The organism is Pseudomonas cuatrocienegasensis, assembly GCF_900110925.1.
Classification (GTDB): domain Bacteria; phylum Pseudomonadota; class Gammaproteobacteria; order Pseudomonadales; family Pseudomonadaceae; genus Aquipseudomonas; species Aquipseudomonas cuatrocienegasensis.
On sequence record NZ_FOFP01000012.1, the window covers coordinates 94,741 to 152,411 of the forward strand.

The following is a 57,671-nucleotide window of genomic DNA, read 5'->3' on the forward strand; positions in this document are numbered from 1 at the left end:
CTACGTGAGCCGTAGCCTGGGTTGAGCTCCGCGATACCCGGGAGTGGGTGTCCCGGGTGTCGCGGAGCTCTACCCAGGCTACGAACTGTCAGAGCGCATGCGCCAGTTGGCCGTTTGCACAGACTCTCCACAGAGTCTCCACCTGCGCTCCATAAAGCCACCCCACACGCCGCCCAGACTCTGCCTACCTAAACCGTATTGGAGAGTTGCACCATGGGCCGCATCTTGGGTTTCAAACTAGGCGCTATCGCCTTACTCATTCTGTTATTGCTGGTCCCGCTGACGATGATCGATGGGCTGGTGAGCGAGCGGCAGTATCAGCGCGCCGAGGTGCTGCAGGACATTGCGCGCAGTTCCAGCTACCGCCAACAGCTCACCGGGCCGATTCTGGTGATGCCGTACACCAAGGTCTGGCACTTGTGGAAAACCCATCCCACGAGCGGCGAGCGCTATATGGAAGAGCAGCGCACCAGCGGCCGGCTGTACTTCCTGCCGGAGCGTTTTGTGCTCAACGGCCAGGTCACCACCGAGGAGCGCGCGCGGGGCATCTACAAGGCGCTGCTGTACCGCAGCGACAACCAGATCAGTGGCGCCTTCAAGCTGCCAGCGCGCCTGGGGCTGGGTGATGACCTGGGCCTGTATCAGTTCGAGCGGCCATTTCTCTCGGTCGGCATCAGCGATATTCGTGGCATCAGCAATGACCTGCAGCTGCGCTTCAATGGGCAAAACCTGAGCTTTGCCCCCGGCAGCGCTGAGGAGCGTTTTGGCGCCGGTGTGCATGCGCCGCTGCCGACCCTGGATAGCCAGGGCGGGCAAACCCTGGAGTTTGCCTTCGACCTCAAACTGCAGGGCACCGAGCAACTGAGCATCACCCCGGTGGGCCGCGACAGCCGCGTCGAGCTGACCTCCACCTGGCCGCACCCCAGCTTTGTCGGGGAATACCTGCCGAGCAGCCGTGAGGTGTCGGATAAGGGCTTCAAGGCGCACTGGCAGACCAGCTTCTTTGCCACCAACCTGGAGGAGGCGCTGGTCGATTGCGTGCGCAGGAACGAGTGCGATGCGCTGACCGCACGCAACTTTGGCGTGAGCTTTGTCGACCCGGTGGACCAGTACCTGAAGACCGACCGGGCGATCAAATACGCCCTGTTGTTTATCGGCCTGACCTTCGCCGTGTTCTTTCTCTTTGAAGTGCTCAAACGCATGGCCGTGCACCCGGTGCAGTACGCCCTGGTGGGCATGTCGCTGGCGCTGTTCTACCTGTTGCTGCTGTCGCTGTCCGAGCACCTGAGCTTTGCCCTGGCCTACGCCATTGCGGCGAGCGCCTGCGTGCTGCTGATTGGCTTCTACGTCAGCCATGTGCTGCACAGCGCCTTGCGTGGCGGGGCCTTTGCCGCCTTGCTGGCGCTGCTCTACGCCATGTTGTTCGGCCTGCTCGGGGCCGAAGACTACGCCCTGCTGATGGGCTCGGTGCTGGTGTTCGGCGTGCTCGCCGGGGTGATGGTGCTGACCCGCAAACTCGATTGGTACGGCGTCGGCCGCCTGCCAGTGGCCACGTCTGCCCACAGCAGTTGATACGCCGCGGCGCAGGCCTGGCCGGCCTGCGCTGCCAAACTAAAAAATGTGTGGGAGTTAAGCATGATGCGTTTAGTGATGCAGTTCTGCGCCTGCTGTGCCCTGGGCCTGGTGGTGGCGTTGCTGATTTTGCTGGGGCTGATGTTCAGCGGCCAATTCGACTTGATCAAGGGCCTGCAACTGACCGGGCAGCCGCTGGCGCAGTTGAGTCTGGTGCTGTTGCCGGAGGTGTTCTGGACACGCCTGACAGGGGCAGCCAACGCTGCGCAGAACCCCGATGTGCAGTCCTTTCTCAGCCTCTGTGCGGCGCTTGGCCAGGTTGGCCTGTTGCTGGCACTGGGCTTTATGCGCCTGTGGTACCGGGCATGAGCGGGCATATCGGGTTGCGCGAAGAGGCGCGTGCCGGGCACCTGCTGGCGCAACGCATCGCCCGGTTGTTCGCGCCCGTGAGCCGGCCGCCGCAACGAATGGCGGCCATGCCGCGATAGCGCTGAAACCAACGCTTCGCGCCGGGGCGGCGCTCCTACAATTGCAGTGGGCCTGCAGTTAGCTTGCAAAGCCCTGTAAGCCAGCTAATACCAATGTCTAGCTGTCGGCTTGCAGTGGCCTGCTGATAGCTTGAACGTGCATGAGAATAACAATAACTGGAGAGGTTTATGACTTCTGATAAAGCTAACGCAGCAGCGTACTGGAAGGCGAACGTCCGGCTGATCACCTGGAGCCTGATTATCTGGGCGCTGGTGTCTTACGGGTGCGCCATGCTACTTCGCCCCATGCTGGCAGGCATCTCTGTCGGCGGTACCGACCTTGGCTTCTGGTTCGCCCAGCAAGGTTCGATCATTACCTTTATCGGTCTCATTTTTCACTACGCGTGGAAGATGAACAAACTCGACAAAGAATTCGGCGTCGAGGAGTAAGGTCATGAGCCAATTCGCAATCAATATGCTGTTCGTAGGGGCGTCTTTCGCGCTCTACATCGGTATCGCCATCTGGGCCCGTGCCGGGTCTACCAAAGAATTCTATATCGCGGGCGGTGGTGTTCATCCGATCACCAACGGTATGGCCACTGCTGCTGACTGGATGTCGGCGGCGTCGTTCATCTCCATGGCGGGCCTGATCGCTGCTGGTGGTTATGCCAACTCCACCTACCTGATGGGCTGGACCGGTGGCTACGTGCTGCTGGCGATGCTGCTGGCACCGTACCTGCGCAAGTTCGGCAAGTTCACCGTGCCAGACTTTATCGGCGACCGCTTCTACAGCCGTGGCGCACGCCTGACAGCAGTGATCTGCCTGGTCATCATCTCGGTCACCTACGTGATCGGGCAAATGGCCGGTGCGGGTGTTGCCTTCTCGCGCTTCCTTGAGGTGAGCAACTCGACCGGTATCTGGATCGCCGCTGCTGTGGTGTTCGCCTACGCCGTATTCGGCGGCATGAAGGGCATCACCTACACCCAGGTGGCGCAGTACGTTGTACTGATCATCGCTTACACCATCCCGGCGATCTTCATCTCCCTGCAGCTGACCGGTAACCCGATCCCGCCGCTGGGTCTGTTCGGTGATCATGCCGAGTCTGGCCTGCCGCTGCTGCAGAAGCTGGACGAAGTGGTCCGTGAACTCGGCTTTGCCGCGTACACCGCTGACGTCGACAACAAGCTGAACATGGTGCTGTTTACCCTGTCGCTGATGATCGGTACTGCCGGCCTGCCGCACGTGATCATTCGCTTCTTCACCGTGCCCAAGGTGGCTGATGCGCGCTGGTCCGCTGGCTGGACCCTGATCTTCATCGCCCTGCTGTACCTCACCGCCCCAGCCGTAGCCTCCATGGCCCGTCTGAACCTGGTGACCACCATTTACCCGCAAGGCGCTGAAGCGCCGGCGCTCGCGTACGAAGAGCGTCCAGAGTGGGTCAAGACCTGGGAAACCACCGGTCTGATCAAGTGGGAAGACAAAAACAGCGACGGCCGCATCCAGATGTACAACGATGCTGCACCGGCCTTCACCGAGACCGCTCAGGCCCGTGGCTGGAACGGTAACGAGCTGACTGTAAACAACGACATCCTGGTGCTGGCCAACCCGGAAATCGCCAACCTGCCCGGCTGGGTAGTGGGGCTGATTGCGGCGGGTGCTATCGCAGCGGCATTGTCGACTGCAGCGGGTCTGTTGCTGGCGATTTCCTCCGCCATCAGCCATGACCTGATCAAAACGCTGATCAATCCGAAGATCAGCGAGAAGAACGAGATGCGCGCAGCACGGATATCCATGGCGGCAGCGATTCTGCTGGCGACCTACCTGGGCTTGAACCCGCCAGGGTTTGCCGCGCAGGTGGTGGCACTGGCCTTCGGTATTGCGGCGGCCACGTTGTTCCCGGTGCTGATGATGGGGATCTTCTCCAAGCGCATGAACGACAAGGGCGCCATCTGCGGCATGGTGGCGGGCCTTGTAGTGACGCTGCTGTACATCTTCACCTACCTGGGCTGGTTCTTTATCCCGGGCACCAACAGCCTGCCGAACACCCCGGACCAGTGGTTCATGGGCATTTCCCCGGCTTCCTTCGGCTCGGTCGGTGCGCTGATCAACTTCGCCGTGGCGTACGGCGTGTCCTCGGTCACCGCTGCTCCGCCGCAGGAAATTCAGGACCTGGTGGAAAGCGTGCGTACCCCGAAAGGTGCTGGCGGTGCTCTTAACCACTAAGCATAATCCGGCCTGACCGAGCGTTTGGGTCAGGGTCTTACCAGCGGGCCTCCTTGGGAGGCCCGTTTTATTTTGGCTATGTTCCAATTGACTGTTGCAGGCGCATGCCGGCCATAAGCGCGACTCCCGTAGGAGCGCCGCCCCGGCGCGAAGCGTGTGGGCTATCGGATAGGCCGCTCAATGGCTGCTATTCGCCGCGAGGCGCGTCTCCTACGAGAAGCAGCGACACCGTGCAACACAGAGTGGGACATAGCCTGTATTTTCGGGAGTTGGTTAATGCTGTGGACAATAGTTGCCATCGTGACCTCGGGCTTGGGCGCTGCAGGCATTGCCCTGTTGCTGCGCAAGCTGTCACGTAATCTGCTGCCCAAATGGATCATTCCGGTGTTCGCCGGGCTGGGCATGTTGGCCTACCAGATCTACTACGAGTACTCCTGGTTCGATCATCAGCTCGCGCGCCAGCCGGCGGAAGCGGTGCTGGTCTCCAGTGAGCTCGGCCATGTGTTCTGGCGCCCGTGGACCTACCACTGGCCGATGACCACCGCGTTCACCGTGCTCGACACCAAGAGCCTGCAACGCCAGGAGACTGCCGGCAGCAGTGTTGCCGCCTTCAACCTGTACCGTTTTGAAAAGCAGCATGTTGATCGCGTCAGCCACCAGCCTTACCTGCTCAACTGCAGCACTGCCGAACTGCTGCCCCTGGATGCGCAGAACACGCCGCAGCTGGATCAGATGAAGCGTATCGAGCGTGAGGAAGCGCTTTACCGGCATGCCTGCTCTTGACTGCACAGCGTCCAATCAGGGGCTGAGATGAGCTGTCGCTACACCAGGCTGTACCAATAAAAAAGCTATGTCCCAGCACCCTGTTACACGGCGACGATGCTTTTGTAGGCGCCGCGCCCCGCGGCGAATGCTATAGGCAACGCCGAAATAACGGATTGGCTGCAAACGATTCGCCCCGAGGCGGGGCTCCTATGTATGTTCGGTTGTTCACCCTGGTGCCGCGTGAAGGCTTGCACGGGATGCAACACGATTTTGGGACATGGCCATAAAAAACGCCCCGGCTTGCCGGGGCGTTTTGCTTACAGAACCTGGGTGCCGAATGCACTGGACAATGCCTGGCGCTCGGCCAGCTTGGAGCGTTCTGTACTCAATCCCCGCTGTCTTCGCTGCGCGCGACCTTGGCAAAGGTCATGATCACCTCGCGGACGATCTTGCGCTGGGGCAAGGGCAGGGCCAGGTAGGCCTCGAAGGTCGCGCGCTCCTGGTAGTGCGCGCTGTCTTCCCACAGGCCGCGGTGTTCGCGGACCTGTTTGGCGGCCTGTTCGCCGAAGCGCAGGGCTTGCGGCTCCACGCCCAGCCATTCGGCGAGCACCTGCAGTTTGTCCTGCGCGGGAATCGATTGCCCACGCAGCCAGCGCGATACCGCCTGGAAGGTAACCGAGCGTCCCCAGTATCGCGAGTTAAACTCTCTTTCGAGGACTGCGGGCCGATCCGGGTATCCGGCGGCAAGCATGGCGGCGCTCAGGCGCTTGGCAAATTCGGCTTTTTCATTCATGGAAGCAAAACTAAATTCCGCTTCCATGGCATATTTAACTATTGATTTCATATCTTATGAAATCTTTGCTTTAATAGCGAAGGCCTTTTGCCGCCGCACTGAGTGTCCGGTGGCCGCATACCGGTTGAAAAAGGAGTGGATTACATGGAACGTAACGAGCGCGCGCAGCGCATCCGAGCCCTGGCATGGCAGACGCTGGCTGCCCTGGAGGTGCTAATCGCCCAGGTGCGCGACCCCGAGGTCAAGGCTCGCCTGGAGCAGCAACATACGCGGCTTCAGGAGCGCTTGAAGAACGAGCGGTATTGAGCAGGCAACGCTGATGCCGAGTCTGCGCGTAAAGGGCCGCTTCTGGAGTTCCCCGTGGTTCAGTGAGACGCCCCATGCTGACGCAGATCAATGCTGTGCAGGCGAGGGCGGGCTAGAGTCGCCTGTCCTGTTGGCTGAGCGCATGACCCATGGCATTGCCCCCCCGTCACCCCGAGCTGCTTTCACCCGCCGGCACCTTGAAGAACATGCGTTACGCCTTCGCCTATGGCGCCGATGCGGTGTATGCCGGGCAGCCGCGCTACAGCTTGCGGGTGCGCAACAACGAGTTTGACCTCGACAACCTGGAGGTCGGCATCCACGAGGCCCATGCCCAGGGCAAGCAGTTTTATGTGGTGGTCAATATCGCCCCGCATAACGCCAAGCTGAAGACCTTTCTGCGCGACCTGATGCCGGTGCTGCTGATGGGGCCGGATGCGCTGATCATGTCCGACCCCGGGCTGATCATGCTGGTGCGCGAACACTTCCCGCAGATGCCGATTCACCTCTCGGTGCAGGCCAATGCGGTGAACTGGGCCAGCGTAAAGTTCTGGAAACAGCAGGGTTTGAGCCGGGTGATCCTGTCGCGCGAGCTGTCGCTGGAGGAAATCGCCGAAATCCGCAGCGAAGTCCCGGAGATGGAGCTGGAAGTGTTTGTCCACGGCGCGCTGTGCATGGCCTATTCCGGGCGCTGCCTGCTGTCGGGCTATATCAACAAGCGCGACCCCAACCAGGGCAGTTGCACCAATGCCTGCCGCTGGCAGTACACAGCCACCCCAGCGGGGGAGAACGCGCTGGGTGAGGTGGTGCAGATCGCCCAGCCGACCCTGGGCGTTGGCGCGCCCACCGAGCAGCTGTTCTTGCTGGAAGACGCCAGCCGCCCCGGCGAGCAGATGGCCGCGTTCGAGGATGAGCACGGCACCTACATCATGAACTCCAAGGACCTGCGTGCGGTGCAGCATGTCGAACGCCTGGTGCAGATGGGTGTGCATTCGCTGAAGATCGAGGGGCGCACCAAGTCCCATTACTACGTCGCGCGCACCGCCCAGGTGTACCGCAAAGCGATTGACGATGCCGTGGCTGGCAAGCCGTTCGACAAGCGTCTGATGGACACCCTGGAGTCCCTGGCCCACCGTGGCTACACCGAGGGCTTTTTGCGCCGCCATGTGCACGACGAATACCAGAATTACCAGCGCGGCAGCTCGGTCTCCGAACAGCAGCAGTTTGTCGGTGAGCTGACCGGCGAACGGCGTGGCGAGCTGGCCGAGGTACGGGTGAAGAACCGCTTCGCTGTGGGCGACGGCCTGGAACTGATGACGCCCCAGGGCAACCTGCGCTTCACCCTGCAGCAGCTGGAAAATGCCCAGGGCCAAGCCGTGAGCGTTGCCCCCGGCGACGGCCATGTGCTCTACCTGCCCGTACCGGCCGAGGTGCAGCTGGAGTATGGCCTGCTGATGCGTGATCTCTAGGCCCGTAGGGTGCGCCGTGCGCACCGCGTTTATTTACGCACCTTGTTCCCACTGGCGTGCGATGCAGATTCCTGGTGCGCGCGGCGCACCCTACTGGCGACGCCTGAGCAAGGGCCAGACACTCAGTACCGCTGGCACACCCAGCCCCAACCAGGCCACGGCGTCCCAGCCGCCATCGCCGAGCAGCGCGCTGAGCAGGCCGACTGCGCTGAGCAGACCGATCAGCAGCGGCAGGGCAAAGGTCGAACGCCGCCAGTTCATGCGCTCACCTGCGTACTTGCACGTACGTTAGTCGGCGTATGCCGGCGCACCCACCAGAGGTACAAGCCGCTGCCGAGCACGATGATGGTCAGCACATCCAGCACCGCCCAGAGGATCTTCATCGGCATGCCGCCGTAGTCGCCAAAGTGCAGCGGTTGCGACATCGACAGTGCGTCCATGTACCAGGGGCGCTGGCCGATGGCGGTGACCTCAAGGCTGCGCGCATCGATCAGCACCGGCGTCCACAGGTGCGCGGTGAGGTGCGTGCTGCCTTTCATAAACACCGTGTAGTGGTGCTCGCTGGAAAACCGCGTGCCGGGGAAGGCGATAAAGTCCGCTTGCATGCCTGGTGTGGCCTGCGCAGCAATGGTCAGCACCGGGTTGACCGGCGCGCGTTCGCTCAGCGGCGGTGCATTGCGGTAGGGCTCGACCATCGCCGCCAGGGCTTCGCTGCGCCAGGCGCTGATCAGCAGGTCGGCACTGGCGCTGATCACCCCGGTCACGCCCACCACCAGCGCCCAGGTCAGGGTGACGATGCCGATCAGGTTGTGCAGGTCGAGCCAGCGCGTGCGATTGGCTTTCTCGTGCCGCACTTCGGCAAATTTCAGCCGGCGCATAAAGGGCGCATAGAGCACCACGCCGGAGATGATCGCCACCACAAACAGCAGGCCCATAAAGGCCAGCAGCAGCTTGCCCGGCAGGCCGGCGAACATATCCACATGCAGGCGCAGAATGACCATGAGGATGCCGCCATTGGCCGCTGGCATCTCCACCGCCTCGCCGCTGCGCGCATCGAGCATAAAGGTGTGCGACGAGTTCGGTTCGGTACCGGCGGTGGCTGCCGTGATCGCGACCACGCCGTTGGGCTCGTCGTCCTCAAAACCGAAGTACTGAATCACCTCGCCTGGCCGATGCCGCTCGGCCGCGTCGACCAGTTGCTGCAGGCTCAGGTGCGGCGCGTCCGCCGGCATTTCGCGCAGCTCGGGGGCTTCGCCGAGCAGGTGTTCCAGCTCGTGGTGAAAGATCAGCGGCAGACCGGTCAGTGCCAGCATCAGCAGAAACAGGGTGCAGATCAGGCTGGTCCAGGTGTGCACCTGGGACCAGCGGCGGATGGTGGTGCTTTTCATCGGCATATCCAGAAATGCCTACGCCGCTTTAGGTGGCGGCGTAGGGTTGCTGCGGTAGGTGCTTACCAGGCGTAGTTAAGGCTGGCGGTCACGCGGCGTGGGTCGCCGGCGTAGCAGTAGGAACCATCACAAGTCGACAGGTATTGCTTGTCGAACAGGTTGGTAGCGTTCAACGCTACGCTTGCGCCGCGCAGGCTACTGTCGACCTGGCCGAGGTCATAGCGCACGGCAGCGTCGTAGACGGTGTAGGCGCTGGAGTGGGCGTTTTCCAGGGTGGCATAGGCCAGGCCGCCAACCGCCAGGTTGTCGGTGGAGCCGACGTAGCGGGCACCGAAACCAACGCCGAAACCGGCTAGGGCACCTTCACTCCAGTCATAGTCAGCCCAGAGCGCGGCCTGATGCTCTGGCGTCAGCGGTAGCGCCCGGTTCTTGTCGCGCGGGTCGCCGACTTTGGTCATCTTGCTGTTGGCATAGGTGTAAGAGGCGGTCAGCTTGAAATTCTCGGTCACGTTGCCGAGCGCTTCCAACTCGAAACCACGGACTTGCACTTCCTCCAGCGGCTGGGTGGCTCCCAAGGTGTTGGTGCTGACGATGTCCTGCCGTTTCAGGTCATACGCTGCTGCGGTGAACAACATGTCGCTGCCCGGCGGTTGATACTTGACCCCCAGTTCATACTGTTTACCTGTGCTCGGCTGGAATGCTTCGCCCGCACTGCCACCCGCTTCTGCCTGGAAGGATTCGGCGTAGGAAATGTAGGGGGTGAAACCCGAGTCGAAGACGTAGCTGAGCGCCGCGTTACCGCTGAATTGGCTGTCGCGGCGGCTGTCCTCAGCGTTGCCGGCGTTGTAGAACACCGAGTCGGTATCCAGGCGATCCCAGCGCCCGCCCAGGGTCAGGCGCCAGGCGTCGAGGGCGATCTGGTCTTGCAGGTAAAGACCCGTGCTGCGGCGTTTCTGGTTGTAGTCCTGGAAGGCCGTATAGGCGACGTTGCTGAAGTCCTGGCCGTAAACCGGGCGAATGATGTTGCTGCTCGGGGCCGTGCCGTACAGCCAGCGGTAATCGGTATTCATCCGCAGATAGTCCAGGCCCACCAGCAGGGTGTGAGTCACCGCGCCCGTGCTGAAATCAGCCTGGAAATTGTTGTCCACGGCGAAGTGGCTGATGTTTTCGTCGTAGATGTTGGCACCGCGCGCAACCGTGCCGTCATCGTCTACGGCGGTTGCCCAGCCGCCGGCGGTGATGATCTGGTTATCCAGCTCGAGCTTGCTGTAGCGCAGGTTCTGGCGGAACTGCCAGACATCGTTAAGGCGGTGCTCGAAGGCGTAGCCCAGGGCATAGAAGGTCTTGTCGTAGAACTCCCAGTCCGGATCGCCAAGGTTCTTGTTGTAGTCGATCTTGCCAGCCGGGGTGCTCAGCTTGGTGCCCTGCAGCGGCAGGAACTGGCTGGTGCCACCGGTATCGTCGCGGTTGAACTGGCTGAGCAAGGTCAGCCTGGTGTCGTCGGCGATATTCCAGGTCAGGCTCGGGGCCAGGTTGAAGCGCTGGTCATCCATGTGCTCGATGACGGTACCGCTGTCGCGGCCGACACCGTTGAAACGGTAGAGGAAGCGGCCTTCATCGTCGATCTTGCCGGTGCTGTCGAAGCTGATCTGTTTGTGATTGTAGTTACCGACCTGCACCTGCACCTCATGGCTGCTTTCGTACTGCGGGCGGCGGCTGACGGCATCCACCAGGCCGCCCGGCGGGGTCTGGCCATAGACCGAGGACGCCGGGCCACGCAGGATGGCAACCCGCTCCAGGCCCCAGGTTTCCAGCTTGGCCATGGTGTAGCTGCCCTTGGGTAAGGGCAGGCCGTCGAGCATCTGGATCGGTTCGAAGCCGCGGATCTTCATCCAGTCAGCGCGGCTGTCGCTGCCGTAGCTGCTGGCGATGACGCCGGGCATATAGCGCACGGCATCGTCGAGGTTCTGCACCTTGCGGTCCTGCATGTGCTCACGGGTGGTCACCGAGATCGAGCGCGGCGCTTCGAGCAGCGGGGTATCGGTTTTGCTGCCAACGGCGGTGCGCGAAGCGAGATAACCCGGGGCTTCACCCCAGGCACTCTCCTGCGGCTGTGTGGACGCGGTGACCGTGGCGTCCGGCAAGGCGACGGCCGCCGCCTGGCTGCCAGGCACCAGGCTGTACGCCCCACCACTGCCGGGTTGCAATTGCAGGCCGGTACCCCGCAGCGCCTGATTCAGGGCACCGATGGCATCGTAATCACCTTCGACCGGCGCCGACTGTTTGCCGGCGGTTAGCGCGGGATCGATGCTCAGGACCACGCCGGCTTCGCCTGCGATCCGGGTCAGGGTGCTGGCCAGGGGCGCGGGCGGCAGCTGATAGGGCGCGGCCAGCGCGCTGGTCGCGGCGCTGCCGAGGGTGATGGCCAAGGCCAGCAGGTGAGGGCGGAACAGGGGTGAAGTGGCGCGCATTGCGAATGTCTCCCGGGCGATAATGCATCTCAATGACCTGATGCCGAAGGAGAACGAAAAAGTGACAGGGGCTCGCCAAAAAAAATGGCGATGTCCAAAAATCGAGTTGTATCCCGTGCAAGCCATCACGCAGCACCAGGGCGAACGGCCGAACACGCGTAGGAGCCCCGCCTCGGGGCGAATCGATGGCAGCCATGCCGTTATTTCGGCGTTGCCTATGGCATTCGCCGCGGGGCGCGGCTCCCACAACAGCATCCTCGCCGTGCAACAGGGTACTGGGACATAGCCAAAAAATCGGGCAACCGCGGTTCAGGGTTTAGCCGGCACTACCCGCACCCACCACGGCTGCACACGCTCGATCCGCACCGGCAGGCTCAGGGCCAGGGCATCGAGTGCCAGGTCGCTGTCGTGCAGGGGGAAGCTGCCGCTGATGGTCAGGCCGGCGATACGCGGGTCGACGCCCAGATAGCCGGTTCGGTAAGGGCTCAGCTGCGCGAGCACCTGGTCCAGGCGCTGCCCTTCGACCACCAGCATGCCGCGGCTCCAGGCGTCGGCCGCCGGCGCGGCGGGTTGGCTGCTGCCGAGCTGGGTTGCTTGCATCTCCACTTGCTGGCCGGCGTGGATCACGCGGGTTTCACCGCTGTTGCTGGGGTGCGCGGCCACCGCCGACTGCAGCACGGTCAGGCGCGTGCGCTCGCCTTCACGGCGTACCAGAAAGCGTGTGCCCAGCGCGCGCAAGCGACCCTGAGCGGTGGCGACGATAAACGGGCGTTCGTCGCCGGGAGCGGTCTGCACGAGGATTTCGCCACTGCGCAGAGTGAGCAGGCGCTGCGTCGCGTCGAAGTCGATATCCAGGGCACTGGCGCTGTTGAGGGTGACCTGGCTGTTATCGCTCAGGCGCAGTTCGCGCTGCTCGCCTGCGCCGGTGCGGGCGTCGGCCAGGTAATCGGTGAGTGGCCGTTGGCTGGCCAGCCCACCCAGGGTCAGTGCGCCCAATAGGCTCAGGCCAAGCAGCGCGCGCGGCAGGCGACGCGGGGTGGGGCGGCTGAGCAGGGCACGGCGCATCAGTGGCGCTGCGGCCGGCGCCAGGTGGCTGTTCAGTGCGGTGAGTTGGCGCCAGACGCGTGCGTGCTCGGGATCGGCGGCCAGCCAGGTGTGGAAGTCCGCCGGAGGCGGGTTGTCGGGTGCGTCGTCGAGGCGCAGTTGCCAGTCGATGGCGGCGTTCAGCACCCGTGCCGAGACCGCACTCATTGCACCTCTCCGTAGACCGCGATGTAGCACTGGCGCAGGCCTTGGGCCAAGTATTGACGTACCCGCGACACCGACACGCCAAGGCGTGCGGCGATTTCGGCGTGGCCCAGGCCATCCAGGCGATTGAGCAAAAAAGCCTGGCGTGCCTTGACCGAGAGGTCGCCCAGCAGCCGATCAACCTCCTGCAGCGCTTGCAGGGCCACGGCCTGTTCCTCGGGGCTGGGGTGGTACGCCTCAGGTTGCGCCTGCAGGGCATCGAGGTAGCTGCGCTCCAGGGCGCTGCGGCGGAAGTGGTCGACCAGCAGGCCACGGGCAATGGTGGTGAGCAGGGCGCGGGGTTCGCGCACCTCGGCCAGGTCGCTGCGTCCGAGCAGACGCACGAAGGTGTCCTGGCTCAGGTCTTCGGCGCGCTCGTGGCCGTACAGGCTTTTGCGCAGCCAGCCGAGCAGCCACTCGCGGTGGTCGCGGTAGAACAGGCCGAGCACATGCTGCTGAGTGGGATCGCCCGCGGACACGCTGACCTCGGCGGCTGGATAAGAAACAAATCGAGAATTATTCGCATAATCGCAGAGCGGGCCAGCATTCTGCAATCGCGCCGTGCGGGATGGTCGACGGATGGTGTGGCAGGTGCGCTGAACAGACCCTAGATCGACTGCTAGATCGAATGGGCGCGCTGGCGACGTCGGCTATTGAGCTGCTGTTGCAGCGCCGGCAGGCTGTCGATACCTTGCTGGCGCGCCTTGCTGAACAGAATCAGCGCCAGTTCGGCGGTCACCAGGGCGTCGGCGCTGGCGTGGTGGCGCTGCAGCACTTGCAGGCCGAAGTGCTGGGTCCAGCCGTCGAGCCCATGCAGGTTTGGGCTGGCCTTGGGGCACAGCAGCGGTGCGATCTCGGCGACATCGAAAAACCCATGTTGCAGGCGGTAGCCCAGGCTCTGCTTGAGGGCGCGGGCGAGCATGCGCTGGTCGAACTCGGCATGGAACGCCAGCAGCGGGCTGTCGCCGACGAACTCCATAAACGCCAGCAGCGCTTCGGCCGGTTCCTCGCCCTTGGCGATCTCGCTGGGGGCGATGCCGTGGATCAGGGTGCTGGCACTGGCCTGATGGCCGTCGCGCTGCAGGGTGCACTCGAAGAGCTGGCCAAGGTCGATGGCGCCGTTGTCGATCACCACGGCGCCAATCGACAGCACCTGGTCGCGGCGCATGTTCAGGCCGGTGGTTTCCAGATCGAGGACGACAAAGCGCTGTTGCTGCAGCGGTCGCTCGTCAAGGGTTGAGGTCTCGGCCAGCTGTTGCCGGCGCTCGATTTGTTGCTCGGTCAGCGCGGGACTGCGTCCGCTGAACCAGGTAAAGGTGCTCATAGCTGGTACCTCGTGGCCAGGCTGCTTTGCAGCCGTTGCGCCTGCCGGAAGGACTCCCGCAGGATGCGCCGATCCAGGTGGTTGAGGTTGTCCGGGTCGACCCGGTTGGAATAGGGCTGGGCGCTGCGCGCCTGCAACTGGTGTTGCTGCATGCGCGCCTGCTGAATGTAGTGGTAGGCCTCTTCATAGGCGGCGCCATCCAGCGCCTCGATCACCCCTTGCTGCACCAGCGCGCGCAGGCGCTCCAGGGTATTGCAGGCGCCGATACCGTGGGCCAGGGCGAGCAGGCGGGCGCCGTCGACAAAGGGCGTAAGGCCCTGCACCTTGAGGTCCAGGGTGTCTTTTTCCGCGCCTTTGCGCGCCACCACGAAGTCGCGAAACATGCCCACCGGCGGGCGTTGGCGCAGGGCGTTCTCGGCCAGCATGCGCTGGAACAGGCTGTTGCCTGACACCTGTTGCAGCAAACCTATGCGCAATTGTTCACAGCCCTGGGTCTCGCCCCACACGGCGCGCAGGTCGAAATAGATGCTCGAGGCCAGCAGGTTTTCCGGCGTGGCCTGCTGCACAAACGAGTTGAAGCGCTGCGCCCATTCCTGGCGCGACAGGCACAGCTCGGGGTTGCCGGCCATGATGTTGCCCTTGCACAGAGTAAAGTCGCAGGTGGCCAGGCGCCGGTTGATCTCCTGAGCCAGGGGCAGCAGACGCCCGCGAATGGCCGCCGCTTCGGCGGCGTTGGCGGCCTCGAACAGAATGCCGTTGTCCTGGTCGGTGTGCAGGGTCTGCTCGCTGCGCCCCTCGCTGCCGAACACCAGCCAGGTGAAGGGCACGCCGGGGTCACCCAGGTCTTCCAGGGTCAGCTCGATCACCCGGCAGACGGTGTGGTCGTTGAGCAGGGTGATCAGTTGGGTGATCTGCGTCGAGCTGGCGCCGTGGGCGAGCATGCTGTCGACCAGTTGGCGCACGTCACCGCGCAGCGCCGCCAGGGTTTCCACCCGTCCGGCATGGCGGATGGTGCGCGCCAGGTGCACCAGGTCGACGCGCTGCAGGCTGAACAGGTCGCGTTCGGAGACCACACCGCAGAGCTGCTCGTTTTCCACCAGGCAGACATGGGCGATGTGCCGCTCGGTCATGGCAATGGCCGCATCGAAGGCGCTGGCATCCGGCGCCAGGTGGAACGGCGACTGGGTCATCAGGCTGTCGATGGGCTGGTCCATGGCGCTGCCGTCGGCGACGGCGCGGCGCAGGTCTCGCAGGGTGAAAATGCCCAGTGGCTTGCGCCCGGCATCGACGATTACCACGCTGCCAACGTGCTGCTCGTGCATCAGCTTGACCGCCTCGCGCAGCGGCGTGCCAGGCGCACAGCTGATGGGTTGGCGCATCGCCAGATCGCGCAGGCGGGTGTCCAGCGAATATTGCGCGCCCAGGGTTTCCACGGCGCGCAGCTGAACCTGCTGGTTGACCTGATCGAGCAGGCTGCTGACCCCGCGCAGGGCGAAGTCGCGCAGGGCATTGGACTGGGCAAACAACTTGATAAAGATGGCGCGCGGCAGCAGCAGGCAGAAGGTGTCTTCGGCGGCCAGGTGCTCGGTGCGGGTGGCGCGCTCACCAATCAGCGCGGCGAGCGGGAAGCACTCGCCGGTGGTGATCTCGAAGGTAGTCTCGGTGCCGCGCCGCGCCGAGTGCGGACGTTCGCCATGCACGCGGCCCTGCTTGACGATAAAGAAGTGTTCCACCGGGCCGTCGGTCGGTTTGATGATGGTTTCGCCTTCGCCATAGAAACGCAGCTGGCAGTTCTCTACCAGGTAGGCGAGATGGGCCATGTCCATCTGATTGAACGGCGGAAACTTCTGCAAGAACTCCACGGTGCCGTGAATGTTCTGCAGCACGGCCGTCTTACCAGCCTGGGCGAAGTCATCTGCTTTGCTCATGGCGCGTTCTCGAGTTGCTCGCAGGTGTGCAGTGTCCAGGCGCCGGAGTGTCCTGACCATTGCACCTAAGTAGGGGCGCGTGGTGAGCCTAGACCCTTTGGCGGCTTGCGGCCATGAGGGCTAGGTGTCGCAACTTCTGCGGCGCATTCAAGATCTATCGCGAATAAATTCGCTCCTACAGGAGATCGGCGTGCCACTCAGGCTTGCGGCTTAGTTCGAGCGCAGCGACACCCGGGGCGGAGGGTTAAACAGACCTTGTGGAGCGAAGGTGGCGCCTACAGGGGGAGTATTCGTTAACTGGGAAATCGCCATAAAAAAACCACCCCGAAGGGCGGTTTTTATTCTTGCAAGGCTGCGGATTACAGGCCGTTGGCGGCTTTGAACTCGCGGCGGCGGCGGTGCAGGACTGGTTCGGTGTAGCCGTTGGGCTGCTTGGCGCCTTCGATCACCAACTCCAGGGCGGCCTGGAAGGCGATGTTGCTGTCGAAGTCCGGTGCCAGTGGGCGGTACAGCGGGTCGCCTGCGTTCTGCCGGTCGACCACCGGGGCCATGCGCTTGAGGCTGGCGACGATCTGCTCCTCGGTGGCAATGCCGTGGCGCAGCCAGTTGGCCAGCAGTTGGCTGGAGATGCGCAGGGTGGCGCGGTCTTCCATCAGGCCGATGTCGTTGATGTCCGGCACCTTGGAGCAGCCGACGCCCTGGTCGATCCAGCGCACCACGTAGCCGAGGATGCCCTGGGAATTGTTGTCCAGTTCGTTCTGGATTTCCTCGGCCGACCAGTTGCTGTTGGCAGCCAGCGGGATGCGCAGGATGTCGTCCACCGAGGCCGGGGTGCGGCTGGCCAATTCGGCCTGGCGGGCGAACACGTCGACCTTGTGGTAGTGCAGCGCGTGCAGCGCAGCGGCGGTGGGCGAGGGGACCCAGGCGGTGTTGGCGCCGGCCAGCGGGTGAGCGATTTTCTGTTCGAGCATGGCGGCCATCAGGTCGGGCATGGCCCACATGCCTTTGCCGATCTGCGCGCGACCTGCCAGGCCACAGACCAGGCCGACGTCGACGTTGTTGTTTTCATAGGCGCTGATCCAGGTCTCGCCCTTCATCGCGGCCTTGCGCACTACAGCGCCGGCTTCCATGGAGGTGTGGATCTCGTCGCCGGTGCGGTCGAGGAAGCCGGTGTTGATAAATACCACGCGCTCGCTGGCGGCCTGGATGCAGGCTTTCAGGTTGACCGTGGTGCGCCGCTCTTCGTCCATGATGCCGACTTTCAGGGTGTTACGTGCCAGGCCGAGAACGTCTTCGACACGGGCGAAGATTTCGCTGGTGAAGGCGACTTCTTCCGGGCCGTGCATCTTCGGTTTGACGATATAGACGCTGCCGGTGCGGGTGTTCTTGCGGCTGGTGTTGCCCTTGAGGTTGTGGATCGCGGCCAGGCTGGTGAACAGCGCGTCGAGAATCCCCTCGGGGGTTTCATTGCCCTGGGCATCGAGGATCGCCGGGTTGGTCATCAGGTGGCCGACGTTACGCACGAACAGCAGGCTGCGCCCGTGCAGGGTCAGCTCGCCGCCGGCCGGAGTCTGGTAGACGCGGTCCGGGTTCATGGTGCGGGTAAAGGTTTCACCGCCCTTGGTTACGCTTTCGGCCAGGTCGCCCTTCATCAGGCCCAGCCAGTTGCGGTAGATCAGGGTCTTGTCGTCGGCATCGACGGCGGCGACCGAGTCTTCGCAGTCCATGATGGTGGTCAGCGCGGCTTCCATCAGCACGTCTTTGACGCCGGCGGCGTCGGTGCTGCCAATCGGGCTGCTGGCGTCGATCTGAATCTCGAAGTGCAGGCCGTTGTGCTTGAGCAGTAGCGCATTCGGCGCGCTGGCCTCGCCCTGGTAGCCGAGCAGTTGGGCGTCGTCGAGCAGGCCGCTGTTGCTGCCGCCTTTGAGGCTGACCACCAGCTTGCCGGCTTCGATGCGATAACCCGTGGAGTCGACATGGGAGGCGGCGGCCAGGGGCGCGGCCTCGTCGAGGAAGGCGCGGGCAAAGGCGATGACCTTGTCGCCACGCACCTTGTTGTAGCCACGGCCCTTCTCGGCGCCGCCGTCTTCGCTGATGGCGTCGGTGCCGTAGAGGGCATCGTACAGCGAGCCCCAGCGGGCGTTGGAGGCGTTCAGCGCAAAGCGCGCGTTCATCACCGGCACTACCAGCTGCGGGCCGGCCATGCGGGCGATTTCTTCGTCGACGTTGCCGGTGCTGACCTGGAAATCAGCCGGCTGCGGCAGCAGGTAGCCGATTTCCTGCAGGAAGGCTTTGTAGGCGGCCGCGTCGTGGGCCTGGCCGGCGCGGGCCTGGTGCCAGGCGTCGATCTGCGCTTGCAACTGGTCACGCTTGGCGAGCAGCGCGCGGTTCTTCGGTGCCAGGTCGTTGAGCACGGCTTCGGCGCCGGCCCAGAAGGCCTCGGCACTGACGCCAGTCCCAGGGATGGCTTCGTTGTTCACGAAGTCGAACAGCACTTTGGCGACCTGCAGGCCACCGACTTGAACGCGCTCAGTCATCACTTGCCTCACTCTCTGTTCTGCTCTACGAATAGCCGTATCGGACCGGAATGCATTCTTGTAGTCCACGGCGCGGCATACTACATCAAGCTATTTGGAAAATCAGCGGATGCGCGTCAAACGGCGACCCGATTGCCTGATCTGGTCACGCGGCCATTTTTTGCAGTTGCGTGAATCGAAGATTGTTCCAGATTGACTCATGAATTGCATACAGTTTTATGGCTGCCTACCACCCTTTGGGAGTGCCTGCGATGCCCGTACGCCAAGCCACCGTGAACGACCTTGATGCTCTGGTGCCGCTGTTCGGCGCCTATCTGCAGTTCTATCAGGTGCCGCGTTCGCCCGCCGAGGTGCGTGAATTTCTCGAGGCGCGTTTACGTCAGGGCGACTCGCAGCTGCTACTCGGTGAGGATGAGCAGGGCCAGGCCCAGGGCTTCGTCCAGCTTTACCCCTACTTTGCCTCCCTGGCGTTACAGCCGGCCTGGTTGCTCAGTGATCTTTATGTCAGCCCAGAGCAGCGCCGCCTGGGCCTCGGTGCTGCGTTGATGAATGCAGCCCGTGCCCATGCCGAACGTACCGGCGCCTGCGGCCTGCAACTGGAAACCGCGCGCGACAACCTGGCCGGGCAGGCGCTTTACGAACGATTGGGGTATGTTCGCGATCAACAGTTCTATACCTACTGGCTCGGATTGCCCGAGCGCTAAGGAGCACGACATGGATCATCTGGTATTGACGATTATTGCCGACGACCAGCCCGGTCTGGTGGAACGGGTGGCCCAGTGCGTCAATGCGCAGGGCGGCAACTGGCTGGAGAGCCGTCTGGCACGCATGGCCGGGCAGTTCGCCGGGATCGTCCGCGTGGAGGTGCCGGCAGACAAGCATGCGGGCCTGGTCGCGGACCTGGAGGCTTTGAACCGTCAGGGCATCCGTGTGCTGTTCGCTGCCGGCGGGACGGAGCCGGCGCGGACCTGGACGCCGATCCTGCTCGACCTGGTGGGCAATGACCGGCCGGGCATCGTACGTGACATCAGCCGCCTGCTGGCCGAACTGGGGGTCAACCTGGAGAGCCTGGACACCGACGTGTCGCCAGCGCCCATGAGCAGCGACCTGCTGTTTCACGCCGAAGCGCGCCTGGCCCTGCCGCCGACGGTGAGCCTGGAAGCTCTGCAGACGCGTCTCGAAGCGCTGGCCGATGACCTGATGGTCGAGCTCAACCTGCGTCCCGAAGGCTGAGCAGATATCCCCGGGGCAGGTGGATCAGCCTGTGGATAAGCTGAGGGTGTTCGCGGCAGGCCCAGGCGCCACCTGCCTTGGCGGGTGATGGTTGTTTTTTGCACAGGTGGCGCGGTTTTATTCACCCCGGCCGGGGATGAACCTGTGGATAACCCTGGGATCAGTGGCCACGCCCTACGCCGGGCAAGGTATGCCACCGATTGAGTGATTTTTGTACAGTCAGCCGCGACGGCGTAACGTTATCCAGGCGTCCACGCTGTACAGCGCCAGGCCCGCCCAGATAAAGATAAACGACAGCAGCCGGGCCGGGTCGAGGTGCTCGTCAAAGACGAACACCGCCAGCAGCAGCACCAGCGTCGGCGCGATGTACTGCAAAAAGCCTAGGGTGGTGTAGGGCAGGTGGCGCGCCGCGGCGTTGAAGCACACCAGCGGAATCAGCGTGATCGGCCCGGCTGCCATCAGCCAGAGCGCATCGCTGGTGCTCCAGAACGCCGGTTGCGCACTCATGGCGGCCGGGTGCAGGAGTATCCAGCCGATGGCCAAGGGCAACAGCAGCCAGGTTTCCACCACCAGCCCCGGCAGCGCCGCTACCGGCGCCTGTTTGCGGATCAGGCCGTAGAAGGCGAACGTCAGCGCCAGCACCAGCGACACCCAGGGCAGGCTGCCGACCTGCCACAGCTGTTGCAGCACCCCCAGCGCCGCCAGGCCCACGGCCAGCCACTGCAGGCGGCGCAAGCGCTCGCCGAGAATCAGCATGCCCAGCAGCACATTGACCAGCGGGTTGATGTAGTAGCCCAGGCTGGCTTCGAGCATGCGCCCGCTGTTGACGGCCCAGACATACACCAGCCAGTTGGTGGCGATCAGCAGGCCGCAACCGGCCAGTACCAGCAAACGCTTGGGGTTGTCGCGCAAGTCGCGCCACCAGCCGGGGTGCTTCCACAACGCCAACAGGGCCGCCCCGAATAGCGCCGACCAGAGCGCGCGATGGACGATGATCTCCAGCGCCGGGACGCTTTGCATGGCTTTGAAGTACAGGGGGAACAGGCCCCAGATGATGTAGGCGCTAAGGCCGAGGATATACCCGCGTTGCGGGTTGGCGGTGGCCATGCAGAGTCCTTGCTTGGGCAACGAGCGAAAGCGGCGAATTCTAGTCCCGAGAGGGTGGGTTTGTCTGGTGGTTCAGGTTTTTCCGCGGCGCCAGAACGACTGTAGGAGCGAATTTATTCGCGAAGCTATCGCCGTCATCGCGAATAAAGGCTAGGCGCCCCCTTCGCGCCTACACGCCCGCAACAGCCCATTGGGACATGGCCGTTTAGAACAGCCGCAGCGGCTCTTCATCCAGCGCCGACAGTTGCTCGCGCAGGATCAGGATCTGTTCGCCCCAGTAACGTTCACTGCCGAACCAGGGAAAGCTGATGGGGAACGCCGGGTCGTCCCAGCGCCGCGCCAGCCAGGCGCTGTAGTGCATCAGGCGCAGGCTGCGCAGGCCTTCGATCAGCGGCAGCTCGCGCGGGTTGAAGTCGTGGAACTCCTGATAGCCCTCCACCAGCTCGGCTATCTGGCCCAGACGCTCGTGACGATCGCCGGCGAGCATCATCCACAAATCCTGAATCGCCGGGCCCATGCGGCAATCGTCGAGGTCGACCATATGAAAGGTCTCGTCACGGCACAGCAGGTTGCCGGGGTGGCAGTCGCCGTGCAGGCGGATGGCCTGCACCGGGTGCGCGGCAAACAGGCTGTCGAGGCGTTTGAGCACATCGCGGGCGACCGACTCGTAGGCCGGCAGCAGGCTGCGCGGCACGAAGTTGCCTTCCAGCAGGGTGGCCAGGGACGCGTGGCCGAAGTTGTCCACTCGCAGCGATTCGCGATGGGCGAACGGGCGCAGCGAACCGACCGCATGCAGGCGCCCGAGCAATTGGCCGAGGCGATACAGCTGATCCAGGTTGCCCGGCTCCGGCGCCCGGCCACCCCGCCGGGGGAACAGGGCAAAGCGAAAGCCGGCATGCTCGAACAGCGTCTCGCCATCGCGCACCAGGGGCGCTACCACCGGCACCTCGCACTCGGCCAGCTCGAAGGTGAACTGATGCTCCTCGCGAATCGCCGCGTCGCTCCAGCGGTCCGGGCGATAGAACTTGGCGATCAGCGGCGTCTCGTCCTCGATGCCGACCTGATAGACGCGGTTCTCGTAACTATTGAGGGCCAGCACGCGGGCATCACTGAGGTAACCGATGCTTTCCACGGCATCCAGCACCAGGTCGGGCGTGAGTGCGGCGAAGGGATGGGACATGGTCGACTCCAGTCAGATGGCCGCCGAGTGTACCGCGTTCGGCCATGCCCTGCGGCTCAGTCGCCTGGCTTGGGTGTGCGCGCCAGGCAGTAGACGTCCACCCGCACCGCGCCCTGGCGTTTGAGCAGGCGCGCCAGGGTTTGCGCGGTGGCACCGGTGGTCAGCACGTCGTCGACCAGGGCGATATGCAGCCCGCGCACAGCCGCCTCTGGGGCCAGGGTAAAGGCCTGGCGCAGGTTACGCCGACGGGTGGCGGCGTCGAGTTGCTGCTGGGCGGGGGTGTCCAGCACGCGGCGCAGCCAGGTGGTGTGCTCGGGCAAACTGAGTGACTGGCTCAGCCAGCGGCTGAGCAGTTGCGCCTGGTTGAAGCCGCGTTGGCGTTCCCGGCGCGCGGCCAGGGGCACGGGCAGCAGCGCGTGTGGGCGCGGCAGGCCATCGGCAAAGGCGTGGGCCAGGTGCTGGGCCAGCAGCACGCCGAGCAGGTGGCCGAGGGGCCAGTTGGCCTGGTGCTTGAAGCGGGTGATCAGGCTGTCGATGGGGAAGGCGTAGCGCCACGGCGCCTCTACATGGTCGAACGCGGGTGGGCGTTTCAGGCAGCTGCCGCAGGTCAGGCCGCTGACCGGCAGCGGCAGGGCGCAGTGCTGGCAGCGCCCGTCGAGCCAGGGCAAGTCGGCCTCGCAGGCGCTGCACAGGGCATGGGGCGTATCGGTGGTCTCGTCGCAGAGCAAACAGCTCTGTTTGCTTTTTAACCAGTTGTAGACTTTGAAAAAGTTGCCAGGTTGACAGTGCATGCGCCTTCCTTAACTATGCCGAACATCCGTGTTCTGCCTGCCACCCTAAGCCCTGTGGCAAGCCGTTGCCTAATAAGGAATAGCCCATGAGCGCCACCGCCGCCCACATGCGTCATGACTGGACCCTCGCCGAGGTCAAGGCGCTCTTCGAGCAACCCTTCAACGACCTGCTGTTCCAGGCGCAGACCGTGCACCGCCAGCATTTCGATGCCAACCGTGTACAGGTCTCGACCCTGCTGTCGATCAAGACCGGCGCCTGCCCGGAAGACTGCAAATACTGCCCGCAATCCGGCCACTACAACACCGGTCTGGAAAAGGAAAAACTGCTGGAAGTGCAGAAGGTTCTAGAAGCCGCCGCCGAGGCCAAGGCCATCGGCTCCACCCGCTTCTGCATGGGCGCGGCCTGGAAACACCCGTCGGCCAAGGACATGCCCTATGTGCTGAAAATGGTCGAGGGCGTCAAAGCCCTGGGCCTGGAAACCTGCATGACCCTGGGCAAGCTGGACAAGGAGCAGACCCAGGCCCTGGCCGCTGCCGGTCTGGACTACTACAACCACAACCTGGACACCTCGCCGGAGTTCTACGGCAATATCATCACCACTCGCACCTACGCCGAGCGCCTGGAAACCCTGGCCCATGTGCGTGATTCGGGGATGAAGATCTGCTCCGGCGGCATCCTCGGCATGGGCGAGTCGCTGGACGACCGCGCCGGCCTGCTGATCCAGCTGGCCAACCTGCCGGAGCATCCGGAGTCGGTGCCGATCAATATGCTGGTGAAGGTGCAGGGCACACCGCTGGCCGATGAGCAGGACGTCGATCCGTTCGACTTTATCCGCATGCTCGCCGTCGCGCGGATCATGATGCCGCAGTCCCATGTGCGCCTGTCCGCCGGCCGCGAGGCGATGAACGAGCAGATGCAGGCCCTGGCGTTCTTCGCCGGCGCCAACTCGATCTTCTACGGCGAAAAACTGCTGACCACCGCCAACCCCCAGGCCGGCAAGGACATGCAGCTGTTCGCCCGCCTCGGCATCAAGCCGGAAGAGCGCCAGGAGCATGCCGATGAAGTGCACCAGGCGGCCATCGAGCAGGCCCTGGTCGAGCAGCGCGATTCCAAGCTGTTCTATAACGCCGCTTCGGCTTGATCCGTTGATCTGATGTAGGCGCGAATTTATTCGCGCCTACAGGTGTTCTGCCATGCCTTTCGATTTATCCGCCCGCCTTGCCGAGCGCCGCGCCGCCAACCTGTATCGCCAACGGCCGTTGCTGGAGTCCCCACAAGGGCCGTTGGTGCAGGTCGATGGCCGGCAACTGCTGGCGTTCTGTTCCAACGACTACCTGGGCCTGGCCAATCACCCGCAGGTCATCGAGGCCTGGCAGGCCGGTGCCAGCCGTTGGGGTGTCGGCGGCGGCGCCTCGCATTTGGTGATCGGCCACAGCACGCCGCATCACGAGCTTGAAGAGGCCCTGGCCGAATTCACCGGGCGGCCGCGCGCGCTGCTGTTTTCCACCGGCTATATGGCCAATCTGGGCGCGGTGACCGCGTTGGTCGGGCAGGGCGACAGCGTGCTGGAAGACCGCCTCAACCACGCCTCCTTGCTGGATGCCGGCCTGCTCAGCAGCGCGCGCTTCTCGCGCTACCTGCATAACGATGCCGTCAGCCTGGCCAACCGTCTGCGCAAGGCCAGCGGCAACACCCTGGTGGTGACCGATGGGGTGTTCAGCATGGATGGCGATCTGGCCAATCTGCCGGCCCTGTGTGCCGAGGCCAAGGCCCGTCAGGCCTGGGTGATGGTCGACGACGCCCATGGCTTCGGCCCGCTCGGTGCCAGCGGTGGCGGCATCGTCGAGCACTTCGGCCTGGGCATGGACGATGTGCAGGTGCTGGTCGGCACCCTGGGCAAGGCCTTTGGCACAGCGGGTGCTTTTGTCGCCGGCAGCGAAGCGTTGATCGACACCCTGGTGCAGTTTGCCCGGCCCTATATCTACACCACCAGCCAGCCGCCGGCCCTGGCCTGCGCCACCCTGAAAAGCCTGGAGTTGCTGCGCAGCGAGCACTGGCGGCGCGAGCATCTACAGACGCTGATCACACGTTTCCGCGAAGGCGCCCGGGCCATCGGCCTAGAGCTGATGGACAGCGCCACGCCGATCCAGCCGATCCTGATCGGCGACAGTGGCCGCGCCCTGCAGCTGTCGCATCTGCTGCGTGAGCGCGGCCTGCTGGTCACCGCGATTCGCCCGCCCACCGTGCCGGCCGGCAGCGCGCGCCTGCGTGTGACCCTGTCCGCCGCCCATAGCCTGGAGCAGCTGGAGTTGCTGCTCGAAGCCCTGGCCGAGTGCTGGCCGCTGCTGGCGGAGGAGGGCGTGGCGTATGGCTGATCGGCTGATTCTGCTGCCCGGCTGGGGCCTGGGCACGGCGCCGTTGCAACCCCTGACCGAGGCCCTGCGCGGCCTTGATCCTCACCTGCAGGTGCAAGTCGAGCCGCTGCCTGTAGTGAATTCCAACGACCCGGCCGACTGGTTGGACGCCCTGGACGCCAGTGTGCCGCAAGATGCCTGGCTTGGCGGCTGGTCCCTCGGCGGCATGCTCGCCACCGCGCTCGCCGCACGCCGTGGAGGGCGCTGTCGCGGGCTGCTGACCCTGGCCAGCAACGCCTGCTTTGTGGCCCGTGACGCGTGGCCGCAGGCGATGCCAGCGGACACCTTTGTGGGCTTTTACCAAGGCTGCGAGGCAAATGTCGACGCCACGCTCAAGCGTTTCGCCATGCTCTGCGCCCAGGGCAGCTTAGACGCGCGCGGCCTGTCACGGCAGCTGCAGGCCCATCTGCTGCTAAGCGATGAGGCCTCAGCGCTGGCAGGTCTTCGGGTCCTGGCGGCTATCGACAATCGCGCGGCGCTGCGTGGCTTTGCCGGGCCGCAGCAGCATCTGCTCGCCGAACAGGACGCCCTGGTGCCCGCTGCGGTCAGTGATGCGCTGGTGGCGCTGCTGCCGACGGGGGAAGTGGATGTGCTGGAAGGCTGCGGCCATGCCTTGGTGCTGGAGCAGGCCGATACCCTGGCCGCGCTGATGCTCGATTTTATCCGCGAGGCCAGCGATGTCTGAGCTGAGTAGGGTGCGCCGTGCGCACCAGTTACCTGAGTCCCACGGTGCGCACGGCGCACCCTACGCCGACGCGCAGCAGTACACGGGCCTGCCGGACAAGCGTCAGGTGGCGGCATCGTTTTCCCGTGCCGCGCACAGCTATGACAGCGTGGCGGCCCTGCAGCGTAGGGTCGGCGAGCACTTGCTGGCGCAGCTGCCGGCCTCGATCAGCCCTGCGCGTTGGCTCGATCTGGGCTGCGGTACGGGCTATTTCAGCCGTGCCCTGGGCGAGCGCTTCCTCGCCAGTCAGGGCGTGGCCCTGGATATCGCCGAAGGCATGCTGCAGCACGCCCGGCCACTGGGCGGCGCGCAGCAGTTTATCGCCGGTGATGCCGAGCGCTTGCCGCTGCGCGATGCGTCCTGCGACCTGCTGTTCTCCAGCCTGGCACTGCAGTGGTGTGCGGACTTTTCTGCGGTGCTCAGCGAAGCCAGGCGCGTGCTGCGCCCAGGTGGCGTGCTGGCCTTTAGCAGCCTGTGCGTGGGCACCCTGCAGGAGCTGCGTGACAGCTGGCAGGCGGTGGATGGCTTTGTTCATGTCAATCGCTTCCGCCGTTTCGAGGATTATCAGCGTCTGTGCGCCGACAGCGGCCTGACGCGTTTGAGCCTGCAGACCACTGCGCAGGTTCTGCACTACCCGGATCTGCGCAGCCTGACCCATGAGCTCAAAGCCCTGGGCGCGCACAACCTCAACCCCGGTCGCCCCGGCGGCCTGACCGGTCGGGCGCGCATGCTGGCGCTGCTCACGGCCTATGAACAGTTCCGTCAGCCGCAAGGCTTGCCTGCGACCTACCAGGTGGTCTACGGCGTACTGCGTAAAGAGGATTGAAATGAGCGCGGCTTTTTTCGTTACCGGCACTGATACCGAGATCGGCAAGACCACCATCGCTGCCGGCCTGCTGCACGCCGCCCGGCAGCGCGGGCTGTCGACCGCCGCTGCCAAACCGGTGGCCTCCGGGTGCGTGATGAGTGCCGACGGCCTGCGCAACGATGACGCCCTGGCCCTGCTCGGCGAATGCACCCTGACGCTGCGCTACGAGGAGGTCAACCCGTTGGCATTCGCGCCGGCCATCGCCCCCCATCTGGCCGCCCGTGAGGCCGGTGTGGTGCTGGATGTAGCGGCGCTGCAGGGCCCGGTGCAGCGGGTGCTCGACAAGGACGCCGACTTCACCCTGGTCGAAGGCGCAGGTGGCTGGCGGGTGCCACTGGCTGGCACGGCCACGCTGTCCGACCTGGTGATCAGCCTGCAACTGCCGGTGATTCTGGTAGTGGGAGTACGCCTGGGCTGCATCAATCAGGCACTGTTGACCGCCGAGGCGATCGCCCGCGACGGTTTGCTGTTGGCCGGCTGGGTGGGCAATGTGGTCGACCCGCACACCGCGCGCCTGGAGGAGAACCTGGCGACTCTCGCCGAGCGCCTGCCCGCGCCCTGCCTGGGGCGAGTGCCGCGGCTGGCCGCTGCAACCCCGGAACTGGTCGCCGGTTATCTCGACTTGAGTGCCTTAGTGATATAAGCAGGCGCTTAGCCATAGCCTTTTGCTTGTACGTTTTTTGAGCAAAATCTGCTTCAATGGTTGTACATACGTTTCCCTTCACGGGAGTGAGTCATGGATAGCATCGGTAGTGCCTTCAATTCAGGCATCAGCACCATTCAGTCCGGCCAGCGTCGCGTTGACCAGGCCGCCCTTTCGATTGCCGGCGCGCCTGCCAATACACCGCCTTCGCCGGTACAGACCCCGCCTCAACAGCAGGTCAATGCCAGCACCGCCAATGACCCGACCACGCGCCCCGATCTGGCAGAAAGCCTGGTCGAACTGCGTATCGGGCAGAATCAGGCCGAAGCAGGCGCCCGTGTAGTGAAGACGGCCGACGATCTGCTCGGCACGATGATCGACACCACGGCCTAAGTCGCTCGCGACTGTTCAGGAGCGCGCCTGATGCAGATTGGCGCCAGTCTTGCCCTTTCCCCGTATCCCCTGCGGGCAGCGCCTGCGTCTGCCTCGCCGGTGTCTTCGGCTGAGCAACCGCTCGCTGCCCAAGAGGCGGTTACCACGCCTGTGACCGAACAGGCCGCGCAAAGTGAGTCCCCCGGCGCGGATGATGATCCGGCGCAGCGCCAGGGCCAGGCGCTTGCCGAAAAAAACGACAGCAGCCAACAACGCGTTGAGCAACTGGAGATCGCTGCATTGTCGCGCACCGATCAGGAGGTGCGCGCCCACGAGCAGGCTCACGCGGCAGTCGGTGGCGCCTATGCCGGTTCGCCGAGCTACACCTACACCCGCGGTCCCGATGGCAAGCGTTACGCGGTGTCTGGCGAAGTCAGCATCGACACCGGCAGCGTGCCGGGCGACCCCGAAGCGACGCTGCGCAAGATGCAGGTGGTGATCCGCGCGGCCCTCGCCCCGGCTGAGCCGTCGGGCCAGGATCGCCAAGTGGCCGCCCAGGCGCAGATCAAGCTGGCGGAGGCGAGGGTTGATATGGCCGCGCAGCAGCGCGAGGCAGATGCCACCGAGCCAGATAGTGACGAAGCGGATGCGGATGCAGAGGACGAGTCAGTCACTGACGGCCCGTCTGCCACCGCCCAGGCTGGCCTGGCCACTTATCAACAAATCGGCAGCCCGCCATCCACTGCCGCCCAGCTAAACCTGATCGCCTGAGCTGAACCCTGCATCCTGACGGGCCATGGGCCTTCTGGCTCAGCGTAAGACCCTTATCTTGCCTATCAGCGTCCGGCCCTCTGCGGCTCGCGACTATATGACTACCGCCTCCCGTAATCCTTTGTCGCACATGGTCGTCGGGGCTGATGAGTTTGGGCGCTTGACAATGCAGGGGCGTAAACGTATGTTTCAAACGCCTGTTTGATTGCTCGATTGCTACGCTTGTAGACACTGCAGTCGAGTAGCTGCAAACGACCGATATTTCGGTCCACCCCATATAAGAGTCCACCGCAGAGGTTAACCGCTATGCCTGATTACAAGGCCCCCTTGCGTGATATTCGCTTCGTTCGTGACGAGTTGCTCGGCTACGAAGCGCACTATCAGAGCCTGCCTGGCTGCCAAGACGCCACCCCCGACATGGTCGACGCCATCCTCGAGGAAGGCGCCAAGTTCTGTGAGCAGGTGCTCTCTCCGCTGAACCGTGTGGGTGACACCGAAGGCTGCACCTGGACCGCCGAAGGCGTGAAAACCCCGACCGGTTTCAAGGAAGCCTACCAACAGTTCGTCGAAGGCGGCTGGCCGAGCCTGGCCCATGACGTTGAGCACGGCGGTCAGGGCCTGCCTGAGTCGCTGGGCCTGGCGGTCAGCGAAATGGTCGGCACCGCCAACTGGTCCTGGGGCATGTACCCCGGCCTGTCGCACGGCTGCATGAACACCATCGCCGAGCACGGCACCGACGAGCACAAGCACACCTACCTGAGCAAACTGGTATCGGGTCAGTGGACCGGCACCATGTGCCTGACCGAGCCGCATTGCGGCACCGACCTGGGCATGCTGCGCACCAAGGCCGACCCCCAGGCCGACGGCAGCTACAAGCTCAATGGCACCAAGATCTTCATTTCCTCCGGTGACCACGACATGGCCGAGAACATCGTCCATATCGTCCTGGCGCGTCTGCCCGATGCACCGGCCGGCACCAAGGGGATTTCCCTGTTTATCGTGCCGAAGTTCCTGCCCAACGCCGACGGCGAAGTGGGCGCGCGCAACACCGTGACCTGCGGCTCCATCGAGCACAAGATGGGTATCCATGGTAACGCCACCTGCGTGATGAACTTCGACGGCGCCACCGGCTTTTTGATCGGCCCGCCGAACAAAGGCCTGAACTGCATGTTCACCTTTATGAACACTGCACGTCTGGGTACTGCTCTGCAGGGCCTGGCCCACGCTGAGCTGGGCTTCCAGGGCGGCCTGAAATACGCCCGTGAGCGTCTGCAGATGCGTTCGCTGACTGGCCCGAAAGCACCGGACAAGCCGGCTGACCCGATCATCGTCCACCCGGACGTGCGTCGCATGCTGTTGACCATGAAGGCCTTTGCCGAAGGCAACCGCGCGATGGTGTACTTCACCGCCAAGCAGGTCGACATCGTCAAATACAGCCAGGACGAAGCCGAGAAGCAAGCCGCCGATGCGCTGCTGGCCTTCCTCACGCCGATCGCCAAAGCCTTTATGACCGAAGTGGGTTTCGAAGCCGCTTCCCATGGCATGCAGATCTACGGTGGCCACGGCTTTATCTCCGAGTGGGGCATGGAGCAGAACCTGCGCGACTGCCGCATCTCCATGATGTACGAAGGCACCACCGGCATTCAGGCCCTCGACCTGCTCGGCCGTAAAGTGCTGATGACCCAGGGCGAAGCGCTCAAGGGCTTCACCAAGATCGTGCACAAGTTCTGCCAGACCAACGAAGGCAACGCCGACGTCGCCGAGTTCGTCGCGCCACTGGCCAAGCTGAACAAGGAGTGGGGCGAGCTGACCATGAAGATCGGCATGGCGGCCATGAAGGACCGTGAGGAAGTCGGCGCGGCATCGGTCGACTACCTGATGTACTCCGGCTACGCCTGCCTGGCCTACTTCTGGGCCGACATGGCCCGCCTGGCTGCCGAGAAGCTGGCTGCCGGTACTGACGACGCGGCGTTCTACACCGCCAAGCTGCAGACCGCGCGCTTCTACTTCGGGCGCATCCTGCCGCGTACCCGCATGCATGTTGAAGCCATCCTCTCGGGTGCCAACAACCTGATGGATATGCAGGAAGAGAACTTCGCGCTGGGTTACTAACAGCCGCTGCTGTACCAAGAACCGCTGCCTCGGCAGCGGTTTTTTTATGCGCCGGCGAACGGTCGCTGAAAGTGCGCGCTTGGTCGATGCCAAGGCGCTGCGAAGCAGGCAGAATGCCAGCCTGAATGCCGTGCCCTATTCGGAGCCCTATGTCGCGCCTTGCCGCTGTGCGCCTGAGCCACTTCCTGCCGTCCGTGTTGCTGCTCGGCGGTGCGCTGCTGGCTGGCAGCCTGGTACAGCTCAACGACTTCTTCACGGCACTGTTCAATGTCCTGCCCACGCTGTTGCTGTTGCTCGGCGGCACCTTCTGCCTGGTCTATGGCCGTCAGCGCGAGCTGTTCCTGTTGCTGGTGCTCTACGGCGCTTACTACGTGCTCGACACCCAGCTCGACCACTACCGGGCGCAGGGCCAGGTTCGTGCGGATGCGGCGCTGGTGTTCCACCTCAGTAGCCTGCTGTTGCCGCTGCTGTATGGGTTGTATGCGCTGTGGCAGGAGCGCACCCATCTGGTTCAGGACCTGGTCGCTCGCGCCGCCGTATTGCTGGCAGTGGCGGCCCTCAGTGTGGCGCTGGCCGAGCGCTACCCAGAGGCGCTGACCCAGTGGCTGGTCACGATTCGCTGGCCCAGCCTGCACGGCCAGTGGATGAGCCTGGTGCAACTGGCCTATCCGTTGTTCGCCCTTGCGCTGCTGGGCATGCTGGTGCAGTACCTGCGCACGCCACGGCCGCTGCATGCAGCGCAGATTCTCGGGCTGTGTGGCGTGCTGTGGATGCTGCCGAAAATCTTTCTGCTGCCCTTCGCCCTGCATGTGGTCAGCAGCCTGGTGATGCTGATGCTGGTGGCCGCTGTGGCCCATGAGGCCTACCAAATGGCCTTTCGCGACGAGCTCACCGGGCTGCCGGGGCGCCGCGCGCTGAATGAGCGCCTGCAACGCCTGGGGCGCAGCTACGTGATCGCCATGGCCGACGTGGACCACTTCAAGAAATTCAACGACACCCATGGTCACGATGTCGGCGACCAGGTGCTGCGTGTGGTCGCCGCACAACTGCGCAAGGTCGGCGGCGGTGGACGCGCCTACCGCTACGGCGGCGAGGAATTCACTCTGGTATTCCCCGGTCGCACCCTGGAGCAGTGCCTGCCTTATCTGGAGCAGGTGCGCCAGGCGATTCAGGACTATCCATTGCAGTTGCGCGACAAGCACAGCCGCCCCCAGGACGACCTGCAGGGCCGGCAGAAGCGCGCCGGCAGTGGCGCCAGCCAGGTGTCGGTGACCATCAGCATCGGCGTCGCCGAGCGTGGTGAGGCGCGCCAGCCCGAGGCGGTGATCAAGGCCGCCGACAAGGCCCTCTACAGCGCCAAGAGTGCCGGGCGCAATTGCGTGCGCAGCCAGGGCCAGGGGCGTGGGGCCGTGCGCATACGGCACTGACCAAGCTGGTTTATGGCGCCGCATTCAGCGCACGCACAGTCGTTGTTCTGCCAGGCGCAGAGGTACAGGCTCGGGGTCTACCTTCGCGCCTTGCGCGCCTGATAACGGAGAACGATCATGCCTGACTACAAGGCCCCGCTGCGCGACACGCGTTTTTTGATCAGCGACGTATTCGACTTTCCCGGCAGCTATGCCGCCATCGGCGCCCATGATGCGACGCCGGACATGGTGGAGGCGATTCTCGAGGAGGGCGCCAAGTTCTGCGAGCAGGTGCTGGCACCGCTCAACCGCAGCGGTGATGAAGAGGGCTGCCAGTTCGACAACGGCGTGGTGACCACGCCTAAGGGTTTCAAGGAAGCCTTTGCCCAGTACGTCGAAGGCGGCTGGAATGGCCTCGCCGCCGACCCGACCTACGGCGGCCAAGGCCTGCCGCATTCGCTGGGCCTGCTGATCAGCGAAATGGTCGGCGCCAGCAACACCTCCTGGGGCATGTACCCCGGCCTGACCCACGGCGCCATGTCGGCGATCCACGCCCACGGCAGCGAAGCGCAGAAACAGACCTATCTGACCGCGCTCACCGAAGGCCGCTGGACCGGCACCATGTGCCTGACCGAGCCGCAGTGCGGCACCGACCTGGGCATCATCAAGACCCGCGCCGTGCCCCAGGCCGACGGCAGCTACGCGATCAGCGGCACGAAGATCTTTATCTCCGCCGGCGAGCACGACCTGAGCGAAAACATCGTCCATCTGGTGCTGGCCAAGCTGCCGGATGCGCCTGCGGGCACCAAAGGCATCTCGCTGTTTATCGTGCCCAAGTTCCTGCCCACGGCCACGGGCGAGGTGGGCGCGCGCAACAGCCTGAGCTGCGGCTCCATCGAACACAAAATGGGCATCAAGGCCTCAGCCACCTGCGTGATGAACTTTGACGAGGCCACCGGTTTTCTTATCGGTGAGCCGAACAAGGGCCTCAATTGCATGTTCACCATGATGAACCATGCACGCCTCGGCACCGGGATGCAGGGCCTGTGCCTGGGGGAGGTGAGCTACCAGGGCGCGTTGCGCTACGCCAACGACCGCCTGCAGATGCGCGCCCTGACCGGTGCCAAGGCGCCGGACAAAGTTGCCGACCCGATCATCGTGCACCCCGACGTGCGCCGTATGCTGCTGACCATGAAAGCGCTCAACGAGGGCAATCGCGCCCTGGCCTATTTCACTGCGCAACTGATCGACCAGGCCCACGGTGCCGCTGAGGCCGAACAGCGCGCCGAGGCGGAAGGCCTGCTGGCGCTGCTGACGCCCATCTGCAAAGCCTTTATGACCGAGAGCGGGCTGGAGGTGACCAACCTGGGCATGCAGGTGTACGGCGGCCATGGCTATATCCGCGAGTGGGGCATGGAGCAGCTTGTTCGCGATTGCCGCATCGCCCTGATTTACGAAGGTACCAACGGCATTCAGGCCCTCGACCTGCTCGGGCGCAAGGTGTTGGGTAGCCAGGGCAAGCTGCTGCGCGGCTTCACCAAAATCGTCCATAAATTCTGCGAAGCCCAGGGCGCACATCCGCAGTTGGCTGCACAGGTGGCCGAGCTGGCGACGCTCAACCGCCAGTGGGGTGAGTTGACCCAGCGTATCGGCATGGCGGCGATGAACAATCCCGATGAAGTTGGTGCTGCGTCGGTCGACTACCTGATGTTCTCCGGCTACGTGATCCTGGCGTATTTCTGGCTGCGCATGGCGGTGGTGGCGCAGGCGCAATTGGACGCTGGCAGCGGCGATGCGGCGTTTTACCAGGCCAAACTCGCGACCTGCGCGTTTTACTTCAAGCGCGTGCTGCCGCGCACCGCGGCGCACCTGGCGGCAGCCGATGCCGGTAGTGACTGCATGATGGCGTTGCCGGCCGCGCACTTCGGCGTTTGACCGTTCGTCGGCTTTTAGGGGCCCGCTTCGGCGGGCCTTTTACGTTCAATGCACTGGAACACTTTATGGTTTGCCGGTCACAACGCGACCCTATGTGTCTTAAAAGTTGTTCGGGTAGACTCTGGGCACTGCAGCAAATCCGCTGGTTCGTTCGAGGATAGGTTCATGGCTGACTACAAGGCTCCGCTGCGCGACATGCGCTTCGTACTCAATGAAGTATTCGAGGTTTCCAAGCTGTGGGCCCAGTTGCCGGCCCTGGCCGAGGTGGTGGATGAAGACACCGCCAGCGCTATTCTCGAAGAAGCCGGCAAGGTTGCTGCTGGCAGCATCGCGCCGCTCAACCGCAGCGGCGACGAAGAAGGCTGCAGCTGGCACGAGGGGGCCGTACGTACCCCGGCCGGCTTTGTCGAGGCCTACCGCACCTACGCCGAAGGCGGCTGGGTAGGCGTGGGCGGCGACCCGGAGTTTGGCGGCATGGGCATGCCCAAGGTGATCGGCGCCCAGGTCGAGGAGCTGGTCAACTCGGCCAACCTGTCGTTCGGCCTGTACCCGATGCTGACTGCCGGCGCCTGCCTGTCGATCCTCAACCACGCCAGCGAAGAGCTGAAGGCGCAGTACCTGCCGAACATGTACGCCGGCGTCTGGGCAGGCTCCATGTGCCTGACCGAGCCCCACGCCGGCACCGACCTGGGCATCATCCGCACCAAGGCCGAACCCCAGGCCGACGGCAGCTACAAGATTTCCGGCACCAAGATCTTTATCACCGGCGGCGAGCACGACCTGACCGAGAACATTATCCACCTGGTGCTGGCCAAGCTGCCCGACGCGCCGGCTGGCCCGAAAGGTATTTCGCTGTTTCTGGTGCCCAAGGTCATGGTCAATGCCGACGGCTCCCTGGGTGAGCGCAATGCCCTGAGCTGCGGCTCCATCGAACACAAGATGGGTATCAAGGCCTCGGCCACCTGCGTGATGAACTTCGACGGCGCCACCGGCTGGATCGTCGATGCGCCGAACAAGGGCCTGGCCGCCATGTTCACCATGATGAACTACGAGCGTCTGGGCGTCGGTATTCAGGGCCTGGCCCTCGGTGAGCGCAGCTACCAGAGCGCGGTCGAATACGCCCGTGAGCGCATCCAGAGCCGCGCGCCAACCGGCCCGCAGGCCAAGGACAAAGCCGCTGACCCGATCATCGTGCACCCCGACGTGCGGCGCATGCTGCTGACCATGAAGGCGCTGAACGAGGGCGGGCGTGCCTTCTCCAGCTATGTGGCGATGCAGCTGGATACCGCCAAGTACAGTGAAGATGCCGCCACCCGCAAGCGCGCCGATGAACTGGTCGCGCTGCTGACCCCGGTGGCCAAGGCCTTCCTCACCGACATGGCGCTGGAAACCACCGTGCATGGGCAGCAGATTTTCGGCGGCCATGGCTTTATCCGCGAGTGGGGCCAGGAACAGCTGGTGCGCGACTGCCGTATTACCCAGATCTACGAAGGCACCAACGGCATCCAGGCCCTCGACCTGGTCGGCCGTAAAGTGGTCGGCAGCGGCGGGGCGTTCTACCAACACTTCGCTGACGAGATCAAAGCCTTCACCGACAGCGCCGACGCCTCGCTGGCCGAGTTCGTCAATCCGCTGAAAGATGCCATCGCCAATCTGGAGCTGATGACCAGCGATCTGCTGGAGCGCGCCAAGGCCAACCCGAATGAAGTCGGCGCTGCCTCGGTCGAGTACCTGCAGGTGTTCGGCTACACCGCCTACGCCTACATGTGGGCACTGATGGCGCGCACCGCCCTGGCCAAGCAGGATCAGGACGACTTCTACGTCAGCAAGCTGGGCACCGCGCGGTTCTTCTTTGCGCGCCTGTTGCCGCGCATCCATTCCCTGACCGCTTCGGTTAAAGCCGGCAGTGAGTCGTTGTACCTGCTGGATGCTGCACAGTTCTAACCGCGCTGCAGTCAACCCAAGCCCCGGCCTAAACAGCCGGGGCTTTTTTGTGCCGCTGCGCTGCTGAAGGCGCGCAAGCCTGTTGTAGGGTGCGCCGCGCGCACCAAGGCCCCGTGGCTGCTGCGGTGCGCACGGCGCACCCTACAAAGCCATGCCTTCACTCGCCAGTGCTGATGCTGGCGGATTTTATGTATATACATTAGCGCCATGCATTCGCATGGGCCTGTGCGTGCTGGACGCTGCCGTTGGTTTGCCGCTGAACAGCCATCCCGGTGTATGCCTTAGCCCTTGGATATGACGGTTGTTGCGTGGCGGTCATTCTTTGCTGACGAATGGGGTTGACGGCAAGTGGGTCGAATTTTATTGTATATACAATTTGGTTCAAAGAGCGTTTCATATCCTCGTTTGCTCTGCGCCTGCTTTGGCGCGAGCCGTGCATCTTCGGGGGTGGCGACGCTGGCTGGGACATGTTGCTGCGCAAGGGCGTGACTGCTCTGGAGAGCAACTCCGGATAAGCGATCGTTGGCCACTTCCCTGACAACAATAAATCCAGAGGAATGCACAGATGACTGCCTTCACCCAGCATTGCCAAGGCTGCAGCCCGGCACCCCGTTCATTGCGTGTGGAGAGCGGTTATGTCTGAACAGATCTCGACACTTACCGGCATGTCCAAGGGCCGTGCCCTGGCCCGGTTGCTCGGCTACAGCCTGATCGGCCTGCTGCTGTTTTTCGTACCCTTCGAAATTGGCGGGCGCTCGACCATCCTTCTCGACCATGCCGCCAGCGCCCTGCAAACCCATGCGCGGCCGCTGGTGATCACTATTGCCATGCTGTTTATGCTCTACGGCGCGCTGCAGCCCTGGCTTAGCGGCAGCTGGCGCGGCGACCTGACCCGCACCGTATTCAGCGTGCTCAAGGTGTTCGGTCTGCTGATCGGTGTCGCCTATCTCTTCCGTGTCGGGCCTGAAGCGCTGTACCAGCCGGGCATGCTGCCGTTCCTGTTCGACAAGCTGGTACTCAGCCTGGCGCTGATCGTGCCGCTGGGGGCATTGGCCCTGGTGTTTCTGATCGGCTTCGGCCTGCTCGAACTGGTCGGCGTGCTGATGCAGCCGGTGATGCGGCCGATCTGGCGCACCCCGGGCAAGTCGGCGATTGATGCCGTGGCCTCGTTCGTGGGCAGCTACTCGGTGGGCTTGTTGATCACCGACCGCATGTACCAGCAGGGCCATTACAGCGTGCGTGAGGCGGCGATTATCGCCACCGGCTTCTCCACGGTGTCGGCGCCTTTTATGGTGATCATCGCCAAGACCCTTGGCCTGATGGAAGTCTGGAACCTGTATTTCTGGAGCGCGATGCTGGTGACCTTTGCCGTTACCGCCGTCAGTGCGCGCATCTACCCGCTGTCGCGTCTGCCCAGCGAAAGCCGTCCCGAGCCGCAGCTGCAAGCAGGCGAAAGCCGTATCGGCAGCGCCTGGCGGGCCGGGCTGAGCCAGGCGGCCAGTGCGCCCTCGCTGCTTAGCGCGTTGCGCGAGACCTTTGTCGATGGCCTGCGCATGACCGCCGCGATTCTGCCGAGCATTCTCGCCGTCGGCCTGCTTGGCTTGCTCGCCGCCAAATACACCCCGCTGTTCGATGCCCTCGGCATGCTGTTCTACCCGCTGACCTGGCTGTTTGGCCTGAATGAGCCGATGCAGGTGGCCCGCGCCATTTCTTCTGGCCTGGCGGAGATGTTCCTGCCGGCCATGTTGCTGAAAGACGCCGACCTGCTGGTCAAGTTCGTCACTGCCATCGTCTCGGTGAGCAGCGTGCTGTTTCTCTCGGCCTCGATTCCCTGCGTGCTGGCCACGCGAATTCCCCTGCGTCTGCGCGACCTGTTGCTGGTCTGGCTGCAGCGCACGTTCTTAAGCCTGTTGTTCAGCATTCCGCTGGGCTACCTGGCGCTCTACATGGGCTGGCTGTAAGCCGCCCGCACCTGACGATCTGTTGATAAGGAGCCTGCTATGAGCCTTTTCCGTGACACCGAAATCCGCGCCGCCCGTGGCACCACGCTGACCGCCAAAAGCTGGCTGACCGAAGCGCCGCTGCGCATGCTGATGAACAACCTCGACCCGGACGTGGCCGAGAACCCCAAGGAGCTGGTGGTGTATGGCGGCATCGGCCGCGCCGCGCGCAACTGGGAGTGCTACGACAAGATCGTCGAAGTGCTGACCCGCCTGGAAGACAACCAGACCCTGCTGATTCAATCCGGCAAGCCGGTTGGCGTGTTCGAGACGCACAAGGACGCGCCGCGCGTGCTGCTGGCCAACTCCAACCTGGTGCCGCACTGGGCCACCTGGGAGCACTTCAACGAGCTGGATGCCAAGGGCCTGGCCATGTACGGCCAGATGACCGCCGGCAGCTGGATCTATATCGGCAGCCAGGGCATCGTCCAGGGCACCTATGAAACCTTCGTCGAGGCCGGTCGCCAGCATTACGGCGGCAACCTCAAAGGTAAGTGGGTGCTGACTGCAGGCCTGGGCGGCATGGGCGGCGCGCAACCATTGGCAGCGACTCTGGCCGGCGCTTGCTCGCTGAACATCGAGTGCCAGCAGAGCCGTATCGATTTCCGCCTGAAGACCCGCTATGTCGATGAGCAGGCCAGTGATCTGGACGACGCCCTGGCGCGACTCGACAAGTACTGCAGCGAAGGCAAGGCCGTGTCCATCGCCCTCTGCGGCAACGCTGCGGAGATTCTGCCGGAGCTTGTACGCCGCGGCGTGCGCCCGGATATGGTCACCGACCAGACCAGCGCCCACGACCCGCGCCACGGCTACCTGCCAGCCGGCTGGAGCTGGGACGAATACGTGGCCCGCGGCAAAACCGAGGAGGCCGTGGTGGTCAAGGCCGCCAAGCAGTCCATGGCCGTGCATGTGCGCGCCATGCTGGCCTTCCAGCAGATGGGCGTGCCGACCTTCGACTACGGCAACAATATCCGCCAGATGGCCCTTCAGGAGGGCGTGGAAAACGCCTTCGACTTCCCCGGTTTCGTCCCGGCCTATATCCGTCCGCTGTTCTGCCAGGGCATTGGCCCGTTCCGCTGGGTGGCGCTGTCCGGCGACCCGGAAGACATCTACAAGACCGACGCCAAGGTCAAGGAGCTGATCCCGGATGACGCCCACTTGCACAACTGGCTGGACATGGCCCGTGAGCGCATCAGCTTCCAGGGCCTGCCGGCGCGTATCTGCTGGGTCGGCCTGAAAGACCGTGCGCGCCTGGCCCAGGCCTTCAACGACATGGTCACCAGCGGCGAGCTGAAAGCGCCAATCGTGATCGGCCGCGACCATCTGGATTCCGGCTCGGTGGCCAGCCCCAACCGTGAAACCGAGGCCATGCAGGACGGCTCCGACGCGGTCTCCGACTGGCCGCTGCTCAACGCCCTGCTGAATACCGCAGGCGGCGCGACCTGGGTGTCGCTGCACCACGGTGGCGGCGTCGGCATGGGTTACTCGCAGCATTCCGGCGTGGTAATCGTCGCCGACGGCACGACAGAAGCCCGCGCCCGTCTCGGCCGCGTGCTGCGCAACGACCCGGGCACCGGGGTGATGCGTCACGCCGATGCCGGTTATGACATTGCTGCCGATTGCGCCCGCGAGCAGGGTCTCGACCTACCGATGCTGGGTGGTCGTTAACCAGCTGAAAGAGCGGGTTCGGCGCGGCGAGTAGGGCTCGCGCCGAGCCTGCGCTTCTACCGAGTGCAGTTTGCAGAGGGCCGGCAATAATGAATACAAGTAGCCGTAAGCGCCTGAATGCCGGGGTCTTTATCCCCGCATTTAGCATCATTCTTCTCGCCGTAATCGTCGGTCTGGTCGACAACGCGGCGCTGGTCAGCGTGGCCAAGAAAATCTTCTATTTTTCCTTGTCCGACTTCGCCTGGCTCTATCAGCTACTGGCGTTCTCGGCGCTGGCGGTAACCGCGTATATCTTCTGTTCCAAGGCCGGTGATATTCGCCTGGGCGGGGCGCAGGCCAAGCCGGCGTTTTCCATGGCCTCGACCTTCGCCATGGCCCTGACCGGTGGGATTGCCACCGGGGTGGTCACCTATTCGGTGAATGAGCCGATCATCTACCTGGGCAATGTCTACGGCGAAATCAGCAACCAATCCTTCGCCGCCGGCAGTGCCGAGGCGGCGGTCTTCGCCCTGGCGCGCAGCTTCCATAACTGGAGCTTTATCCCCTACGCCATGTATTCGGTGGTGGGCCTGATGATCGGTTATATGCATTACAACCGAAAACAGGCGTTCTCCATCTCCTCGGCTCTGGCGCCGGTGCTCGGCCGGCATGGCGAGCGGCCGTGGGTCAAATCACTGATCAACGTGGTGGCGGTGCTGGCGATTGCCTTGGGCCTGGCGTCCTCGCTCGGCGCCGGGCTGGCGCTGATCGGCTCGGGTATCGAGTCGCAGTACGGCATCCGCTCGACGCCGGTGACCTGGCTGGTGCTGACGCTGATCATTTCCGTGGTGTTTATCGCCTCCGCCCTGTCGGGGCTCAAACGCGGTATCCAGTTTCTTTCCTCGGTCAACGCCTACATCTTCTACGCCTTTGTGATCGTGTTGCTGATCATCGGCCCGATCAGTTACATCTTCAGCCTGTCGACCACTGCTTTTGGTTACTGGCTGAACAACTTCTTTCTCTGGTCGTTCGATACCAAGGAGTCCGGCGGCGAGGCCCTGGTGACCTGGTGGACCATGTACGACTGGTCGATCTGGATTGCCTACGCGCCGCTGATGGGGCTGTTCCTCGCGCGTATTTCCTACGGCCGCACCCTGCGCGAGTTTCTGATCATCAACTGGGTGCTGCCGTCGCTGTTCGGCATCGTCTGGTTCGCCATCTGGGGTGGCTCGGCGATCAAATGGCAGATGGACGGCACCCTCGACCTGGTGCGAATCGTCACCGAAAACGGCGCAGTCTCCGGGCTCTGGGGCTTCCTGCAGAACCTGCCGCTGGCCGTGATTCTGGTGCCTCTGGCGATTTTTACCCTGATCATTTCCTTCGCCACCGCCGCAGATTCCATGACCTCGACCATCGCCTCGATCTGCACCCACGACATCCGTGCGGATGAAGAGTCGCCGAAGCGGCAGAAGGTTATCTGGGGCGTTTCCATCGCGGCCATTGCCTACATCATGGTGGCCTTCGGTGGCGGCGCCCAGGGCGTCGAGGGGATCAAGTACCTGGCGGCGGCGGGTGGCTTCACTGTGCTGTTCGTGTTCATTCTGATTGTGGCCTCAGCGGCCCGGGTATTTGTCTTCGCGGCTGGCGAGCAAGAGCAAGTGAGGGGAGTGGTCCATGAGTAAGTCGGTTGAGGCAGTGCTGATTGGCGATGGCCCTATCGCCTGGCAGGACGTGGTCGCGGTGGCCCGCGATCGCCGCCCGATGACGCTTTCAACGCAAGCCTGGTCGCGGGTGCAGGACGCCCGGGCGGCGATTCTTGCCATCGCCGGTTCAAGCAAGGCGCATTACGGCATCAACACTGGCTTGGGCGCGCTGTGCAGCGTGGTGCTGGCACCGAGCGAGCTGCAGAAATTGTCCCGGCACACCCTGATGAGCCATGCCTGCGGTATCGGTGCGCCGCTGCGCGCCGAGCAGGTGCGGGCGATCATCTGCTGCGCGGTGGTCAATTACAGCCACGGCTATTCAGGCGTCAGCCCGCAGGTGGTGGAAGGCCTGTTGAACCTGCTCAACCACGACATTGTGCCGCTGGTGCCGGCCCAGGGGTCGGTCGGCTACCTCTCGCATATGGCGCATATCGGCCTGGCGTTGCTGGGGCAGGGTGAGGTCGAGTTTCGCGGCCAGCGGGTGACTGCTCAGGCGGCGCTGGATGCCATCGGCATGCCCGCAGTCGAGCTGGGCGCGAAGGACGGCTTGAGCCTGGTCAACGGCACCCCGGCGATGACCGGGCTGGCCTGCCTGACCCTGGCCGACGCCACGGCGCTGGCCGACTGGGCCGATATCATCGCAGCGATGAGTTTCGAAGCCCTCGGCGGCCAGCTGGATGCCATCAGCGTGGCGGCGATCCAGCGCAAAGCGCACCTGGGCATGCAGCAAAGCGCGAGCAATCTTCGCCATCTGCTGCAGGGCAGCCGGGTGATCGAGCGTTGCCAGGGCGAGCATCTGCAGGATGCTCTGAGCGTGCGTTCTATTCCCCAGGTCCAGGGCGCCTGCCGTGATCAGTTGCAACACGCGGCCAAGCAGATTGTCTGCGAACTCAACTCAGCCACCGACAACCCGCTGGTGGTCAAGGAGAACGGCAGCTATCGGGTGATTTCCCAGGCCAACCCCCACGGCGAGTCAGTGGCGATGGCCTGCGACCTGCTGGCGATTGCCGTCTGCGAGTGGAGCAGTATTTCCGAGCGGCGCAGCTTCCGTCTGGTTACCCCGCAGGCGAACAAGCTGCCGCCGTTTCTGACCCACGGCAGCGGCGTCAAGTCGGGGATGATGATCGTCCAGTACAGCGCGGCGTCATTGGTGGCGGACAACAAGCGCCTGGCGCTGCCGGCGGTTACCGACAACTTCCTCACCTCCGGGCTGCAAGAAGACCATCTCAGCCTGGGCGAAAGCGCGGCCCTGAAGCTGGATAAGGCTTTGGATAATGCCTTGCATGTGCTGGCCATCGAGTACCTGCTCGCCAGCCAGGCCTTCGACTTTATCGAGGACCGACCCTTTGGCCAGGGCACCGGGCGTGCCTGGCAGTTACTGCGCGAGCATGTGGTCTTCTACGAGGAGGAGCACCCGCTGCATCTGGATATACGTGCCACCTATGAGGTGCTGCGCAATCAAACAAACCTGGAAGCGCTGCGTGAGCAGCTTCCCCAGTTCGAATCCTGAGGCTATTCAGTTATGTCGACTATCGAAATTACCCCTGGCCAGTTGACCCTGGCCCAACTGCGCGCCGCCTACCAGGCACCGTTGCGCGTGAGCCTGGCGGCGTCGGCCTATCCGGCCATCGAAGCCAGCGTCGCCTGCGTCAACGGCATTATTGCCGAAGGCCGGACCGCTTACGGCATCAACACCGGTTTCGGCCTGCTGGCCTCGACCCGCATCGCCAATGAAGACCTGGAGAAACTGCAGCGTTCGCTGGTGCTGTCCCATGCCGCCGGCGTCGGTGCGCCGCTGGATGACGCCATGGTGCGGCTGATCATGCTGCTCAAGGTCAACAGCCTGGCGCGCGGCTTCTCCGGCATTCGCCGCCAGGTGATCGAGGCGCTGATCGCCCTGATCAACGCCGAGGTCTATCCGCATATTCCGCTCAAGGGTTCGGTCGGTGCCTCCGGCGACCTCGCGCCGCTGGCGCATATGTCGCTGGTGCTGCTCGGTGAAAGTCAGGCGCGTTATCGCGGTGAGTGGCTGCCGGCAACCGAGGCATTGGCCATCGCTGGTCTACAGCCGATGACCCTGGCCGCGAAGGAGGGCCTGGCCCTGCTTAACGGCACTCAGGTATCCACCGCCTATGCATTGCGCGGGTTGTTCGAGGCCGAGGATCTGTTTGCGGCGGCAACCGTTTGCGGCGGCCTGACTGTCGAGGCTGCGCTGGGTTCGCGTGCGCCCTTTGATGCGCGCATCCATGCCGCGCGGGGGCAGCGTGGGCAGATCGACGCGGCGGCGGTCTATCGTCATCTGCTCGGAGAGAGCAGCGAAGTCGGTCGCTCCCACGAAGCCTGCGACAAGGTGCAGGACCCGTACTCGCTGCGCTGTCAGCCGCAAGTGATGGGTGCCTGCCTGACCCAGCTGCGACAGGCCGCCGACGTACTGGCAGTGGAAGCCAATGCGGTGTCGGATAACCCGCTGGTATTCGCCGACGCAGGCGATGTGATTTCCGGTGGCAACTTCCACGCCGAGCCGGTGGCCATGGCCGCCGACAATATCGCCCTGGCCATCGCCGAAATCGGCGCACTGAGCGAGCGCCGCACCTCGCTGATGATGGACAAACATATGTCGCAGCTGCCGCCGTTTCTGGTGGCCAATGGCGGGGTCAACTCCGGCTTTATGATCGCCCAGGTCACCGCTGCCGCCCTGGCCAGCGAGAACAAGGCCCTGGCCCACCCGCACAGCGTCGATAGCCTGCCGACCTCGGCGAACCAGGAAGACCATGTGTCCATGGCCCCGGCGGCCGGCAAGCGTCTGTGGGAAATGGCCGCCAACACCCGTGGTGTACTGGCCATCGAATGGCTGGGTGCCTGTCAGGGCCTGGATTTCCGCGAAGGGCTGAAAAGCTCGCCGTTGCTCGAGCAGGCGCGCCAGGCGCTGCGCGCGCAGGTGCCGTACTACGTGGAAGACCGCTTCTTCGCCCCGGATATCGAGGCTGCGAGCGAGTTGCTGGCGAGCCGCTGCCTGAATGAATTGGTCCCGGCGAACCTGTTACCGAGCCTGTAAGCGCTCAAGAGCGCGCGGCTTTCGGCAGCTTCTGGCTGCGCGCTCATTATCCAATCCAACAGGGAGGCATCGCGATGACAACCCTCTGGCAAAACTGCCACGCCGCGACCATGGCCCAGGGCGTTTACTCGATCATCGAAGACGCCGCCATCGTCACCCAGGGCGAGCTTATTCAATGGATCGGCCCGCGGGCTGAGTTGCCGGCCGCAGACTACCTGGCAGTCAATGACCTCAAGGGGGCCTGGGTCACGCCGGGGCTGATCGACTGCCACACCCATACGGTGTTTGGCGGCAACCGCAGCGGCGAATTCGAACAGCGCCTGCAAGGCGTCAGCTACGCCGAGATCGCGGCGGCCGGTGGCGGCATTGCCAGTACCGTGCGCGCGACCCGGGCCGCCAGCGAAGATGAACTGTTCGCCAGCGCCGCCAAACGCCTTAAAAGCCTGATGCGCGAAGGCGTGACCACGGTGGAAATCAAGTCCGGCTATGGTCTGGATCTGGCCAGCGAGCGCAAGATGTTGCGGGTTATCCGTCGCCTCGCAGCCGAACTGCCGGTCAGCGTGCGCAGCACCTGCCTGGCGGCTCACGCCTTGCCGCCGGAGTACGCTGAGCGCGCCGATGACTACATCGAGCACATCTGCAACGAGATGCTCCCAGCCCTGGCTGCCGAAGGGCTGGTGGATGCGGTGGATGCCTTTTGCGAGTACCTGGCGTTTTCCCCGGCGCAGGTCGAGCGGGTGTTCGTGGCCGCACAACAGCTTGGCCTGCCGGTGAAGCTGCACGCCGAGCAATTGTCGTCGCTGCATGGCTCAAGCCTGGCGGCCCGTTATCAGGCGCTGTCGGCGGATCATCTGGAGTTTATGACCGAGGACGACGCCAAGGCCATGGCCGCGTCCGGCACGGTCGCAGTGCTGTTGCCAGGAGCGTTCTATTTCCTGCGGGAAACCCAACTGCCGCCTATGGACGCCCTGCGCAAGCACGGCGTGAAGATGGCCGTGGCCAGCGACCTTAACCCCGGTACCTCGCCCGCGCTGTCGTTGCGCTTGATGTTGAACATGGCCTGTACCTGCTTGCGCATGACCCCTGAAGAAGCCTTGGCCGGGGCGACGATTCATGCAGCCCTGGCCCTGGGCATGGCCGACAGCCACGGCTCGCTGGAGGCCGGTAAGGTGGCGGACTTTGTTGCCTGGCAGATCGAGCGGCCGGCCGATCTGGCGTACTGGCTGGGTGGCGATCTGGAAAAGCGCGTCGTGCGTCACGGCGTCGAAATCGATTGAGGAGAAGGTTGTGGAGAAGGTCCTGAATTTCAAGCAAGGGCGCGTGCCGCTGTTGATCAGCATGCCCCACGCCGGCCTGCGCCTGACCCCGACGGTGCAGGCCGGGTTGATCCCCGCTGCGCAAAGCCTGCCGGACACCGACTGGCATATCCCTCGGCTCTACGCGTTCGCCGCCGAGCTGGGGGCCAGCACCCTGGCCGCTGAGTATTCACGCTTCGTCGTCGACCTGAATCGTCCCGCCGACGACACGCCGATGTATGTCGGTGCCACCACCGGTTTGTATCCCTCGATCCTGTTCGATGGCGTGCCGTTGTTTCGCGAAGGGCTGGAGCCTTCCGCCGAGGAACGCGCGACCTATCTGCAGCAGATCTGGATGCCGTACCACCAGACCCTGGAACAGGAGCTGGCGCGGCTCAAGGCCGAGTTCGGCTATGCCTTGCTGTTCGATGCGCACTCGATCCGTTCGCTGATCCCGCACCTGTTCGACGGCAAGTTGCCGGACTTCAACCTCGGCACCTTCAACGGTGCCAGCTGCGATCCGACCCTGGCCCAGCAGCTTGAAGCCATCTGCGCGCGGCACGGCGAGTTCAGCCACGTGCTCAACGGGCGCTTCAAGGGCGGACATATCACGCGGCACTATGGCCACCCTGCCGAGGACATCCACGCGGTGCAACTGGAGCTGTGTCAGAGCACCTATATGGAAGAGTTCGAGCCGTTCAACTACCGCGCGGATCTGGCGACGCCGACCCAGGTGGTGCTCAGGGAATTGCTGGAGGGCTTACTGGCCTGGGGGCGGCAGACTTACGGGAAATGATCAAAGCAAACGCCCCGAACCCGTTGGGGCTTTGGTTTGGCGATGGCCTGGTTTTGTGTTCAGGTGCTGGAGCTTAACGGTGGAGCCCTAGCTCGTAGGGTGCGCCGTGCGCACCGGCGCAGGCTGTAGACCCTTGGTGCGCGCGGCGCACCCTACCCAGCTGCTCGTGCTGCTCGCCCCATGCAGCATCAATTGGCTCATAGCCTTTTGCTTCGGCGATGATCCGTGGCGGTTAACCGAGCAGATCGCGCAGAACCTGCGTAAAGGCCCGGGCGCTTTCCTCTTCGCCGGCGTGATGCCCGTCACGCACCACCCAGCGCCCGCCCACCATCACATCGCGCACCTGACGATCGCCGCCGGCAAACAGCCAGCGATTGAGGATCCCGTCGCCGTTGGCCGTGGCCAGGTAGGGGTCCTTGCCATCGAGCACCAGCCAGTCGGCGCGCTTGCCGACTTCCAGGGCGCCGACCGCTTGCCCCAGGGCCTGGGCACCACCCTGCAGTGCCGCATCAAACAGCGTGCGGCCGACCATCGGCTGGTCTGCTCGATACAAGCGGTTGCGTCGTTGGTCGCGCAGGCGCTGGCCATATTCCAGCCAACGCAACTCTTCCACCACGCTTAGCGACACATGGCTGTCGGAACCGATGCCCAGCCGTCCGCCCTGGGCGAGGAAGTCCACGGCCGGAAAAATACCGTCGCCCAGGTTGGCTTCGGTGGTCAGGCACAGGCCGGCAACCGCTTTGCTTTGGGCCATAAGGCTGACTTCATGCGGGTTGGCGTGTGTGGCGTGGACCAGGCACCAGCGCTGATCCACTGCGGTGTTTTCGTACAGCCATTGCAGTGGCCGGGCACCGCTCCAGTTCAGGCAGTCGTCGACTTCCTTCTGCTGCTCGGCGATATGGATATGCACCGGGCACTGGCGGTCACTGGCGCTCAGGACCTCCTGGATTTGCTCGGGGGTTACCGCGCGCAGGGAGTGGAAACACAACCCCAGCGCCTGAGACGGCTGCGCGGTCAGGATTGGCTGTAAGCGTGACTGAAGCTTCAGGTAATTGTCGCTGCTGTTGATAAAGCGCCGTTGCCCGTCATTGGGCGCCTGGCCGCCAAAGCCGGAGTGGCTGTAGAGCACCGGCAGCAGCGTCAGGCCGATGCCGGCGGCGCTGGCGGCGTGGCTGATACGCAGGGCCAGCTCCGCCGGATCGGCGTACGGCGTGCCGTCGGTATCGTGGTGCACATAATGGAATTCGGCGACCGAGGTGTAACCGGCCTTGAGCATTTCGATGTACAGCTGGCGGGCGATGATGCCGAGCTGATCGGGGCTGATCTTGCCGACGAGGCGGTACATCAAGTCACGCCATGTCCAGAAACTGTCGTTGGGATTGCCCGCCACTTCCGCCAGCCCAGCCATGGCGCGCTGGAAGGCATGGGAGTGCAGGTTCGGCATACCCGGCAGCAGCGGTCCGTCCAGCCGTTCGGCAGCGTCTTTGTGGGAGTTGGCCTGAACCTGGGTCAGGATGCCGTCGGCGTTGACTTCCAGACGTACATCATTGGCCCATCCACTAGGCAGGAGTGCGCATTCGGCAAAGAAGGCGGGCATGATTCAACCTCGTTGCGTTTCATTTGTATATACATATACAGATGTTTGCCTGCTCGGTAAACTCCGGCAGCTAGCGGCCATCCATTCGCCGAGCTGGGGAGTCGCCTCGCCGATTTCGTCTGCCCGCGTCAATCAGATGATTACCCAGCAGATCGGCAATGGAAACTGGCCAGCGCGTTACCGCTTGCCTGATCCATCCCGGTTCCCGTCATCGTCTGAAAGGTCGGTCTCATAAATGAAGAGTCAGATACAGGTTTTACGCGCGACGGATTACCCGCGTATGCCATGGAAAAACGGTGGCGGCAGCACCGAGGAAATTACCCGCGACGCAGGCAGCGGTCTGGACGGTTTCGGTTGGCGGTTGTCGATCGCCGACATCGCGGAGTCGGGCGGATTCTCCACGTTCGCCGGTTATGAGCGAATCATCAGCGTCTTGCAGGGCGACGGCATGACCCTGACGGTCGATGGCCAGACCACGCGCGCGCTGCACCCTCTGGACCCTTTTGCATTCAGTGGCGAGAGCCAGGTGTCTTGCACGCTACTGGGTGGGCCGATCCGCGACTTCAACCTGATCTATGCGCCGCAGCGTTACCGCGCACGGTTGCAGTGGATGGCGGGCGAGCAGCGATCTTTCAGTGAGGCAGGTACGCTGCTGGTATTCAGCGTGGACCCTGGGCTGGCCATCAAGGTGGGCGAGGCCGCCGCTGAACTGGGCCTTTATGACTGCTGGCAACTGAGCGGCAACACCGATTTATTGGAGATATCCACCCGCGGCCAATGCTGCGTGATCGAGCTGACTGCCTACTGACTTCAGCTTTATTTGGCTTTGTGGTGAGGGGGCTAAGCCCCCCACGCGCCACAAAAGGCCTGTCTCGCCATTTTCTCCGCGCACCAACTTGTTGCCTGATGCCCCAGCGTGGCGCAATGCCACGCTTCTGTTACCCCGATCTCCCCTCTAAAAATCCCCTGCAGACGGTTTCTCTGCCTCGCTGACCCTTGAGCGACTGGGCTTGCCGCCATTTCTCATCGCGCCGTGGCTGCTTTTTCAAGAGTTGGCCGTCAGATTGCATATTATTGTATATACAAATAGGGCGTGTGCGTCTGGATCGCTGTCCACGTGCAACCGCCGTAGAAAGCGCAGCCCACTGCCTGGGCTGATCTGGGCCTCTTGACTGCCGTAAGCCAACTCAATGATTAGGAGCGTCACACAATGAAATCGAACAAGACCCTGCTGACCACGGTACTTTCCATGGGCCTGCTGGCCGGCGCTGGCGCCACGCAAGCGGCGGGTTGGTGCGAGTCGGGCAAACCGGTGAAGTTCGCTGGCCTGAATTGGGAAAGCGGCATGCTGCTGACCGACGTCATGCAAGTGGTGCTGGAAAAAGGCTATGGCTGCCAGACCGACAGCCTGCCGGGTAACTCCATCACCATGGAGAACGCCCTGAGTAGCAACGACATTCAGGTGTTTGCCGAAGAATGGGTCGGCCGCAGTGAAGTCTGGAACAAGGCTGAGAAGGCCGGCAAAGTGGTGGGCGTCGGTGCCCCGGTCGTGGGTGCCATCGAAGGCTGGTACGTGCCGCGTTACGTGATCGAAGGCGACGCCGAGCGCAAGCTCGAAGCCAAGGCGCCGGGCCTGAAAAATATCGCTGACCTGGGCCAGTACGCCGCCGTATTCAAGGACCAGGAAGAACCGGCCAAGGGCCGCTTCTACAACTGCCCGGCCGGCTGGACCTGTGAGCTGGAAAACAGCGAAATGCTCAAGAGTTATGGCCTGGAAAATACCTACACCAACTTCCGCCCGGGCACCGGCCCGGCGCTGGATGCGGCTGTGCTGTCGAGCTACAAGCGTGGCGAACCGATCCTGTTTTATTACTGGTCGCCCACACCGCTGATGGGCCAGGTCGATCTGGTGAAGCTGGAAGAAAAACCCGGCGTGGATAAAAGCGTGAGCATCAAGGTCGGCCTGTCCAGGACCTTCCACGACGAAGCCCCGGAACTGGTGGCGGTGCTGGGAAAGGTCAACCTGCCTATCGATATCCTCAACCAGAACCTCGGGCGCATGGCCAAGGAGCGGATCGAGTCGCCGCAACTGGCGAAGATTTTCCTGCAGGAACACCCTGAAATCTGGCACGCCTGGGTCAGCGAAGACGCTGCCAAGAAAATCGACGCGGCTCTGTAGGTCGAGGCCTCCCCGGCTAGCCGAAGGGCTGGCCGGGACGTTCACTGCATCCCCTTGTTCGAGAGTCTTTTATGTTTCCCGAAAGCCTTACCTTCTCCATCGCCGACTGGGTCAATAGTTGGGTGGACTCGCTGGTGACCAATTATGGCGATGTGTTCCGGCAGATCGCCGACACCTTGCTGTGGGCCATCGTCAACCTCGAAGGCCTGCTGCGCATGGCACCTTGGTGGCTGATGCTGGCCATCATCGGTGGCATTGCCTGGCACGCCACTCGTAAGGTCGTGACCACGGCGGTGATTGTTGGCCTGCTGTTTCTGGTTGGTGCGGTGGGGTTGTGGGACAAGCTGATGCAGACCCTGGCCCTGATGCTGGTGGCCACCGGCATTTCGGTGTTGATCGGCATTCCGCTGGGCATTCTTTCTGCGCGCAGTAATCGCCTGCGTTCGGTGCTGATGCCGTTGCTGGACATCATGCAGACCATGCCGAGTTTCGTGTACCTGATCCCGGTGTTGATGCTGTTCGGCCTGGGCAAGGTGCCGGCGATTTTCGCCACGGTGATCTATGCCGCGCCACCCTTGATTCGTTTGACCGATCTGGGCATTCGCCAGGTCGACCGCGAGGTGATGGAGGCGATCAACGCTTTTGGCGCCAACCGCTGGCAACAGCTGTTTGGCGTGCAACTGCCCCTGGCCCTGCCAAGCATCATGGCGGGGATCAACCAGACCACCATGATGGCCTTGTCGATGGTCGTCATCGCTTCGATGATCGGCGCCCGTGGCCTGGGTGAGGACGTGCTGATCGGCATCCAGACCCTCAACGTCGGGCGCGGCCTGGAAGCCGGCTTGGCGATCGTGATTCTCGCCGTGGTCATCGACCGCATTACCCAGGCCTATGGCCGCCCCCGGCATGAGGTGAGCAAATGAGTGACGCGGCCATCAGCAAGATCGAAGTCAAAAACGTCTTCAAGATTTTCGGCAGTCGCTCCAAGGATGCCCTGGCGCTGATTCGCCAGAACAAGAGCAAAGACCAGGTGCTGGCCGAAACCGGCTGCGTGGTCGGGGTGAACGACCTGTCGCTGAGCATCGCCAGTGGCGAGATCTTCGTGATCATGGGCCTGTCCGGCTCTGGCAAATCCACCCTGGTGCGGCACTTCAACCGGCTGATCGACCCGACTAGCGGCGCGATCCTGGTGGACGGTGAAGACATCCTGCAACTGGACAAGGACGGCCTGCGAGAATTTCGTCGGCACAAGATCAGCATGGTGTTCCAGAGCTTTGGCCTGCTACCGCACAAGAGCGTGCTGGACAACGTCGCCTACGGCTTGAAGGTCCGTGGCGAGAGCAAACCGGTGTGTCGCGAACGGGCGCTGCACTGGATCAATACCGTGGGGCTCAAGGGCTACGAGCATAAATACCCGCACCAGCTTTCCGGCGGCATGCGCCAGCGTGTGGGCCTGGCCCGGGCCTTGGCGGCGGACACCGATATCATCCTGATGGACGAAGCCTTCAGCGCCCTCGACCCGCTGATCCGCGCGGAAATGCAGGACCAGTTGCTGGCGCTGCAAAAGACCCTGCACAAGACCATCGTGTTTATCACCCACGACCTCGACGAGGCCGTGCGCATCGGCAACCGCATCGCGATCCTCAAGGACGGCCAGCTGATCCAGGTCGGCACGCCGCGAGAGATTCTGCATTCGCCGGCGGATGAATATGTAGATCGGTTTGTGCAGCGCAGGGCAGTAGTGGTGTAGGGCTGATCTCAGCTACGACCTACTAAATGCCTCACACCAACAGGTCGGCAGCAAGCCGGCCAGTTTCTTGGTTCGCGGCAATTGCCGGCAGTTGTTCCTACGCGCGGGCGAGAGGGGAGGCTATCATCTGCGTTTCGGGTGTAACTCCAAGGAGCCGCAGTGAGCAGTACAACCCCGCGCTACAAAGCCATTGAGGCGTTCCTGCTGGAGCGTATCCAGGGCGGCGTGTTTCCGGTCAATCACCAGATCCCACCGGAAGAGCAGTTGGCGCGCGACTTCGGCGTAAGCCGCATGACGGCCAACAAGGCGATCCAGAACCTGGTGCAGAAGGGGTATCTGGTGCGCCAGGCCGGGCATGGCACCTTCGTCACCGACCGCAAGGCCGAGTCTTCGCTGCATGAGGTGATGAATATCGCCAGCGAAGTGCGCGAGCGTGGCCACGTCTATGGCAACCGCGTGCTGCGCTGCGAAGCGGTGGCGGCTGATGATGAAGTGGCGCTGCGCCTGGGCGTGCGGCTGGGCACGGAGGTGTTTCACAGTGTGCTGGTACACCTGCAGGATGGCCTGCCGATCCAGCTGGAGGACCGCTTCGTCAACCCGCGCTGGGTGCCGCATTACCTGGCCACCGACTTCACCCAGCAGACGCCCAACGAGGTGCTGGTGGCCAGTTGCCCGATCTCGGACGTGGAGCATGTGGTGGAAGCGGTCCCGGCCGATGGGCTCATCGCCGAGCTGCTCGAGATCGACCCGCTTATGCCCTGCCTGAGCGTGATCCGCCGCACCTGGTCGGACGATCACCTGATCAGCTACGCACGGCTGATCCACCCTGGCGCGCGCTACAAGCTGCGCTCGCTGCACACCCACAGAAAGTAGGGTGCGCTTTGCGCACCAAGCTACGTACGGGTGTTGCCCTGAGCCCCTAGTCAGCCGCCAACTGATCCGCCAGCGCCGGGTCGTCGATAAAGCGGTTGCGCGTGCCCTGCAATGCGCCGATTTTCTCGTTGCGCGCATGCTCCTCGGCATCGGGCGGGTCCATGCGGTTCCACTGTTGCAGCATCGGTAGATCGCCGATCAGGGGCAGGCCGTATTCCTGGTGCATGTAGAAGATCGCCCGGGCGATATTGCCCTTGGCGGCATCCTTGGGTTCGAGGCGTTGAAAACCAGTCTTCAGCTCACAGTCGAGGTCGCTGAAGGTGCCGCTTTGGCTGTCTGCCACATCCGCGAACTGGGCGTTGCGCCGGGCCCGTTCGACGCTCTTCAGCGCCGGGTAGTAGTTATGCAGGTCTGCGACGATAAACGGGTAGCGCGGGTTCATGATGCTGCACTGGCGATCGGTGACGCAGCGCAGTGCGTTTTTCATCTGCCGGGCGCTGTACACCGCGCTGGCCGTCACCTGCTGGTCCGGGCCGGCGAAGCGCCGGGCGCAGTACAAGGTAGTACCCCCGGCCGGGTAGAGCTGGCTCCAGAACAGCTGCTCGCTGGCTTTGGTGTCGGCAATCTGGTCCTGGCCAGCGGCCAGTGAGGGCGGACTGGCAACGACCGCCAGGCAAGCGAAGGCGAAAGCAACTGCGCGCATGAGATAAGGCCCCGTTCGACTGCCATGGCTGGCGGCCTGCTGTTGTTTTTGTAGGACAGCCCCGAGTCTAGGGTCTGGCAGATAAAGCCGCAAATGAGGCTTGTAAGCTTTGGCTTACATGCTGTGCTGCTGTTCGTCTCTATCGGCGAATAGAGCGCAGGAATACTATTTGTCTCAAGGACGTCGCGCAGGAAGCGCAGCTTTTAAAAAGGATACGTTGGAAAGCCGCCAGGATGGCGAGTTGATCAAGGATGTCAGGACATAGTCTGCAAAACCTCGCTTCGGCGGGGTTTTCTTTTTTCTGGGTACTTCTCGCTCCCAGAAAAGCCAGTTGTTCCCACAGCCCCTCTCTAATTGCCTCAGCACCTTATACCGGCCGCCGACTGCGCGCGCTCAACCAAGCAATTGGCGCAAGGCACTGGGCGAGAAGCCTGTCCAGCGTTTGAACGAGCGGCGGAAGTTGGTGCTGTCGTGAAACTGCAGGTAGGCGGCCACCTCGTCATTGCTGTAGCCCTTGACCCGGTACAGGTACAGCGCCACATGCTTGCGCACCAGGTCGAGCTGCTCCTGAAAATGGCTGCCGTGCTTGCCCAGTTTGCGTTTGAGGGTGGCCGGGCTCATGGCGAAGGCCTGCGCCACGCTGTCCAGGTTCGGCGCCTCGCGGATGTGCGTGCGCAGGTGGGCATACAGGCGGTCGAGCAGACCCGCGGAAAATCCCAGGGCCTCGAGCTGCGCCAGGCTCTGGTGCTCGGCCACCTGGCGCGCGGTGAGTGAAGCACCGGCCCAGGGTCGCGCCAGGTACTCGCGGGGCAGGCTCATCATGTCCACCTGGCGCGCGAAGGCCACGTCTTCGCCCAGGTGCACCCAATACTGTTCGATATAGCGCGGCTGTTCGTGAGCAAACTCGAACTGCCAGGGCAGGCGCTCGCCGGCCAGCCAGCGGCTGCAGGAAGCCAGCGCGGTCATGCTCGCCTCGAGCATAAAGCGGCGCTGCTCGCCGCAGCCGCAGGCGTCCAGCCAGACCACATGGACGTGCTGCTCATCCAGCACCAGGCGCGGCGCCAGCAGCGGGCTGAGCAGGGCGCGCAGGTGCACCAGCAGCGTGAGCGCCTGGTGCAGGTTGCCGGCTTGCTGCAGGGCCTGGCTGGCGGCGCCGTAATGGCCGGGCAGCAGACGTTGGCCGAAGAGGAAGCTGCTGTCATCGGCATCCAGCAGGCGGCGGGCATTGTCGATCAACTGCAAAAACTGCTGCGGGCTGATGCGCGCCTGGCCACTGAGAATGTCCTCGTGGAACAGCCCACTGCCGCGCAGCAGGCGATGGCTGTCCAGCTCGCGAGCCAGGGCCAGGTCGAGCAGCAGCGCAGGCTGGTGATGGGCGGCAATAAAGCGGCTGTCGCGTTCGTACCAACTGCCCTTGACGGCCATGCTGGATTCCTCAGGCGCGCTTCGCGGCGGGTGTTTGCTTGGCGCGGGCCAAGGCCAGGTTGAGGCGTTTGAGCAGGCTGTCGCCGTCTTCGTCCTGGGCCAGCACGCTGGCCACGGCGGCAACCAGGTGCAGGCGCTCGCCATTGCGCTGGCTGCGGTAGGCCAGGTGGCGCACCGCGTCCTGCAGTTCGCTGGCGATCTGCTGCGCCTGCTGCGCACCGGTGCTCGGCAGCAGCGCGACGAAGCGGTCGCCGGCCAGGCGGCAAAGCAGGTCCTGGCGCCGCAGGTTGAGCAGCAGCAACTGGGTCAGGCTCTGCAGCACCGAATCACCCTCAGCGTGACCGTGCTCGCGGTTGAGGCGGTCGAAATCATTCAGGTCGAGGATCACCAGACTCAACGGCTGACCTTCTGCACGGCTCTGCTGCAGGGCTTGTTGCACCTGCAGACGCAGGTAGTCGGCGGCGCCCAGCGGGGTGAGCTTGTCGAACAGCCGGTGTTCGCGGAACAGCCGTTCGCGCTTTTCCATCTGCGCGCTGATTGCCAGTTGTTCACGGTGCCAGTGGTAGATGCCCAGGGTCACCAGGATAAAGCCCACCGGCATCGGCCCGGACTCCAGCCATTTGTCCCAGTTGACGCCCGCCGGCAGTTGCACGAACTCGTCTATGGAGTCCATCCACAGCGAGAAGAACAGACACGCCAGGCCGCAGAACAGCAGACTGGTCACCCGCCCGGCGGGGCGGCTCTTGAGCAGCAGGCCGATCCACAGCAGCACCAGCAGCGTCGAGCCGCCCTCGCCGAAGATATCTGTCCAGTCCCACTCGCTGGTGGGTTTGATGTTGCCGGCGATCAGGTGCGCGAGCAGCCCGAGGTTAGCCAGCAGTAACAAACCGGCAAGTTTCCAGGCGTGGAATTTCAACAAGGGCGGCATCGGGTGGGTTCCGCAGGCTTCAATGACGGCCAGCAGAGCAGAGACCTGTGACACTTTGGTTGCAGTGGGGGAGGTCGATTCGGCTCAGCCAAGCTGCACGTTTTTTTGCTGCGCCCGGCCGTAGGGTGCGCCGCGCGCACCAACCCGCCGCCGTTCAGCCGCCACGCACCACTCGCCACGAGCAGGCAGCCCGCTGCCGAGGCGCGCCGCGTCAGGTCTTTTCAGCTCATCTGTCTGGGCCATGGCCTTTAAAACCCGGCATTTCGCCGCCCATGCCGCAACCCTGTCACCGAAGCGTCATCCGCCCCACCTAGCTTGCGCTCCCAGCGACTCGGCCTCTGTGCCGATGGATTTCACTCTTGGGGAGAGCAGGCCATGCGCCTAGGTCACAGCAGCACCCGCTATGCGGGCTTTCGCATCAGCACGTTGACGTTGGCCATTGTCGCCAGCACTGGCGTCCTCGCCGAGGAGCCGTTAGTTCTGGAGCATGTCGAGGTGGTCGGCCAGGCCGTCAGCATCGACAAGGCGCTGAAAGAGCAACGCAGTTCCGATAACGTCGAGAGCGTGGTGCACGCCGACGGCATCGGCCAGCTGCCGGACGACAACGCCGCCGAGGCGCTGCAGCGCATACCCGGTTTGTCGGTGGAGCGCGACCAGGGTGAAGGGCGTTTTGTCAGCGTGCGTGGCATCGGCCCGGACCTGAACAGTGTGACCATCAATGGCACCCTGGTGCCCTCACCGGAAAGTGACCGCCGCGCCGTGGCCCTGGATGTACTGCCTTCCGAGTTGGTGCAGTCGCTGACGGTGGTCAAATCCCTGACCCCAGACATGGACGCCAACTCCCTCGGCGGCACGGTGGAAGTGGAAAGCCTCTCGGCCTTCGACCATGACGGACTGTTCTACACCGGCAGCGCCGAAGGCAGCTACGACGACAACACCGAGCAAACCAGCCCGAAATTTTCCGGCGCGATCAGTGATCGTTTCAGCCTGGGCGATGGCATCGACAACTTCGGCGTGGCCGCCGCCTTGAGCTGGCAGGAGCGCGACTTTGGTTCGGATAACGTCGAAACCGGCGGCGCCTGGAACTTCGATAACGGCACCCGGCTGGAAGAGCTGGAGCAGCGCAACTACGCCATTACCCGCGAGCGCACCGGCTTTGGCTTGAACTTCGACTACAAGCCCGATGACCTCTCCAGCTATTACCTGCGCACCCTGTATAGCCGCTACAAGGACACTGAAACCCGCAACGCTGCCGGCATCGAGTTTGCCGATGCGCAGTTGCCGGGCGAAAGCGGTGATGCCGAAGGCTACCGCGAGCTGAAGAGCCGCACAGAAACCCAGGAAGTGCAGTCCTACGTGCTGGGCGGCGAGCGCATGCTCGGCCTGTGGACCATCGGAACCCAGGCCGGTTTCAGCCGCTCCAGCGAAGACAGCCCGGAAGGTATTGCCGGGGCGACCTTCGAAGGTAATGACGATTTTGCCGATGCCGGTTTCAGCAACACCAAGAAGCCGCACCTGAATATCGACTCGGCGTTCTACGACCCGAACAATTTCACCCTCAGCGAGGTCGAGTGGGAAAAACAGAAGACCACCGACACCGAGAAGAACATCAAGCTCGACCTGGCGCGCGACTATGACCTCAGCGGCTATGCCTCCCAGGTCAAGTTCGGCGGCAAGCTCAGCCGTCGGGA

49 protein-coding genes (1 of these 49 running past the window's edge) are annotated in these 57,671 nt (G+C 63.6%); 33 read left to right on the plus strand and 16 right to left on the minus strand.

Annotated elements, in window-relative coordinates:
* Positions 1–213 precede the first annotated feature (213 nt).
* The 5 genes from creD (at position 214) to BMW49_RS16720 (ending at position 5,046) form a co-directional block, all read left to right on the plus strand.
* On the plus strand, positions 214–1,572 hold the full coding sequence (gene creD, locus BMW49_RS16700; protein ID WP_069519338.1) for a cell envelope integrity protein CreD: 1,359 nt from the start codon (positions 214–216) through the stop codon (positions 1,570–1,572).
* 63 nt (positions 1,573–1,635) lie between these two features.
* A complete protein-coding gene (locus tag BMW49_RS16705; protein WP_371850875.1) occupies positions 1,636–1,941 on the plus strand; it encodes a hypothetical protein in 306 nt (101 codons plus the stop codon).
* A gap of 287 nt (positions 1,942–2,228) precedes the next feature.
* Complete coding sequence (locus tag BMW49_RS16710; protein WP_069519337.1) at positions 2,229–2,489, plus strand: DUF4212 domain-containing protein; 261 nt, start codon at positions 2,229–2,231, stop codon at positions 2,487–2,489.
* A 4-nt stretch (positions 2,490–2,493) separates the two neighbouring features.
* A complete protein-coding gene (locus BMW49_RS16715) occupies positions 2,494–4,263 on the plus strand; it encodes a sodium:solute symporter family protein (protein ID WP_069519336.1) in 1,770 nt (589 codons plus the stop codon).
* 276 nt (positions 4,264–4,539) lie between these two features.
* Positions 4,540–5,046: a hypothetical protein gene (locus BMW49_RS16720; protein WP_069519335.1), complete on the plus strand. Its 507-nt coding sequence runs from the start codon at positions 4,540–4,542 to the stop codon at positions 5,044–5,046.
* 367 nt (positions 5,047–5,413) lie between these two features.
* Here the strand turns inward: BMW49_RS16720 and BMW49_RS16725 are convergent, their stop codons facing one another.
* Positions 5,414–5,821 (minus strand): transcriptional regulator, encoded by a 408-nt coding sequence (locus BMW49_RS16725; protein ID WP_069519334.1) that lies wholly within the window; start codon positions 5,819–5,821, stop codon positions 5,414–5,416.
* 144 nt (positions 5,822–5,965) lie between these two features.
* Here BMW49_RS16725 and BMW49_RS24815 point away from each other — a divergent pair, with 144 nt between their 5' ends.
* A complete protein-coding gene (locus BMW49_RS24815) occupies positions 5,966–6,127 on the plus strand; it encodes a hypothetical protein (protein WP_167362813.1) in 162 nt (53 codons plus the stop codon).
* A 149-nt stretch (positions 6,128–6,276) separates the two neighbouring features.
* Complete coding sequence (gene trhP, locus BMW49_RS16730; RefSeq protein ID WP_069519333.1) at positions 6,277–7,593, plus strand: prephenate-dependent tRNA uridine(34) hydroxylase TrhP; 1,317 nt, start codon at positions 6,277–6,279, stop codon at positions 7,591–7,593.
* Between the two features lie 90 nt (positions 7,594–7,683).
* Here the strand turns inward: trhP and BMW49_RS24820 are convergent, their stop codons facing one another.
* The 8 genes from BMW49_RS24820 to BMW49_RS16770 all read right to left on the minus strand — a co-directional run bounded on the left by BMW49_RS24820 (position 7,684) and on the right by BMW49_RS16770 (position 18,528).
* Entirely contained in the window at positions 7,684–7,854 is a 171-nt protein-coding gene (locus BMW49_RS24820) for a hypothetical protein (RefSeq protein WP_167362814.1), read from the minus strand.
* Entirely contained in the window at positions 7,851–8,981 is a 1,131-nt protein-coding gene (locus BMW49_RS16735) for a PepSY-associated TM helix domain-containing protein (protein WP_069519332.1), read from the minus strand. The genes BMW49_RS24820 and BMW49_RS16735 overlap by 4 nt, the downstream gene beginning before the upstream one ends.
* A gap of 62 nt (positions 8,982–9,043) precedes the next feature.
* Positions 9,044–11,452: a TonB-dependent siderophore receptor gene (locus tag BMW49_RS16740; protein ID WP_069519331.1), complete on the minus strand. Its 2,409-nt coding sequence runs from the start codon at positions 11,450–11,452 to the stop codon at positions 9,044–9,046.
* Positions 11,453–11,761: 309 nt separating this feature from the next.
* The gene (locus BMW49_RS16750) at positions 11,762–12,703 is read right to left on the minus strand and encodes a FecR family protein (RefSeq protein ID WP_069519330.1); all 942 of its coding nucleotides are present in this window, start codon (positions 12,701–12,703) and stop codon (positions 11,762–11,764) included.
* A complete protein-coding gene (locus tag BMW49_RS16755) occupies positions 12,700–13,218 on the minus strand; it encodes an RNA polymerase sigma factor (protein WP_069519329.1) in 519 nt (172 codons plus the stop codon). The genes BMW49_RS16750 and BMW49_RS16755 overlap by 4 nt, the downstream gene beginning before the upstream one ends.
* A gap of 140 nt (positions 13,219–13,358) precedes the next feature.
* Positions 13,359–14,063 (minus strand): 3'-5' exonuclease, encoded by a 705-nt coding sequence (locus tag BMW49_RS16760; RefSeq protein WP_069519328.1) that lies wholly within the window; start codon positions 14,061–14,063, stop codon positions 13,359–13,361.
* A complete protein-coding gene (locus BMW49_RS16765) occupies positions 14,060–15,991 on the minus strand; it encodes a putative nucleotidyltransferase substrate binding domain-containing protein (RefSeq protein WP_069519327.1) in 1,932 nt (643 codons plus the stop codon). The genes BMW49_RS16760 and BMW49_RS16765 overlap by 4 nt, the downstream gene beginning before the upstream one ends.
* Before the next feature lie 359 nt (positions 15,992–16,350).
* On the minus strand, positions 16,351–18,528 hold the full coding sequence (locus tag BMW49_RS16770; RefSeq protein WP_069519326.1) for a malate synthase G: 2,178 nt from the start codon (positions 18,526–18,528) through the stop codon (positions 16,351–16,353).
* 251 nt (positions 18,529–18,779) lie between these two features.
* On the opposite strand from BMW49_RS16770, the gene BMW49_RS16775 reads away from it, so the two are divergent.
* A complete protein-coding gene (locus BMW49_RS16775; protein ID WP_069519325.1) occupies positions 18,780–19,232 on the plus strand; it encodes a GNAT family N-acetyltransferase in 453 nt (150 codons plus the stop codon).
* A 10-nt stretch (positions 19,233–19,242) separates the two neighbouring features.
* Complete coding sequence (locus tag BMW49_RS16780) at positions 19,243–19,761, plus strand: glycine cleavage system transcriptional repressor (RefSeq protein WP_069519324.1); 519 nt, start codon at positions 19,243–19,245, stop codon at positions 19,759–19,761.
* Between the two features lie 219 nt (positions 19,762–19,980).
* Here the strand turns inward: BMW49_RS16780 and rarD are convergent, their stop codons facing one another.
* From rarD to BMW49_RS16795, 3 genes are all read right to left on the minus strand, one after another.
* Complete coding sequence (gene rarD / locus BMW49_RS16785; RefSeq protein ID WP_069519323.1) at positions 19,981–20,868, minus strand: EamA family transporter RarD; 888 nt, start codon at positions 20,866–20,868, stop codon at positions 19,981–19,983.
* Positions 20,869–21,073: 205 nt separating this feature from the next.
* Positions 21,074–22,048, minus strand: a complete 975-nt coding sequence (locus tag BMW49_RS16790; protein ID WP_069519322.1) for a serine/threonine protein kinase — start codon at positions 22,046–22,048, stop codon at positions 21,074–21,076.
* A 56-nt stretch (positions 22,049–22,104) separates the two neighbouring features.
* Positions 22,105–22,839, minus strand: a complete 735-nt coding sequence (locus tag BMW49_RS16795) for a ComF family protein (protein WP_069519321.1) — start codon at positions 22,837–22,839, stop codon at positions 22,105–22,107.
* Positions 22,840–22,925: 86 nt separating this feature from the next.
* On the opposite strand from BMW49_RS16795, the gene bioB reads away from it, so the two are divergent.
* The 18 genes from bioB (at position 22,926) to hutG (ending at position 46,525) form a co-directional block, all read left to right on the plus strand.
* Positions 22,926–23,981, plus strand: coding sequence for a biotin synthase BioB (gene bioB / locus BMW49_RS16800; protein WP_069519320.1), 1,056 nt, complete (start codon positions 22,926–22,928; stop codon positions 23,979–23,981).
* A 52-nt stretch (positions 23,982–24,033) separates the two neighbouring features.
* Positions 24,034–25,215 (plus strand): 8-amino-7-oxononanoate synthase, encoded by a 1,182-nt coding sequence (gene bioF, locus BMW49_RS16805; protein WP_069519319.1) that lies wholly within the window; start codon positions 24,034–24,036, stop codon positions 25,213–25,215.
* Complete coding sequence (locus BMW49_RS16810) at positions 25,208–25,939, plus strand: alpha/beta fold hydrolase (RefSeq protein WP_069519318.1); 732 nt, start codon at positions 25,208–25,210, stop codon at positions 25,937–25,939. The genes bioF and BMW49_RS16810 overlap by 8 nt, the downstream gene beginning before the upstream one ends.
* Positions 25,932–26,804 carry a malonyl-ACP O-methyltransferase BioC gene (bioC, locus tag BMW49_RS16815; RefSeq protein WP_083251757.1) on the plus strand — a complete coding sequence of 291 codons (873 nt, stop codon included), beginning with the start codon at positions 25,932–25,934 and terminating at the stop codon, positions 26,802–26,804. Before BMW49_RS16810 ends, bioC begins: the two co-directional genes overlap by 8 nt.
* A 1-nt stretch (position 26,805) precedes the next feature.
* Positions 26,806–27,489 carry a dethiobiotin synthase gene (gene bioD, locus BMW49_RS16820; RefSeq protein WP_069519317.1) on the plus strand — a complete coding sequence of 228 codons (684 nt, stop codon included), beginning with the start codon at positions 26,806–26,808 and terminating at the stop codon, positions 27,487–27,489.
* A gap of 93 nt (positions 27,490–27,582) precedes the next feature.
* A complete protein-coding gene (locus tag BMW49_RS16825) occupies positions 27,583–27,882 on the plus strand; it encodes a hypothetical protein (RefSeq protein WP_069519316.1) in 300 nt (99 codons plus the stop codon).
* A 30-nt stretch (positions 27,883–27,912) separates the two neighbouring features.
* Complete coding sequence (locus BMW49_RS16830) at positions 27,913–28,632, plus strand: putative metalloprotease CJM1_0395 family protein (RefSeq protein WP_069519315.1); 720 nt, start codon at positions 27,913–27,915, stop codon at positions 28,630–28,632.
* A gap of 306 nt (positions 28,633–28,938) precedes the next feature.
* Positions 28,939–30,744, plus strand: coding sequence for a phenylacyl-CoA dehydrogenase (locus tag BMW49_RS16835; protein ID WP_069519314.1), 1,806 nt, complete (start codon positions 28,939–28,941; stop codon positions 30,742–30,744).
* A 149-nt stretch (positions 30,745–30,893) separates the two neighbouring features.
* On the plus strand, positions 30,894–32,171 hold the full coding sequence (locus tag BMW49_RS16840) for a GGDEF domain-containing protein (RefSeq protein ID WP_069519313.1): 1,278 nt from the start codon (positions 30,894–30,896) through the stop codon (positions 32,169–32,171).
* Between the two features lie 117 nt (positions 32,172–32,288).
* Entirely contained in the window at positions 32,289–34,085 is a 1,797-nt protein-coding gene (locus tag BMW49_RS16845) for an acyl-CoA dehydrogenase C-terminal domain-containing protein (protein WP_069519312.1), read from the plus strand.
* 165 nt (positions 34,086–34,250) lie between these two features.
* Positions 34,251–36,029: an acyl-CoA dehydrogenase C-terminal domain-containing protein gene (locus BMW49_RS16850; RefSeq protein ID WP_069519311.1), complete on the plus strand. Its 1,779-nt coding sequence runs from the start codon at positions 34,251–34,253 to the stop codon at positions 36,027–36,029.
* Between the two features lie 635 nt (positions 36,030–36,664).
* The gene (locus BMW49_RS16855; RefSeq protein WP_069519310.1) at positions 36,665–37,990 is read left to right on the plus strand and encodes a YjiH family protein; all 1,326 of its coding nucleotides are present in this window, start codon (positions 36,665–36,667) and stop codon (positions 37,988–37,990) included.
* A gap of 39 nt (positions 37,991–38,029) precedes the next feature.
* Entirely contained in the window at positions 38,030–39,697 is a 1,668-nt protein-coding gene (hutU, locus tag BMW49_RS16860) for a urocanate hydratase (protein ID WP_069519309.1), read from the plus strand.
* 89 nt (positions 39,698–39,786) lie between these two features.
* Positions 39,787–41,358: a BCCT family transporter gene (locus BMW49_RS16865; protein ID WP_069519308.1), complete on the plus strand. Its 1,572-nt coding sequence runs from the start codon at positions 39,787–39,789 to the stop codon at positions 41,356–41,358.
* On the plus strand, positions 41,351–42,889 hold the full coding sequence (locus BMW49_RS16870) for an HAL/PAL/TAL family ammonia-lyase (protein ID WP_069519307.1): 1,539 nt from the start codon (positions 41,351–41,353) through the stop codon (positions 42,887–42,889). Before BMW49_RS16865 ends, BMW49_RS16870 begins: the two co-directional genes overlap by 8 nt.
* Before the next feature lie 12 nt (positions 42,890–42,901).
* Entirely contained in the window at positions 42,902–44,434 is a 1,533-nt protein-coding gene (gene hutH / locus BMW49_RS16875) for a histidine ammonia-lyase (protein WP_069519306.1), read from the plus strand.
* Between the two features lie 74 nt (positions 44,435–44,508).
* The gene (gene hutI, locus BMW49_RS16880) at positions 44,509–45,711 is read left to right on the plus strand and encodes an imidazolonepropionase (RefSeq protein WP_069519305.1); all 1,203 of its coding nucleotides are present in this window, start codon (positions 44,509–44,511) and stop codon (positions 45,709–45,711) included.
* 10 nt (positions 45,712–45,721) lie between these two features.
* Positions 45,722–46,525: an N-formylglutamate deformylase gene (hutG, locus tag BMW49_RS16885; protein ID WP_069519304.1), complete on the plus strand. Its 804-nt coding sequence runs from the start codon at positions 45,722–45,724 to the stop codon at positions 46,523–46,525.
* A 232-nt stretch (positions 46,526–46,757) separates the two neighbouring features.
* On the opposite strand, the gene BMW49_RS16890 is transcribed toward hutG, so the two are convergent.
* Positions 46,758–48,122 carry a formimidoylglutamate deiminase gene (locus BMW49_RS16890; protein ID WP_069519303.1) on the minus strand — a complete coding sequence of 455 codons (1,365 nt, stop codon included), beginning with the start codon at positions 48,120–48,122 and terminating at the stop codon, positions 46,758–46,760.
* Between the two features lie 235 nt (positions 48,123–48,357).
* On the opposite strand from BMW49_RS16890, the gene BMW49_RS16895 reads away from it, so the two are divergent.
* The 5 genes from BMW49_RS16895 to hutC all read left to right on the plus strand — a co-directional run bounded on the left by BMW49_RS16895 (position 48,358) and on the right by hutC (position 52,924).
* Positions 48,358–48,930, plus strand: a complete 573-nt coding sequence (locus BMW49_RS16895; protein WP_069519302.1) for a HutD/Ves family protein — start codon at positions 48,358–48,360, stop codon at positions 48,928–48,930.
* Between the two features lie 402 nt (positions 48,931–49,332).
* Positions 49,333–50,301, plus strand: coding sequence for an ABC transporter substrate-binding protein (locus BMW49_RS16900; protein WP_069519301.1), 969 nt, complete (start codon positions 49,333–49,335; stop codon positions 50,299–50,301).
* A 71-nt stretch (positions 50,302–50,372) separates the two neighbouring features.
* The gene (locus tag BMW49_RS16905) at positions 50,373–51,224 is read left to right on the plus strand and encodes an ABC transporter permease (protein WP_069519300.1); all 852 of its coding nucleotides are present in this window, start codon (positions 50,373–50,375) and stop codon (positions 51,222–51,224) included.
* Complete coding sequence (locus tag BMW49_RS16910) at positions 51,221–52,051, plus strand: quaternary amine ABC transporter ATP-binding protein (RefSeq protein WP_069519299.1); 831 nt, start codon at positions 51,221–51,223, stop codon at positions 52,049–52,051. Before BMW49_RS16905 ends, BMW49_RS16910 begins: the two co-directional genes overlap by 4 nt.
* Positions 52,052–52,210: 159 nt before the next feature.
* Positions 52,211–52,924 carry a histidine utilization repressor gene (gene hutC / locus BMW49_RS16915; RefSeq protein ID WP_069519298.1) on the plus strand — a complete coding sequence of 238 codons (714 nt, stop codon included), beginning with the start codon at positions 52,211–52,213 and terminating at the stop codon, positions 52,922–52,924.
* A 46-nt stretch (positions 52,925–52,970) separates the two neighbouring features.
* On the opposite strand, the gene BMW49_RS16920 is transcribed toward hutC, so the two are convergent.
* From BMW49_RS16920 to BMW49_RS16930, 3 genes are all read right to left on the minus strand, one after another.
* Positions 52,971–53,627 carry an endonuclease gene (locus BMW49_RS16920; protein ID WP_069519297.1) on the minus strand — a complete coding sequence of 219 codons (657 nt, stop codon included), beginning with the start codon at positions 53,625–53,627 and terminating at the stop codon, positions 52,971–52,973.
* A 393-nt stretch (positions 53,628–54,020) separates the two neighbouring features.
* Complete coding sequence (locus BMW49_RS16925; protein WP_069519296.1) at positions 54,021–55,052, minus strand: AraC family transcriptional regulator; 1,032 nt, start codon at positions 55,050–55,052, stop codon at positions 54,021–54,023.
* 10 nt (positions 55,053–55,062) lie between these two features.
* A complete protein-coding gene (locus BMW49_RS16930) occupies positions 55,063–55,980 on the minus strand; it encodes a GGDEF domain-containing protein (protein WP_069519295.1) in 918 nt (305 codons plus the stop codon).
* A 375-nt stretch (positions 55,981–56,355) separates the two neighbouring features.
* Between BMW49_RS16930 and BMW49_RS16935 the strand changes: the two genes are divergently transcribed.
* Positions 56,356–57,671: the 5' portion of a TonB-dependent receptor gene (locus BMW49_RS16935; RefSeq protein ID WP_069519294.1), read on the plus strand. The gene runs 1,195 nt beyond the window's last position; 1,316 of the gene's 2,511 nt are visible here — the first part of the coding sequence; it begins with the start codon at positions 56,356–56,358; the stop codon falls past the right edge of the window.

Coding starts and splice junctions, on each gene's coding strand:
- creD (WP_069519338.1), top strand. CDS start 214: ATGGGCCGCATCTTGGGTTTCAAACTAGGCGCTATCGCCTTACTCATT.
- BMW49_RS16705 (WP_371850875.1), top strand. CDS start 1,636: ATGATGCGTTTAGTGATGCAGTTCTGCGCCTGCTGTGCCCTGGGCCTG.
- BMW49_RS16710 (WP_069519337.1), top strand. CDS start 2,229: ATGACTTCTGATAAAGCTAACGCAGCAGCGTACTGGAAGGCGAACGTC.
- BMW49_RS16715 (WP_069519336.1), top strand. CDS start 2,494: ATGAGCCAATTCGCAATCAATATGCTGTTCGTAGGGGCGTCTTTCGCG.
- BMW49_RS16720 (WP_069519335.1), top strand. CDS start 4,540: ATGCTGTGGACAATAGTTGCCATCGTGACCTCGGGCTTGGGCGCTGCA.
- BMW49_RS16725 (WP_069519334.1), bottom strand. CDS start 5,821: ATGAATGAAAAAGCCGAATTTGCCAAGCGCCTGAGCGCCGCCATGCTT.
- BMW49_RS24815 (WP_167362813.1), top strand. CDS start 5,966: ATGGAACGTAACGAGCGCGCGCAGCGCATCCGAGCCCTGGCATGGCAG.
- trhP (WP_069519333.1), top strand. CDS start 6,277: ATGGCATTGCCCCCCCGTCACCCCGAGCTGCTTTCACCCGCCGGCACC.
- BMW49_RS24820 (WP_167362814.1), bottom strand. CDS start 7,854: ATGAACTGGCGGCGTTCGACCTTTGCCCTGCCGCTGCTGATCGGTCTG.
- BMW49_RS16735 (WP_069519332.1), bottom strand. CDS start 8,981: ATGAAAAGCACCACCATCCGCCGCTGGTCCCAGGTGCACACCTGGACC.
- BMW49_RS16740 (WP_069519331.1), bottom strand. CDS start 11,452: ATGCGCGCCACTTCACCCCTGTTCCGCCCTCACCTGCTGGCCTTGGCC.
- BMW49_RS16750 (WP_069519330.1), bottom strand. CDS start 12,703: ATGAGTGCGGTCTCGGCACGGGTGCTGAACGCCGCCATCGACTGGCAA.
- BMW49_RS16760 (WP_069519328.1), bottom strand. CDS start 14,063: ATGAGCACCTTTACCTGGTTCAGCGGACGCAGTCCCGCGCTGACCGAG.
- BMW49_RS16765 (WP_069519327.1), bottom strand. CDS start 15,991: ATGAGCAAAGCAGATGACTTCGCCCAGGCTGGTAAGACGGCCGTGCTG.
- BMW49_RS16770 (WP_069519326.1), bottom strand. CDS start 18,528: ATGACTGAGCGCGTTCAAGTCGGTGGCCTGCAGGTCGCCAAAGTGCTG.
- BMW49_RS16775 (WP_069519325.1), top strand. CDS start 18,780: ATGCCCGTACGCCAAGCCACCGTGAACGACCTTGATGCTCTGGTGCCG.
- BMW49_RS16780 (WP_069519324.1), top strand. CDS start 19,243: ATGGATCATCTGGTATTGACGATTATTGCCGACGACCAGCCCGGTCTG.
- rarD (WP_069519323.1), bottom strand. CDS start 20,868: ATGGCCACCGCCAACCCGCAACGCGGGTATATCCTCGGCCTTAGCGCC.
- BMW49_RS16790 (WP_069519322.1), bottom strand. CDS start 22,048: ATGTCCCATCCCTTCGCCGCACTCACGCCCGACCTGGTGCTGGATGCC.
- BMW49_RS16795 (WP_069519321.1), bottom strand. CDS start 22,839: ATGCACTGTCAACCTGGCAACTTTTTCAAAGTCTACAACTGGTTAAAA.
- bioB (WP_069519320.1), top strand. CDS start 22,926: ATGAGCGCCACCGCCGCCCACATGCGTCATGACTGGACCCTCGCCGAG.
- bioF (WP_069519319.1), top strand. CDS start 24,034: ATGCCTTTCGATTTATCCGCCCGCCTTGCCGAGCGCCGCGCCGCCAAC.
- BMW49_RS16810 (WP_069519318.1), top strand. CDS start 25,208: ATGGCTGATCGGCTGATTCTGCTGCCCGGCTGGGGCCTGGGCACGGCG.
- bioC (WP_083251757.1), top strand. CDS start 25,932: ATGTCTGAGCTGAGTAGGGTGCGCCGTGCGCACCAGTTACCTGAGTCC.
- bioD (WP_069519317.1), top strand. CDS start 26,806: ATGAGCGCGGCTTTTTTCGTTACCGGCACTGATACCGAGATCGGCAAG.
- BMW49_RS16825 (WP_069519316.1), top strand. CDS start 27,583: ATGGATAGCATCGGTAGTGCCTTCAATTCAGGCATCAGCACCATTCAG.
- BMW49_RS16830 (WP_069519315.1), top strand. CDS start 27,913: ATGCAGATTGGCGCCAGTCTTGCCCTTTCCCCGTATCCCCTGCGGGCA.
- BMW49_RS16835 (WP_069519314.1), top strand. CDS start 28,939: ATGCCTGATTACAAGGCCCCCTTGCGTGATATTCGCTTCGTTCGTGAC.
- BMW49_RS16840 (WP_069519313.1), top strand. CDS start 30,894: ATGTCGCGCCTTGCCGCTGTGCGCCTGAGCCACTTCCTGCCGTCCGTG.
- BMW49_RS16845 (WP_069519312.1), top strand. CDS start 32,289: ATGCCTGACTACAAGGCCCCGCTGCGCGACACGCGTTTTTTGATCAGC.
- BMW49_RS16850 (WP_069519311.1), top strand. CDS start 34,251: ATGGCTGACTACAAGGCTCCGCTGCGCGACATGCGCTTCGTACTCAAT.
- BMW49_RS16855 (WP_069519310.1), top strand. CDS start 36,665: ATGTCTGAACAGATCTCGACACTTACCGGCATGTCCAAGGGCCGTGCC.
- hutU (WP_069519309.1), top strand. CDS start 38,030: ATGAGCCTTTTCCGTGACACCGAAATCCGCGCCGCCCGTGGCACCACG.
- BMW49_RS16865 (WP_069519308.1), top strand. CDS start 39,787: ATGAATACAAGTAGCCGTAAGCGCCTGAATGCCGGGGTCTTTATCCCC.
- BMW49_RS16870 (WP_069519307.1), top strand. CDS start 41,351: ATGAGTAAGTCGGTTGAGGCAGTGCTGATTGGCGATGGCCCTATCGCC.
- hutH (WP_069519306.1), top strand. CDS start 42,902: ATGTCGACTATCGAAATTACCCCTGGCCAGTTGACCCTGGCCCAACTG.
- hutI (WP_069519305.1), top strand. CDS start 44,509: ATGACAACCCTCTGGCAAAACTGCCACGCCGCGACCATGGCCCAGGGC.
- BMW49_RS16890 (WP_069519303.1), bottom strand. CDS start 48,122: ATGCCCGCCTTCTTTGCCGAATGCGCACTCCTGCCTAGTGGATGGGCC.
- BMW49_RS16895 (WP_069519302.1), top strand. CDS start 48,358: ATGAAGAGTCAGATACAGGTTTTACGCGCGACGGATTACCCGCGTATG.
- BMW49_RS16900 (WP_069519301.1), top strand. CDS start 49,333: ATGAAATCGAACAAGACCCTGCTGACCACGGTACTTTCCATGGGCCTG.
- BMW49_RS16905 (WP_069519300.1), top strand. CDS start 50,373: ATGTTTCCCGAAAGCCTTACCTTCTCCATCGCCGACTGGGTCAATAGT.
- BMW49_RS16910 (WP_069519299.1), top strand. CDS start 51,221: ATGAGTGACGCGGCCATCAGCAAGATCGAAGTCAAAAACGTCTTCAAG.
- BMW49_RS16920 (WP_069519297.1), bottom strand. CDS start 53,627: ATGCGCGCAGTTGCTTTCGCCTTCGCTTGCCTGGCGGTCGTTGCCAGT.
- BMW49_RS16925 (WP_069519296.1), bottom strand. CDS start 55,052: ATGGCCGTCAAGGGCAGTTGGTACGAACGCGACAGCCGCTTTATTGCC.
- BMW49_RS16930 (WP_069519295.1), bottom strand. CDS start 55,980: ATGCCGCCCTTGTTGAAATTCCACGCCTGGAAACTTGCCGGTTTGTTA.